Here is a 57,671-nt window from a genome sequence, read left to right on the forward strand (position 1 = left end):
GCGGGTATCCGCGTGACCGCCTCCTTTGGTATTGCCCAGTGGCCGGAGCATGGCAGGGAGGCGGAAACGCTGTTCTGTGTGGCAGATCGCTGTCTCTACAGCGGCAAGCGGGCAGGCCGGAACCGTGTGGCGCCCGCCGGTGCCGGACAGCCTCCGAAATCCGTCGGTTCGATGGCTGGAGGTCTCGGTTGATTCGGGTATCCTAGCGAATACACCCGGAAGCAAGGCCGAGGATACCGCCAACCATGTGTGAACTGCTGGCCATGAGCGCCAACACCCCGACCGATCTCTGTTTCAGCTTTACCGGTCTGACCCGTCGTGGCGGTGACACTGGCCCACACAAGGATGGCTGGGGCGTCGCTTTCTACGAAGGTAAAGGGGTACGCTGTTTTCACGATGCCGACGCCAGTGCCTCCTCGCGCATTGCCGAAGTGGTGCAAACCCACCCCATCAAGAGTGAAGTGGCCATCTGCCACATTCGTCAGGCCAATGTGGGTGATATCTGCCTGGCCAACACCCACCCGTTTATCCGCGAGCTCTGGGGCCGCTACTGGGTCTTCGCCCATAATGGTCAGCTTTCGGAGTTTTCCGCGGCGCCCGGCTTCTACGAGGCCGTTGGCAGCACCGACAGCGAAGCCCTGTTCTGCGATATCCTGAACCACCTGCGCAGTCATTGCGATCGAGACACTGCCACCGAGCAGGTGGTGGAACGGCTGGTTCAGCTGTCCCGGAACTACGCCCGCCAGGGGGTATTCAACCTGCTGCTAAGCAACGGCGACTGGCTGTTTACCTTTTGCACCACCAAGATGGCCAGTATTACCCGGCGGGCGCCGTTCGGCCCCGCCCGCCTCAAGGATGCCGACGTTACCGTGGATTTTGAATCGGAAACCACACCCAACGACATTGTCAGCGTCATCGTGACCGAACCCCTCACCAGCGACGAAACTTGGGATATTTACAAGCCGGGTGAATGGCGTTTGTGGCGACGGGGCGTTGTGGTGATGCAGGGCTCGGAATTGTGACCCAGTTCCGGTGGGGCGCCAGGCACTCAACCCTTTGACCGATGGCCGGCCGAGGCACGGCCTTTAGCATTTGTTCTGAACACAGGAAAGCGGTATCAGAACAACAAAGGGAATGACCCATGCCTGCCTCTCATCTGTCTGCGGCGGTGGCCCCGGCTGCCGATGACCGGAATATCAACTCGAGTGTGCCGGACCCCGGGCGTTGCCATGAACGCACCGCCGAGCACCTGATCCGTCTGCACGGGAGCCAGTCCAGCAGCTATTTTGCCTTGCAGCCGGATTGCCGGCACTTTCTCAGCCCCGGTCTCGGGCTGGTACCGTATGTTCCGGTAAAGGTGTTGGGGCAGCGGGTAAACGTGGTGCCCACAAGACCCCTGGCGGGAGCACAGAGTATGGGCCGGCTACTGCAGGCGTTCGAGCAGAGTGTGCCCGGCCCCTCACTGTATGTCGGCGTCGATCAGTCGCTCCTGGGGCCGTTGGGCGAGCTTGGTTACGATGCCACGGTGATGGGTACGGAGTTCTCGGTTGATCTGACGAGGTTCTCGCTTCGTGGCAAGGCGATGAAGCAGCTGCGCCATGCCCGCAATCTGGACAGGCGGTGTCGAATCGAGGTGCGGGAGCAATGTGGAGATGAGGTGAACTGGCACAAGGTGGCGGGTATCTCGGAGCGCTGGCGCCTGGGCAAGGCGGTCAAGGAACGGGAACTGGGTTTGCTCACGCGGCCACCGGTGTTTGCAGACGAATGGGGAGTGCGCAAGTTCTACGCCTATGTGGAGGGTGAGCTGGCCGGATACGTGTTCTTTGATCCTTGGTACCGTCACCATGAACTGGCGGGCTATTGCGCCAATATTCTGCGGGCGCCGCCGGAAATGAACCGGCTCGGCGTACTCGACCACATTATTCTGCAGGCGGCCAGTCAGTTTCGTGAGGAAGGCGTGCCGGAGCTGTCGCTGGGCATTGCGCCCCTGCACGGCGTCCGCCACTGCCCGGGTGACCGGCCGGGCCTGCGCCGCCTTCAGAATATCCTGTATCGCTATGGGAATCGCCTTTACGCCTTCCAACCTCTGGCGTACCACAAATCACGCTACCGTGGCCGGGAAACTCCCTGGTTTGTCTGTGCCCGGGAACTGGGCAGTACCCGACTGGTTGCCACGCTGATGAAGGGCACGGGTCTGCTCGCACTGCCATGACCCGGATTTCTGAACAGGCCTCCCAGTTTGGAGTGCCGGGGCTGGTTGATAACACCGGCACTGACTATGCTGAAGCTCATTTGCCAACGGTAGTGAGCTCCATGGTTGCCGAAACCAAATTAACCCGTCCCGGGCTGCCTTCAGGCTTGTTGCTTGAGCCCTCACGGTTGCAGGCCCTTGATTGTATTGAACAGGTGCCGTTTGTACTGGTGTCGGCACCGGCCGGTTTCGGCAAAACCACATTGGTCAGTCAGTGGCTGGAACAGGAAAAACCGGTGCATGCCTGGTTGACGCTGGACCATAGGGATAACGCGCCGGCCCTGTTCTGGAATGCCGTGGCCAGCGCCCTGGCGCGGGTGAACCCACGATTTGCCATTCGCGAGAGCACCTTGTTAGCCGCGCTGGAACCGGGTGCCGCTGTTGACCCGGTGACCATGCTGATCAACCGCCTGGCGGATTATTCCCGAACCTGGCAGGCACCCAGCCGCCTGGTTCTGGTGCTGGATGATTTTCACCTGCTTGACCAGCAAGTACTACTGGAGCAGATCCGGCGCTTTATCGACTTTGCTCCGGGTTTTTTGCGCATTGTCTGTATCTCGAGGCTGGATCCCCCTATTCGCACCGCGCAGTTACTGGCTCGGCAACAGATGGTTCGGCTGGGGCCGGAGGTGCTCCGTTTTGATCTGGCGTTGACGCGAAAATTCGTCCAGGCCCGCCGGGCTGATCTCTCCGAAGAACAGATGTTGCAGTTGCATCAGCGCACCGGCGGCTGGCCAGCGGCGTTGCAGCTCTCGGCGTTGTCGGAAAACCCGTTAAGCCATGTACCCGGGCCTGGTCAGAGAGCCCTGAGTGACTATCTGCTGGAGGAAGTGTTCGCTGGCCTGGAGCCCGGGCTACAGCAATTTCTCCAGGATATGAGCCTGCTCCCTCTTTTCTCACATGAGGTTGCTGATGAAGCCCGGAATGGTAGCGATGCAGCGGACTGGATCGCAGTCATGCGCGAACGCAATCTGCTGTTCCAGAGTTACGGAGAGGGTCACTACTGGTATCGCCTGCATGATCTGCTGATCGACTGGCTTCAGGCGCAGGATCGGGAGCCTGAAGGGGAAAGCTCCATACGAATCAGGGCGGCCGAGGCATTCCGCCAGCGGGGCCTGATTGTGGAGGCCCTTGAGCTTTTTCTGGCCGAAGGCTGCTATGACCAGGCGGAAGCCCTGGTACCGTTGCTGTTGCAGGCGGAGGACCTGAGCGGCTACCGGTCACTGCCTTCGCGCTTCCCGGACAGTGTTCGGATGTGTTCTCCCGCGCTGCTTCTGCTGCAGGCGCTGTTTGCCTTCATGGATGGTCAGTACGGAGCAGTGCTTGAGCATCTGGCCGCGGCCGACCGGCTTCTGCAGTCGACAGACCCGTCACCGGACACCGAGGCTCTGCAGTTTGTCTCCATGTTGTTGGGCTGGCCCTCGGCACGGTTTGCCGGCCACCGTGCAGAGGCCGAGCAGTCCCTGACTCAGATACAGGCCCGGTTGGCCAGCGCTCCAGTCGGCCTGCAACACTGGGGGCTGTATACCCTCGGTACTGAAGCCTTTATGGAGGCACGATTGGGGCCGGCGCGCACCTTGTTGACCGATGCGCTGGCAGGGGCCCTGAAGAGTGGCGATAACCCCTGTGCCCTGCGCTGTCTGGTCATGCTGGTTCCGGTTCTGGTGCAGGGCGGTCGCATTGGCGATGCCCGCCGCTGCTATGAACAGACCCGGTTGAAGCTTGTCAACGGGCCCGTGAGTAAGGAGCAGGTTTGCCTTCTGGCCTATCTGGAGGGCTTGTTGGCGCTGGAGCATCATGATCTTGCATACGCCGCAAAACGGCTGGGCGAGGCCGGTCTGATTGCCGACCAGCATCTGACGCCGCTGGATCAGCTTTACCTGGCGTTTGAGCGGTTTCGCCTGGGCATGGTTTTGCGAGACTCCGAACTCTGGCAGCAGGAACTCAGCCGGATTGAGCAGTTGCACCAGGTTATGGGCCAGTTGCGCTGGCACCATAACATTCCGCGCCCGGAGGTACTGGAGGCGTTGGCGCGATTGACGGAGGGTAACGCCTTCCCTTTGATTCTATGGGCCCAGAGCGATCCGGAACCGGTTGTAGGTAATCGCTTTTGTACCCTGAACGAAACCTTGTTGAAACTGATCGGTCAGTTGCTGGCGGCGTCGCCGGTGGCCCGGGAACTGGCAGCCCTGCGAACTGAGGCGGAAGAGGCGGGGTTGCTTCAGCTGGTGTGTCGTCTTGATCTGGTCAGTCTGATGGTTCAGGCCTTCGGGGATCAGGATCCTGAGGGAGCGGTGAAAAAGCTCGATGCACTGTTGGCGCTCTGGGTGCCCCGTGGTCTGGTGCGCCCCTTTGTGGATGCGGATCCCCGGCTGGATAGTCTGCTCGACGCCTGTATTACCCGCGGCTGGTCGGAAGTGGAAGCCAGCCGGATACTGGCTCTCCGGCAGGCCCGGATGGAGCCGGAAGCCGAAACCTGCGCCCGCACCCCGGAAGTCGCTGGTCCTGATGAACCGTTAAGTGATCGGGAACAGGGGGTGTTGGATCTGCTGGCAGAGGGACTCAGTAACAAGGCCATCAGCAAACAGCTCGGCATCTCAGTGGCGACGGTAAAGTCACATTTGAGCAATATCTACGGCAAGCTTCAGGCCGAGAACCGGATGCAAGCGGTTGCTCGCGCCCGGGAACTCGGCCTGATGTCATAGAGCGGGTGCACGATTACTGCAGCGTGCGCCGATTGCCGTTCTTGTACTGGGGCGCGATGTAGTCCTGGATCTGTTCCTTGAAACGACCGATCAGCTCACTGTTGTCCTTGTCCCAGGGATGGAAGCCGGGCTTGAAGTACTCCAGCCAGGTCGGGATCAGACTGGAGAAGGCGCCGTTTTTGCCCCACATGCGCCACATACCTTTGGCGGCGTCCTTAACGGAGAAATGGCTGCGGTCCTTCAGGGCCATGCGGCCGGTATACCAGGTGCCGACAATACCCAGGGCTACGGTACTGAAGACCTGGTAAAACGCCCGCTCGGTGTAGGTACCGCCAGCCTGGAGGAAAACGTCATAAGCAACGGCCTTATGCTCGGTTTCCTCAATGGCGTGCCACACCCACAGCGGGCGCATGGATTCGTGCATGTCTTCGCGTATATCGTCACGCTCCAGCAGCATGTCGGCCATCATGGCTGTGATGTGCTCCAGGGCGCAGGTAATGGCCAGCTGGCGGCGTTTGGGCAGCTTCCGTGCCACGTCCAGAATCACTTTCAGATCCCGCTCCATCTCTTCTACCGGCATGCCCTGGTCGCGGACATGCTGGTTCATGGCGATGTGCTCGAGCGAGTGCATGGCTTCCTGGCCGATGAAACCGCGCACGTCCTCTTTCAGCTTCTTGTCCTGGATCTGGTCTCGAAACGCCCGGACCGAGTCCACAAAAAACTGCTCACCCTCGGGAAACAAAACAGACAGGGCGTTCATGGTATGACTGATCAGATAGTTGTTATCCACCCAGTATCTGGGGACTTGTTCGCCAAACTCGAAACCCATGCGCTGGGGTTTGATGGAGACATTGTCCGGGGTATGGGAGGCCTTGCCCGGTTTGTTCGTTTGTGTGGTGGTCAGCATGGTTCTACTCCTTTGCGACGGAACGCTTTGGCTGATGTCATGAAGCCAGTGTGGCGGAGTCAATCCGGATACTGAATGCGCGAAGGGGACGGGCATCGTCCACAATGGGACAGGGGATTGGCCCGGGCGACAGCGGAGTCGGGGCAGCGGGCCCCACTGTGGCGGCAATCCGGTTCTGATAGAGTCAGAAACACGATAAATATCAATCAGGGACACACTATGGCAGGTACCGGTGCAGACAACGAGCGGCAAATGTTGGGGTTGTTCCTGGTGCCCGGGGTGTACCTGCGGGTACTGGCTGAAACCGTTCGTCAACTGGGTTACAACGACCGCCAGCTTTATCAGGGCCTGGATTTCACACATGAGGACCTGAAAGCCAACGACAGTCGGGTTTTCGTCACTGACGCCACTCTGATGGCGCAGCGCGCGCTCGAGGTGGCGGGCAAAGATGGCCTGAGCTTTATACTGGCGAGAGAGTTGCGGCTGACCATCCATGGCACCCTGGGCTTCGCCGCGCTCACCAGCCCGACCTTTGAGGGTGCGTTGGACTCTGTCCGTCGTTATCTTCAGCTGCGGGCGCCCTTTTTGAGCATGAAACAGTCCATAGCCGGTGACAAGGTGCTGGTTCAGCTGTGCGCGGAGTTTGCGTTGCCGCCTATCTCCGAGTTTCTGGCCGAGACGGTCAGCGCCACGTTGATTCTGCTCACTGAACAACTACTCGACCGGAGCGATGCCGAGGCCCGGGGTTTTGCCCTGGAAGAGGGTAAATTACCGGGCGTGTCGGTACACCTGCGGGGCCCTGAGCCTGCCTATTACCGGCGGTTTGCCGCCCAGTTGCCGGTCCGTTTCGAGTTTGGCCAGCCCGAGGAAATGCTGATTTTCCCCCGCAAGCTGCTGGACGTGCGCATGCGTCTGGCGGATGCTGAAGCCTCCCGGATGGCCCGGGACCAGTGTGAATTCGAGTTGCAGAAGGCGCTCAAGGAGCAGGGCGACATCGTGCTGGCGATTCGCAATATGCTGCGGATGACCCCAGGCCCCTTGCCCTCCCTGGAGGCCATGGCCGAGCGCTTCTGCGTGTCTTCCCGCACCCTGAAGCGGCGGTTGGCGGACCGGGACACCAGTTATCGGGAGATTGTCGAGGCCGTGCTGAAAGATCGGGCCATCCAGTTGCTGCGCTACACCAATCAGTCAGTCAGTGAGATTGCCTATGAACTGGGCTATGCCGATCTGTCCAATTTCAGCCGTGCGTTCCGCAAGTGGACGGGTAAATCCGCCAGTGAGTTTCGCGAGGACGGGCCGGACCCGGCACCGGATCTGGGGCCCTGAGTGCCGTTTGTGATTCCAGCGTTCGCCCCCATATTGATCTGATCAGGCGTCCGTTTTGCGTCTGTGGTGACACACCAAATCCAACTGTGAACAGGAAGAACGCCGCAATGATCGAAAGACCCGACACCCACAGCAAGCTGATCGGCTACCTGCTCTGGATATTCGGATTCCTGGGTTCGCACCGTTTCTATTACGGCAAGCCGGTGACCGGCACCATCTGGTTCTTTACTCTGGGGCTGCTGTTTATCGGCTGGATTATTGATTTGTTCCTGATTCCGGCTATGGACAAGGAAGCTGATTACCGGTTCCAGGATGGCCAGATCAGCTACAACATCGGCTGGATACTGCTGACCTTCCTGGGGGTTTTCGGGGTGCACCGGATGTACATGGGCAAATGGCTCACCGGCATCCTGTACCTGCTCACCGGCGGCCTGTTTTTCATCGGTGTGCTGTACGATTTCTGGACCCTGAACAGCCAGATTTCCGAGCGTAACCGGGCCGATCAGCTGGCCTGATTACAGACCGGCGTTGCGCTCCAGCTCTGCCAGACCCTGTTCCAGGTAGTCCAGCATCCGTTGCAGGCTGGGCAGGGTCCGGCGACAGCCAATCAGGCCGAACTCCACCTGGTCGTTATAGCTGGTCAGTGTCATGTTCAGGGCCAGCCTGTCCATATCGATAGACACCGGATACATGCCTTCCAGTTTCGCCCCGTTCCAGTACAGGGGCCTGGATGGCCCGGGGACATTGGAAATCACCACATTGAAGGTCTGCCACTTGGGCGCCAGCCCGGTCAGCAGGTGGAAGGCGGCCGGCGCCAGGGTCAGGGCCGTGTAGTTGACGATTTCCTCCGGGCTCATATGCCGGTAGCGCTGCTTGGCCTCTTCCATGCCGTGGTGAATTTTTAACAGTCGTTCGCCGGCGTCCTGCACATCGGTGTGAAGGCTCGCCAGGATGACGCCTACCTGGTTGCCGCCGGAGCTGTCGTCCCGGCGTAGCGACACCGGCACAAAGGCCACCAGTGGTTTCTCCGGCAAGGCATCCTGATTCATCAGATAGGTACGCAGAGCCGCTGCGCACATGGCAGTCACGACATCGTTGACCGTGGTGCCGTAGGCCTCGCATACGGCGCGAATCCGTTTCAGGCACCAGGACTGAGCGGCGAATCGACGGGAACCGGTGATTTTCTGGTTCAGCATGCAGCGCGGGGCATGGAAAATGGAGTCGTAGGCCGGATCCTTCCGGGCCTGATTGATGGTTTTCAGTAGCTCCTTTGCCACAGTGGGAATGGTGCCGAGCTGGCGGCCCGAAAGCCCCAGCAAATGGGTGACACTGCGCCAGAGGGAGTGTCCGTCCGACTCACCCCTATCCCGTGACAGGCAAGGCAGATCCCAGATTGGCGGCATGCCGTGTTCGTCCGGGTTTTCACTCAGCATCCGGGTGGCCATGCGCATGGCCGAGACACCGTCCACCAGGGAATGGTGAACCTTGGTGTAGAGCGCAAACTGCCGGTCTTTCAGGCCCTCGATCAGGTGCACCTCCCACATGGGGCGCTCCCGGTCCATCAGGTGCGAATGCTCCGCCGATACGAACGACAGCAGCTCCCGAATACGCCCGGGTGTGGGCAGCGCCTCGAAGCGGAAATGATGCTCAAGGTCCAGGTGCTCATCCTCCACCCATACCGGCTGGCCCAGGCGATAGCTCAGGCGCTGGTTAAAGGGGGCGGTCACCTCCGTCTTCTGCCGAAGCTGGTCTGCCAGCTGCGCGACATAGTCGTCCGGCGCGCCTTCGGGGAAGGAAAACAGCTGGAGGCCGCCCACATGCATGGGCTGCTGGCGTTTTTCCAGCCAGAGAAAGAGCTGGTCAGTGGGATTCAGGGGCGTCACGGGGCAATCCTTGTTCTTGGTTTATGCCCCGATACTACCCCACTCCGAGCGGGTAAAAATTGGCTTTGGTAACAGCACCACCAAAAAGCCCGGCGAAAAGGCTATTGCGCGTCTCCACGCAGCGCTTTGACCTTTTCTTCCAGACGCTCGGCACTGGCCTCGTGGGGCGAGACCGGGAGACCAGCCAGCAGGTGAATCCGGGACCAGAACCGCCGTGGCCAATGGCTGAAGGCCGGCCCGCCACAATGGCTGAAAAAGCTGCCCCAGAGGCCGCGCAGTGCCATTGGCACCACCGGTACCGGTCGCCGGGCCAGAATCATGTCGACACCGGGCTTGAAGGTATCGACTTCGCCGTCTTTGGTGAGTTTGCCTTCCGGGAAAATACACACCACATGGCCGGCTGCGAGTTCTTCATCAATGCGGTCGAAAGCGGCTTCGTAAATCTCCGGCACCTTCGATTTCGGACCAATGGGGATAGCCTTGGCCAGGCGGAAGAAACCGCCCATGACCGGTGTCGCGAAAATGTTGTGATCCATCACGAATCGGACGGGTCGCCGCACCGCGCCGGCGATCACCAGGGCATCCATGTAGGAGACGTGGTTGCACACCAGCAGCACGGGGCCCTGCTCGGGTATACGGTCCAGGTTGTGGTGCGTGACCCGATAAATCGTGTGGGACAGGACCCAGATGACAAAGCGCAGGGCAAAGTCCGGTACCTGCTGGTACACGTAGGCCGCCACCATCAGGTTCATGATCGACAGCACCAGGAAGAACTCGGGAATGGTGAGTCCGAACAGGCCGAGCATGAGCATGCCCAGCAGCGCGCTGACCACCATAAACAGGGCGTTGAAAATATTCAGGGCGGCGATCACGCGGGCCCGGATGGCCGGTGGTGTTTCCTGCTGGACATAAGCATACAGCGGCACGATAAACAGGCCGCCAAAGATACCAATGGCCAACAGGTCAATGGCCACCTGGCGATAATGGGGATCGGTTATGATCAGCCACCAGTCTGAGGGAATTGGCTGCTCCGGCATATTGAAGAACAGATCGATGCCGAAGAAACTCAGGCCAATGGAGCCGATGGGTACGATCCCCAGTTCAATCTTGTGGCCGGACAGCCGCTCGCAGGCAATGGAGCCGGCGGCGATGCCGATGGTGAAAATCGCCAGCAGTAAGGTGACGACCGTTTCGTCCCCCATCAGGTGAGTCTTGGCGAAGTTCGGAAACTGGGTCAGATAGGCGGCACCCAGAAACCAGAACCAGGATATCGCCATGATGCTCAGGAATACATTGTGATTGTCCCGGGCAATGGCCATCAGTTTCCAGGTTTCCTGCAGCGGCCGGAAACGAATACGCAGATCCGGCGCTGCTGCCTCGGCTCTGGGAATCCGCCAGGCGGCCACCAAGCCAATCACCGCCAGCACCGCAACGGCGATGGCAATCACGGGGCCGGGAGCCGCAGCTTTCATCATCACGCCGGCCATCAGGGTACCCACCAGGATGGCCACAAAGGTGCCCATCTCTACCAGCGCGTTACCACCCACCAGCTCGGATTCTTTCAGGGCCTGGGGCAGGATCGCGTACTTCACCGGCCCGAAAAACGCGGATTGCACGCCGGTGAGAAACAGCAGAAGGAACAACACCTCGTGCCAGCCAAACCAGAGCCCGACCGCGGCAATGCCCATGATCACCACCTCGGCGAATTTGATCCAGCGGATAACCGTGGATTTCTCGTACCGGTCCGCCACCTGGCCGGCAATGGCGGAGAACAGGAAAAACGGCAGGATAAACAGCATCGCGGCCAGATTGACCACCACATCCGACGACAGGCCAAACAGGCCCCCGGCGCTATAGGTCACCAGCAGCAACAAGGCATTCTTGAACAGGTTGTCGTTGAAGGCACCGGCAAACTGGGTGACAAAGAATGGCAGGAACCGTCGCTCGGATAGTAGGCGAAACTGACTGTGATCTTCCATAACCTGAGGCTCTCCCTATGGGGTTCGCCGCAGACTATACGGCGCCCGGGAGGTGGTCAAGCGCGGCTGTTGTGCGCATACTGGATGCAGGATTGTGTTCCCAACCCAATGTTCTGGATGATGTGGAGTCTTGCCTATGGATGTTCAGCAGGCTGTTGTGTCACGCTGCTCGGTGCGGGACTTTCTGGATACCCCGGTGCCTGAAGCCACGCTTCGAACGGTAATCGAAACGGCGACCCGGTCGCCATCCGGAGGCAACCTGCAACCCTGGCATCTGCACGTCGTCACCGGCGATGCTCTGGCCCGACTCAAAGCCTTGATGCAGGAGAGGGTCAGCAAAGGTTTCAACGAAGTGCCGGAATACGAAATCTACCCACCAAAACTGCAATCGCCCTACCGCGACCGCCGGTTCGAAATCGGCGAACTCATGTACTGCCGGCTCGACATCCCTAGGGAAGACAAAGCCGCCCGCTTCGAATGGTTCAAACGCAACTTCGAATTCTTCGGCGCTCCGGTCGGCCTGTTCTGCACCGTCGACGACAACATGGGCCCGCCCCAGTGGTCCGATCTGGGCATGATCCTGCAAACCATCATGCTGTTGCTACGCGCCGAAGGCCTCGACAGCTGCGCCCAGGAATCCTGGTCGGTGTACCCGAAAACCATCAGCGAATTCCTGGACTTGCCTGAACACCGCAAAGTCTTCGCCGGCATGGCCATCGGCTACGCCAACCCCGACAGCCCGGTGAACCAGCTCACCAGCCCAAGGGCACCGCTGTCGGAGAACGTCGAGTTTATCAGCTGACAGGCGAACCTCAGGCGGCAACCGATGCCGCCTGAGCCACCGGCACTTCCAGCCGGATCCGGTTGCCGTCCAGCAACACCGGATAGACCTTCACCTGCGCGCTCTCGTCTTCCAGACATTGCCCGCTGCGCAGGCTGAAATGCTGCTTGTACAACGGTGACGCCACCACCGGCTCACCGTTGATATCCCCGGTAATGCCTCGGGCCAACACGTTCGCGCCACTGAACGGATCGGTATGGCTGATGGCAAACAATGCCGGCAGGCGGTGTGGCAGATAAAACACCGCCACCGGCCCGTCGTCGGTCCAAACCGCAATACCGGAATCAGCTACCAGATCGTCCACGGTGCACACTGCTTCCCAACAAGTCCGAGCTTTCATAGCAAAGTCTCCAAATTCCAAGGTCGTTAAGTTTCCTATCCCACAGATGTTTGTGAGCGTGGGAGCCGGATTCATTTTCTGGCAGGAAAAAAGATGTCTGAGCAAAGCGAGTTATTTTTTCCAGAAGAAAATTACCCCGGCCCCCGTGCTCCGCCCCAAAACCAGAAGGCTACGAAGAAACCGCCTCCAGTTCCGGCCTACGCTGCCCCCGCTCCGAAGTCCAACGCTGCACCGGATCCTTCTGTTCCGGCGCATTCACAAACTCCCGGAACCGCTTACGCTTCTCCGGATCCTCCACGGCGGTCCTCCACTCGCACTGATAGGTATCCACCAGATCCGCCATATGCTGCTCCAGCTCCTCGCCAATGCCGAGGCTGTCCTCCAGCACCACCTGCTTCAGATACTCCAGGCCACCTTCCAGATTCTCCATCCAGACCGACGTCCGCTGCAGCCGGTCCGCCGTGCGCACATAGAACATCACCACCCGGTCGATGGTGCGGATCAGCTCCTCATCCGACAGATCGGTGGCAAACAGATCCGCATGCCGCGGCCGCATCCCGCCATTGCCACACACATACAGGTTCCAGCCCTTCTCCGTGGCAATTACCCCGAAATCCTTGCTCTGGGCCTCCGCGCATTCACGGGTGCAGCCGGACACCGCCATCTTCACCTTGTGCGGCGCTCGCAGGCCCTTGTAGCGGTTCTCCAGGGTAATCGCCATGCCCACGCTGTCCTGCACGCCGTAGCGGCACCAGGTGCTGCCCACGCAGGACTTCACCGTGCGCAGGGACTTGCCGTAGGCGTGGCCGGTCTCAAAACCGGCGGCGATCAGCTTCTCCCAGATCTCCGGCAGCTCGCTCAGGGTGGCGCCGAACAGATCCACACGCTGGCCGCCGGTGATCTTGGTGTACAGGTTGTACTCCCTGGCCACCTCGCCCAGCACAATCAGCTTGTCCGGAGTAATTTCACCGCCGGGAATGCGCGGCACAATCGAGTAAGTGCCGTTCTTTTGCATGTTGGCCATGAAGGTGTCGTTGGTGTCCTGCAGGGGTACGTGGTCGGTGGCCAGAATGTGCTCGTTCCAGCAAGTGGCCAGAATGGAGCCCACCGTTGGTTTGCAGATGTCACAGCCCTGGCCCTTGCCGTATTGTTTGAGCAGGCCCCGGAAGGTGCGGATACCGTTCACCTTCACCAGATGAAACAGTTCCTGTCGGGTGTAGGGGAAATGTTCGCAAAGGTCGGTACACACCTCCACGCCGCGCTTTTCCAGCTCGCTGTCCACCACCTTCTTCAGTAAAGCCGCACAGCCACCGCAGCCGGTACTGGCCCTTGTTTCAGTCTTGACGCCGCCCAGGTCGGAGCAACCGGCGTCAATGGCACCGCAGATATCGCCCTTGGTGACGTTGTGGCAGGAACAGATGGAGGCTGTGTCCGGCAGGGCGTCGGCCCCCAGGGCAGGCGCGCCACCTTCGCTTTCCGGCAGAATCAGCGCCTCCGGGTTGGCTGGCAGCTCAATGCCATTGAGGGCGTACTGCAGCAGGGTATCGTAAGGGCCGTTGTCGCCTACCAGAATGGCGCCCAGCAGAGTCTTACCGTCCTGGCTCACCACCATGCGCCGGTAGTGGCCGGCCTGCTCATCGTGAAAACGGATATTGCGTGCACCCGGGGTCTGGCCGTGGGCATCGCCGATGGAGCCCACATCCACCCCCAGCAGCTTGAGCTTGGTGCTCATATCGGCACCGGTAAAGGCCGCACCGGTGTCTTTGTTCAAAGCGGCCGACAGGGTGCGCGCCATGGTGTAACCCGGAGCCACCAGTCCGAAGATGCGATTGTTCCAGAGTGCGCATTCACCGATAGCGTGAATGTTCGGGTCTGAGGTGGTGCATTGATTGTTGACCACAATCCCGCCGCGTTCGCCCACATCCAGGCCGCAGGCCCGGGCCAGGGTATCCTGGGGACGGATGCCGGCGGAAAACACAATCAGATCGGTTTCCAGATGGCTGTCGTCGGCGAAGTTCATCCTCAGCCGCGCGTCGCTGCCCGGAACAATGGCCGTGGTGGCCTTCTCGGTGTGCACCTGCACGCCCAGATCCTCGATCTTCTGGCGCAAAAGGGCGCCACCCTGATCGTCCAGCTGCACAGGCATCAGGCGCGGGGCAAATTCCACCACATGGGCCTGCAGCCCCAGGCTTTTCAGGGCGTTTGCCGCTTCCAGCCCCAGCAGACCGCCGCCCACCACGACACCGGTTTTCGCTGACTGGGCGCTGGCCTGAATGGCATCCAGATCGTCCAGGGTTCGGTACACAAAGCAGCCATCCTGATCGTTGCCCTTAATGGGCGGTACGAACGGGTAGGAGCCGGTGGCCAGCACCAGTTGATCGTAGGTGTACTCGCCTTTCGGTGTCGTCAGCACGCGGGTGTTCCGGTCGATGGCGGTGACCGGCTCATTCAGGCGAAGATCGATGCCCTGTTCCGCGTACCAGTCTGCTGTGCCCATGGCGAGGTCAGCGTGAGTGGATCCGGTGAAGTATTCCGACAGATGCACCCGGTCGTAGGCCAGCTGCTTCTCTTCACCGAACACGATCACCCGGTAGGTCTCGGCCGCCGGGGACTGGCTGAACTGTTCCAGGAAGTGATGGCCAACCATACCGTTGCCGATCACGATCAGGGTCTGTTTACTCATCTTGCTGTCCTCTCTCTTGGCAGCCTATCAGGCTGCTGCGTCGCAATAGGTTTTGCCGAAAGCGATGGTGTCCCGGTAGCGGGAGACATCGGCGCCGGAGCGAATCAGTTCGCTGTACCAGGGGCCGTTGGCGGTATCGCCCAGCAGGATGGCGCCGGCCAGCCGGTTGCTATCCAGCAGCAGTTGGCCGTAGACCGCGTGGGTTCGGTCCTGCCATTCAACAATTTCGGTATGCTCGCCGGGGACTACCCGGCCACAGGAAAAAATGGGCAGATCGCTGATTTTCAGTCGGGTGGCGACTTCTCCGGGCTCAAATGTTCTGGCTCCCGGCACCTGGCAAAGAAGCTGTGCCAGGATCCGGGCCTGCTCGTAACCGGGTTCGACCAGACCAAAGGTGTGTTCCTGAAACTGACAGCACTCACCCAGTGCGTAGATATGCCGGTTGGACGTCATCAGGTTCGGAGTGACTCGAATACCCCGGTCACAGTTGAGGCCGGCGTCAGCTGCCAATCCCTTGTTGGGTTCAATACCGGTAGCAATAACCACCAGGTCCGTGGCCAGTACCGTGCCGTCACTCAGTTCCACGGCGCGGACCTGATTCCGACCGAGCAGGGAGACCGGCGAGGTGCCGGTTCGGATACTCAGCCCCCGCTGCTGTAACTTCTGCTTCAGGATATCGCCGGCGATCGGGTTCAGCTGTCGGTTGAGCAGATGACCGCTGCGGTGCAGCACCGTAACGTCCATGCCCCGGGTCCTGAGCCCTTCGGCCGCCTCAAGACCGAGAAAGCCTCCGCCGATGACCACGGCGCGACGGTGTGACTTTGCCTGCCGGATCAGCGTGCGAGTGTCGGCCAGATTCCGGAAGTTCATCACGCCGTCAAGGTCTTCACCGGGGAGGCCAAGGCGGGAGGGCTGTGCTCCGGTGGCCAGCACCAGCGTGTGATAGGACTGGGTGCGACCACAGGCGGTTGTTACCTGGCGCTGGCCCGGACTGATATGGGTGACAGGCTCATGCTGGTGTACCTCTATTCGGTGCTTGTGGAACCACTGCCAGGGTTTCAGTTCCAGATCGGTTTCCTGAATCTGATCGGCCAGCAATGACGACAACTGGATCCGGTTGTAGGCAGCGAAGGGCTCACCGTTAAACACCACAATGCGACTGAACGGATGCCCCTGGGCTACCAGTTGCTCCAGCAGCCGCTGCGCGACCATGCCATGGCCGCAGATCACCAGTGGGTTATCCTGTGTGTGTTCCATGGAACTGAGTGCCTCCAGCAACGAAAAAAGCCGGAGCATCATGCTCTCCGAAGAGAACAGATGGTCCGGCACCAATGCCAACAACAATGATCTGATGGTCCGGCCTGATTCCATGGCCGGGACAGTCGTCCTTGTCTAAGTGTTAGCGATCTCCGTGCCAACTTTTTCAGGCTTTATTATTCAATGGCTTAGGTGAGTCCGCTGAAGGAGTCCGGCTCGTGGGCATCAAAAGGGTGCCCCGGGATGGGGCGAAACGCACGATGATTGGGCCGGAATGACTGGCCTGTAAATTGCTGCAGTCCGGGTAGAAAGGAACCAACTGTGTACCGACACCAGGAGCTGCACCATGAACACCAAACGCCATCCCCGTATGACCGCGACAGCGACTGCTGCGGAATTTCTGATGGCCTCCCGCCAGTGTGAGATCCGTAATCTGGAGTACTTTCTGCAGATGGGGCGGTTGGTGCAGAGCGTGGGCAATCTGGTCCATGGCCTGCAACGGGAGCGAGGCGCCACCAATCTTTATCTGGGGTCCGGTTGCCAACGCTTTGCCCGGGAACGTACCGCCATGGTCAAGGAAAACGACCAGTTGGCCGCTACCTTCCGGCAGGCATTGGCAGACATTCAGGAGGACCTCACCACCCATCCGGTCAGCAGCCCACTGCTCGGGCACATCGCCAGCGCCCTGCACAGCCTCGACCAACTGCCCGGGTTGCGGCAGCGGGTGAATGACCAGGAGGCCAGTGTTTCGGAGGCCACGGAGTGGTTCTGCGACAGTATTCATCAACTGATTACGGTTGTTTTCGAAGCGGCAGAAACCGTGGCAGAGCCTTCGATTGCGGGACTGCTTGTGGCCATGGTGCATGTCATGAACGGAAAGGAATATTGTGGTCAGGAGCGGGCCGCAGGTTCCGCGGGGTTCTCCAGCGGACACTTCGATAACGCACTGTCACGGCGCATGATGCACCTGGTTGAAGCGCAGGAGCGGTGTTTTGAGGTCTTTGTCGGCTTCGCCAGTGAGGAGAGCCTGTCGCTCTGGCAAGCCCTGCGCGCTCACCCGCGGGAACTGGAAATTGAGCGGATGCGACAGATGGCCGTTTCGGTCGGGCCCTATAAGTCTCTGGATAAAGACATGGCCGACCGCTGGTTCAATCTGATGACAGAGCGCATGGACGATCTGAAGAAGATTGAGGATTCGGTTGAGAGCGCTTTCCACCATCGCTGTGTGGAGCGCTATACCGAAGCGCGTCACTCCCTGGCTCATCAGGAAACCCTGCTGGCCTCGCTGGAACAACGCCATGCCTCCACAACGCCCGTGCTGGTGGTTTGCGATAACGGTGTAGAGGCCGGAGCTGCCGATGCGTGGGCCGGGGAAGGTGTCGGGCAGCAATCAGGCCGATCCATCTTTGACCTGGTCCAGGAACAGACCCGCCGCCTGCGCCAGATGTCTGAAGAATTGCAGAGTGCCAAAGAAGCTCTGGAAGATCGTCGTACCCAGGAAAAGGCCGTCCTGCTGTTGATGGAACACCGCAACATCAGCAATGACGAAGCCCACCGCCTGCTGCGAAAACTGGCCATGGACCAGGGCAAGCGACTGCCCGAAGTCGCCCGGGCACTGGTATCCATGGCAGGGGTCTTAAGCTGATACTTGAACCAGGCCGGGACGGGGCGCCCCGCCCCGGCATAAAGTCAGGCCGAAGCTGAATGCCTGGCTGCCGGCGCCTCGGGTTTTGCACTGCTGCCGCGGCGACTGTTCAGTGACTCCAGCTTGCGCTGTTTCTCGTACAGGAACGACAACACCTCCTGCCGGTAATGCACATATTTGGCATCATCCGCCAGGGCCACACGATTGCGAGGCCTTGGCAGATCAATGTGCAGATCTTCCCCCACCGTGGCGGCAGGGCCGTTGGTCATCATGATAATGCGGTCGGACAACAGCACCGCCTCGTCCACATCGTGGGTAATCATGATCACGGTATTGTTCAGCTCCTGCTGAATTTCCATCAGCGAATCCTGCAAATGGGCCCGTGTCAGGGCATCCAGCGCCCCGAACGGCTCATCCATCAGCAACACACTGGGTTTCATGGCCAATGCCCGGGCGATGCCCACCCGTTGCGCCATCCCCCCGGAAATCTCGCCCGGCCGCTTGTTGGCGGCGTGGGCCATATTCACCAGTTCCAGGTTATGGGTAATCCAGTCCTTGCGCTCCTGCCGGGTCATCGACTTGCGAAACACCTGCCGGACTGCCAGTTCCACGTTTTCATACACCGTTAACCAAGGCATCAGGGCATGATTCTGAAACACCACCGCCCGCTCGGGACCGGGCGAATTTACCTCATGCCCATCCAGCACACAGCCACCCCTGGAGGCCTGCAGTAACCCGGCAACAATGTTCAGCACCGTCGATTTTCCGCAGCCGGAATGGCCGATCAGTGAAACAAACTCCCCTTTCTGGATCTTCAGGTTCACATTGTCCAGGGCAATGAACGGTCCTTTCGGCGTATCAAACGCCATTTCAACACCGGTTAGTTCAAGATGTGATTTAGCCATAGCAGGATCCCCTAAACAGGTCAGACGAGCGCCGGGTGGGTAGTGCCTCCCGGGACCCTCAAAAACATGGATGTTTTTGCGGAGCTTACAGGGACGTATTCACCGCGTGTCCCGGGAGGCACTACCCACCCGGTGCGGCATGCTCCGCCGTCAGAGATTTCAGGGTTAAGTGAGGCCACAGGTAAAAGTCGGTCACTCATTCCAGGCCACCTTCCGCTGAATCAACAGCATGACCCGATCCAGCAAAAACCCGATAAACCCGATGGCCAGCACCGCCACCATAATCCGACTCAAAGACTGGCTACTGCCATTCTGGAACTCATCCCAGACAAACTTGCCCAGCCCCGGACTCTGCGCCAGCATCTCGGCGGCAATCAGCACCATCCAGGCAATGCCCAGCGACACCCGCAAGCCGGTAAAGATCATCGGCACCGACGAAGGCAACACCACCTTGCGAACGTGGGTCCAGAACGACAGCCGAAGTACCCGGGAGACGTTCAGCAGGTCGGGGTTTACCGCTGCCACTCCAACGCTGGTGTTGATCAGTGTTGGCCAGAGACTGCACAGAGTGACCGTAATCATCGAGGTCAGGAACGACTTCTCGAACATTGGATCGTCACTGACATAGGTGGCCGATACCACCATGGTCACCAGCGGCAGCCAGGCCAGCGGAGAGACCGGTTTGAAGATCTGTATCAATGGGTTCACCGCCGCCTGGAAATACCGGTTGAGGCCAAACACAATGCCCAGAGGTACGGCAATCAGCGACGCCAGGGCGAAACCGGCCAGCACCGTCAGCAGGCTGGTGACCACCTGGTCGAGAAAGGTGGGTGCGCCGGGGTAAGCCCGAATACGGACGTCTGCCTCCGGGTTGTCGGCCAGAATGCGGGCATTACGCTCCTCCTGCATGGCGATGAACTTATCGGCCCGCTCCCGCTGGCCGATATGCTCCTGCCACAGTTGTCCGGACTGTTCCCACACCTGCACCGGGCCGGGAAAGGCCCCCAGGGAGGTTTCCACCTGTGGCGCGGCCAGATGCCAAAAGCCCAGGAAGACCAGAATACCAACCAGTGGTAACAGCAGCTGCTTGCCCTGGCTGAGCCATTCGCCCGGTTGCAGACCGGAAAGTAGCTGGCGGCTGCCACTGGCCATGGACTGACCGATTCTTGCACTGAACGTTGTCATGTCAGGCCCTCCCTTACGGTGTCTCCGACCCTTTCAGGCCGATACTGAAACGGTTGATGTAGGCATTGGGTTCGCGCGGAGTGAAAGGGACGCCGTCAATCAGCTCACCCTGCATGGGGCGTTCAAAATTCTCCTGGGCAAAGTCCGGGAAATCACTGGCGGTCATCAGGCCGTCCTCGATCAGTGACTGGGCCGCTTCGGCGTAAAGATCGCCCCGATACACCCGGGCTGCGGTCTTCATATACCAGTCGTCGGATTTTGCTTCGGGAATCTGGCCCCAGCGCCGCATCTGACTCAGGTACCAGATCGCATCAGACGGATACGGATAGGTAGCGTGGTAGCGGAAAAAGACGTTGAAATCCGGTACTTCCCGGACATCGCCCTTTTCATACTCGAAGGTACCGGTCATGGAGTTGGCAATGACTTCCCTGTCGGCCCCCACGTAGCTGGGGCGGGCAAGGATGTCCACGGCGGCCTCCCGGTTAGCATTCTGGTTTTCGTCCAGCCAGTAAGCTGCGCGGATCAGAGCCCGCAGTAACCGAAGGTGGGTATTGGGGTTCTGCTCGGCCCAGGCTTCGGTGACCCCGAACACCTTTTCCGGGTTGTTGGGCCAGATTTCATAATCGGTAATCACCGGTACACCGATGCCCTTGAAAACCGCCTGCTGATTCCAGGGCTCGCCCACGCAGTAGCCCTGTATGGTGCCTGCTTCCATGGTGGCGGGCATCTGGGGCGGCGGTGTCACGGAGAGGTGCACATCGGCCTGGAGGGTGCCGCTGGTATCGCCGCGCTGGGGCGCGTAGAAGCCGGGATTCAGGCCACCGGCGGCCAGCCAGTAACGCAGTTCGTAATTGTGGGTGGACACCGGAAACACCATGCCCATGCGGAAGCGCTCGCCGTTGGCGCGGGTCTGCTCAACCACCGGCTTCAGTGCGCTGGCTGAAATCGGGTGTTCTGGATGATCACCTTCCATTTCCAGGTTTGGTTTCATCGCTTCCCAGACGTCGTTGGACACGGTAATACCGTTGCCGTTGAGGTCCATACTGAAGGCGGTGATGATATCGGCCTGGGTGCCATAGCCTATGGATGCGCCCAGGGGTTGGCCGGCCAGCATGTGGGCACCATCCAGTTCACCGGTGATGACCCGGTCCAGCAGCACCTTCCAGTTCGCCTGGGCTTCGAGTTCTACGAATAACCCTTCGTCCATGAAGTAGCCCTGTTCCCAGGCAACCGCCAGGGGCGCCATATCCGTGAGTTTGATAAAGCCAAGCTTGAGATCGGGTTTCTCCGCCGGGCCAATATCGGCCTGGGCCAGGGAACTCAGGCCGATCAGGGTGGCGGTCAGTAAAGGTCGAACATAATGGTTCACTGTCTTCATCGTGATGCCTCTCGGTTCTCTCATTTCAGACGCGCAAAAAAAAGCGCCTGCCTCCGTTGCCGGAGAGCAGGCGCCGATGCCTGTAAATGAGAGCTGTGATGTCGTGATGGTTCACTAATCACTCAGCACAAGCCGTGCCATCCAGGACTATTCATGTATTTCAGTAAGTTGCGGGAGCCCTGGTCGTTCCAGCAGGGGAAGCCCGTGCTTTGCCGGGGTGGTTTTGGTGCAGAAAATCGCCCTTTGCACCAAGGTGAACGCCCATCGATAGGCTTTTCAAGGAAGCTATTTAGCGGTGCAACTGGCTTCGACAGGCGCACCAGGCGTCATTCAAGGCCCTTGGAGACATCAAATCGTGCGCTGGCCCCCTAATTGCTTTCTTTTATGGCAGACAACACAGGCAACGAAGCCCGCCCCCCGGCTCTGGAAACGGAAACCGGGTGGTGGGCTTTTTTGGTTCAAGAGCGAGGAACAGCATGAAACACCACGACACGCCAGCGGACTCTATTGCCACCACCTGCCCTTACTGTGGTGTTGGCTGCGGTGTTCTGGCCGCCCCTGGCCATGTCGAAGGCGATCATCAGCACCCAGCCAATGGCGGGCGGCTTTGCGTCAAAGGTTCTGCCTTGCACGAGACGCTGGAGGATGCCAGCCGGTTGCTGGTGCCAAAGGTTGCAGGCTATGAGGTGACATGGGAGGAAGCCATTGACCGGGTCGCCGGAGCCATTTCCGACTCGGTGCGGGAGCATGGCGCGGAATCCGTGGCCTTCTATCTTTCCGGGCAGTTACTCACGGAGGATTATTACATTGCCAACAAGCTGGCAAAGGGGTTCATCGGCACACCGCATGTGGATACCAATTCCAGACTGTGCATGTCCTCGGCCGTTGCGGCACATAAGCGTGCTTTTGGCGAGGACTGTGTTCCCGGTTGCTACGAGGATCTTGAGCTGGCGGACCTGCTGGTGCTCGCGGGCAGCAACGCCGCCTGGGCCCACCCGGTACTGTACCAGCGAATGAGTGCCGCGCGCCGTCAGGGACGGAGAGTGGTGGTCATCGATCCCAGAAAGACAGCGACAGCGGACCTCGCTGATCTGCACCTTCAGCTTCGCCCCGGAACCGACACCCTGTTATTCAATGGCCTGCTGGTCTGGCTGCACGATCACGGGGCCCTGGCGGAGGACTACCTTGCAGAGCATTGTAACGGCTTCGAGGAAACCCTGGCGATCGCCCGATCCTGTGCGCCTTCCGTGCAAGCGGTAGCCAGGGGCTGCGATCTGGCAGTAGAAGAGGTGGAGTGTTTCTATCGATGGTTTGCAGACACCGGACGGACAGTGACCGCGTTTTCCCAAGGCATTAATCAGTCGGTTGCTGGTACGGATAAGGCCAACGCCATCATTAACTGCCATCTGGCTACTGGCCGGGTGGGCCGACCGGGAGCGAGCCCGTTTTCGCTGACGGGACAACCCAATGCCATGGGTGGCCGTGAAGTTGGCGGGCTGGCCAATACTCTGGCAGCCCATATGGATTATGACACCCCGGGCGCTTTGCTCAGGGTTTCGGATTTCTGGCACAGCGAGCAGATGGCCGGTGGTCCCGGCCATAAAGCGGTGGACCTGTTCGAGGCAGTCCATCGGGGAGAGATCCGGGTACTCTGGGTGATGGGCACCAACCCCGCAGTCAGCCTGCCGGGCAGTGAACGTATTCACCAGGCATTGTCCCGTTGCCAGACTCTGATTGTCTCGGATTGTGTGGCCCAGACCGATACCACGCAGTTTGCCGATATTCTCTTGCCGGCTGCCGGTTGGGGCGAGAAAGATGGAACGGTGACCAATTCCGAACGGCGCATTTCACGCCAACGCCGGTTTCTGCCCCTGCCAGAGCAGGTCCGGCCGGACTGGCAGATTATTCGGGACGTTGCCTGTTCGCTGGGCCATGCTCATGCTTTCGATTACACATGCCCTGCCGATATCTTTCGCGAACATGCGGTGTTGTCCGGTTATGGTAACGGAGGCGAGCGTGTGTTCAATATCTCCGCCTTGTCTCAACTCAGCAATCAGGAGTACGACGAGCTGGCGCCGGTGCAGTGGCCGGTCACGGATGGTAACCCCGGGGCCTGGTTGCAAACCCGTCGGCTATTTGGGAACGGGCAATTTCCCACGCCGGATGGCCGGGCACGATTGGTGCCCGTGTCCAGTTTGCCGCCCGGGCAGCTGCCTGGACACCGGTACCCGCTGGTGGTGAATACCGGCCGAATCCGTGACCAATGGCATACCATGACCCGAACGGCCCTGGCACCCAGGCTGTTTGCCCATCGCAGCGAGCCGTTCATAGAGTTGCACCCGGCGGACATTGCCGGCTTTGGTTTGATTGAAGGTGCCCTGGCAGTGCTGCGTGGGCCGGGTAATGCAGGCTACGTTGGCCGGGTCCGGGGCAGCACCGGCCAGCGCACAGGTGAAGTGTTTGTGCCCATCCACTGGAATGGCCGGTTTGCCTCCTCTGCTTTGGCGTCCAGCCTGATCCGTCCGGTTGTGGACCCCATTTCCGGTCAGCCAGAAGGCAAGCATGGTGTGGCGACCATCCGGCCTCTGGTGACCCGCTGGCAGGCGAGGCTATTGCTGCGTGATCCCCGCCTTGCCTCGTTGGACCACACCGCTCTTGCCTACTGGAGCTGCCAGCGCCTGCCGCACAGTCACGGCTGGTGGTTCGCCGGTGGCCACGAGATGAACTGGCGGGACTGGGGGCACCGGTGTTTTTCGCGGGAACCGGAACTGGTTATGGAAGACCGAGCGAGACAGCGCTACCGGGCCGCCTGGCTTAGTGGCGATCGACTGGACGCCGTGTTGCTGGTTGAGCCCTGTGTCCAGACCATGCCGGATCTGGACTGGCTGGACAGTTGTTTTGGCAAAGGTGAGCTGGCGCCGGAACAACGCCGCTCGTTACTGGCGGCAGGCACAGTGGAAGGGGAAGCGTCAGGGCCGATTATCTGCAGTTGTTTTGGCGTGGGTGAGCACCAGATTGCCCAGGCCATTGAACAGGGCATGGCCAGCCCCGAAGCACTGGGTGAGCAGCTGAAGTGTGGCACCAACTGTGGCTCCTGTTTGCCGGAGATCCGGGGCCTGCTGGCGCGCACCGGGGCTCGGGAACCTGCCTGAATCAGGCCGCGGCCGCCCGCCTAAGCAGCGACAATGGTACCCGATAGCGAAGGATCCGGGCATGCTGGCTGACAGTCACCGTGCAGGTCTTGCGGTTAACGCGTACCACCTGGCCCCGCTTCTCGCGCCGGCCATCGCCGAACACCACCGAGTCCCCCACCTGCCAGCGCCGGTGCTCCGCAGCGGGACTCGGAAATTCAAAGGGTCTACTGGGTAGCGCTATCCCGCAGTCGCTGGCCAGCCCGGACAGGTAACGTCGGGTAGCGTCGGCTGCACCGCTATGATGCAGCTCGTCCAGGGCTTCATAGAAATGCCGGTTGTGAACGGAGCCGTAATGCCGTTGCCCGGCGCTGTGCTGCAGCAAATGGGCAAACTCATGGCAGCAGGTATGCGCCAACAGGTTCAGCACAGTTACCTCGCCCCCGAAATAACCCCGGCCACGGATCTCACGGGTTGATAGCCAGCCCTGGGCGGTGGCCGGTTGATGCTTGGCGGCGATCATCCGGGCTCCGTAGGTAATCAGGTGCTGTTTCTTTCGAGGATCAAAACGGTGGTAGGTGGCCTGGCCCGAGCCGACCCGCAATGCCAGCCCGGCGCCCGGATTTGCCTGCTGAACCCAGCCTTCAGCCGGCGTCCAGAGAATGTCCCGGGTGGTCTGGCACATGAGGGTGCCAATCTGCCTTGCTGTTTGCGATTGAGTGGGGGTCACAAAATGTACCGGTGGCGCTTGATCTCGAATGTCAGGCAGCTATTTTCCAGTAATTTGCTGGTGAAAACAAAAACGGCCGGCCCGAGGGCCAGCCGTTTTCCTGCGATCGAACCTGAGGGATCAGGCTTCGACCGGGGAACGCCAGTCGTCAGCACCGGAAGTGCCGGCAACAGCGTGTTCCCAGGTAACCTTACGGTAGGCCAGGGATACTTCTACCAGTTGGGTGAACTCGGCCTTGGCCGGATCCTGGCAGTGGGGCATGTTGCAATCGATGTTGATGATGGTGGCATCTTCCAGGATGGTGGAGAAGAAGTGCTCCTGTTTGCCTTCTACGGAAGTGCGGTACCACTTCAGCTCTACCTTCGGCAGCATTTCGCCGGAAGCCAGGGCGTTGTACATCAGCGGAGTGGCTTTGTTCAGGGCCGCAGTGAACTTGAACGGCTTGTGAACACGCTGACCGGAAGGCTGGCCGGACTGGGGATCCGTCGGAACGGTAACAACGTGGCTGAATTCCTGGACCAGCACTTCGTCTTCATGACCTTCAACGTAGATGTTGCCTACGGAATCGGAAGTGAACGCGCCAGCGGTGATGTTACCCTGGGTTTGGCCTTCGATGCTGATATAACAAGGAGTTGGCATAGTCTGCTCCATGACAATGTTGTGAATGAGTGTCCCAAGGATGTTCCCTGGACGGCATAATAGGTAACAATCGCCGTGCCAGTTGTTGAATGTAGCGATATAACAACTAGTTACGTGGAGTTCGGGCATTGTCTGAGTGTCTTCGGGCAAGGCGTTGCTTGGCGGGCGGGCGAGCTTTTGCTGGCCGGGCAATAAATGGCCCGGGGCTCAGTTCCAGGAGCCACCGGCCAGGGAGGTTAATAGCGCCAGCAGGAGCAGGGCCGAGACGCCTTGCCAGAAACGCACCGGATGCCGCTCCATGAGAGGTGGATGGTGTCGGGCACGCCAGTCCCGTCCGGGGTGTCGGAGTTCGTAGAGCAGTTCTGATAGCGCCGGGTAGCGGCGATGGGGCTCCGGATGGGTAGCCCGGGCCAGGGTGGCATCCAGCCACGGCGGCAGGTCTTCACGCCAGGCCCTGGCGGGCCGGTATGTCAGAGCCTGTAGTTGTTTGCGAGTGCGGATGCGGGGTACATCGGTATGGTAGGGCAGGCGCCCGGTTAATAGTTGATAGATAATCACGCCCAGGGCGTACTGGTCCGACTGCCAGCTGCCGGGTTCGCCGAGAAAGAGCTCCGGCGCCGAGTAGAGGGCGGCTCCAACCGGATAGCAAGCGGCAGGCTTGCCCGCTTCTTCCAGACCGGCGACCCGGGTGGCTCCGAAATCGACCAGCATGGCGCGGCCATCCGGTGAGATCAGGACATTTTCGGGTTTCAGATCCTGGTGCACCATTTCCAGCCGGTGGAAGGCCCTGAGCCCCCGGATAATCTGCTCGGCCAGTTGTCGCACGGTTTCCAGATCTGGCTGCGGGTGATCAAGCATCCATTGCCGCAAGGTACAACCTTCTACAAAGTCAGTAGCCAGATACAGGCAACTTTGCGGACGCTCCGGGGCAAAGATGGCAACCACATGGGGGCTCTGAACGCGCTGGGCAATCCAGCGTTCAGTGACGAATCGCTCCAGCTCATCCGGATATTGCCGCAACTCCATCGCCGGGAACTTAATTGCGACTTGCTTCCCGGACCTCTCATCCCTGGCCAGGTAAACGTGGCTTCGGCTGCTGATATGCAGGGCCCGGATGATTCGGTAGCCGTCCAGCACCTCACCGGGAGCGGGCTCGCGCGCGAATGGCAGTTCGCGATAGGCTTTCTGGGCGCTGGCGTCCTGTGTCCGAGAGGGTAACCGGGTTACCCGCAATACCTGGACCGTCAGGTTATCCTCACTTCCCCTTTCCAGGGCGAGTTGGGCCAGCGACCGGGCGGCGTGATCCAGATCGTCCCCGTTGTCGGCAAGGCAAAGGGTGATATCACCGGCCGAGAGCCGTTCGTAAACGCCATCGGTCATCATCAGAAACACGTCGTTCCGGTGCAGGGCGAGACTGCGATACTCGATATCCAGTTGCGGGCTCAGTCCAAGAGCCCGGTTCAGGCAGCTTTCCTCGGCCGAAAGCCAGACCCGGTGGTCGGTTGTGAGTTGTTCCAGAGTGTTGCCCTGAAGCCGGTAGATACGGGCGTCTCCCACATGAAACAGGTGCGCCGTTGCGGATTTCAGAACCAGGGCACTGAAGGTGCAGACGTAGCCCCGGTCCTGGTCATAGCGATATCGGCTTTGTCGGGTCTGGGCGTGCAGCCAGGCATTACTTGCCCTCAGCACCCGTTCGGCCGATTGTTTCACCGACCAGCTCTCGGGGGTTGAGTAGTAGTCGCTCAGGAAGCCGGCCACCGCCGCTTCACTGGCGATCTGGCTGACATTGCTGGAGCTGATGCCATCGGCAATCCCTGCCGCAATTCCCTTGCTGTGGCGCTGGTGATTGTCGGGTATCAGCAGGCCATGGAAATCCTGGTTGGCGGGTTTCCGGCCGGCGCTGCTGAATTGTCCGGCTTCTATCGTGAGCTGTTCGCAGTTGGACATGAAGATGAGCCACTGAAGCCTGCCGGTGTGTGCGGCACCGGCGGGGCCTTGGTGGTTATCAGGCGCTGCGGGCGCTGACGGGTTCGCGGTAGTCTGTTGCCAGAGTGCGCTTGGGTGCGGTACGAACGTGGGTGGCGTAAAGCGTCAGGCCAGTGAAGGACAGGCCGCCCACCAGGTTGCCCAGAACGGTGGGGATCTCGTTCCAGATGAAGTAGTCCATGATACCGAACTCGCCGCCCATCATCAGGGCAAACGGGAACAGGAACATGTTGACGATGGAATGCTCGAAGCCCATGTAAAAGAACAGCATGATCGGCATCCACATGGCCAGCACCTTGCCCTGGACCGTGGTGGAGATCATCGCGCCCACCACGCCCATGGACACCATCCAGTTACACAATACACCCCGCAGGAAGATAGTGAACCAGCCAGCCACACCATGTTCGGCATAACCCAGGGTACGGGCCTTACCGATAGAGGCAATCTTGTCGCCCACCACCCCGGCTTCAGTGTTGAAACCGTAAGTGAAGACAAAGGCCATGATGGTGGCAACCGTCAGGGCGCCGCCGAAGTTACCCAGGAACACCCAGCCCCAGTTTCGAAGGATGCCGCGGGTATCCACCCCGGGGCGTCGGTCGAGAAGGGCCAGCGGGGTCAGCATGAACACCCCGGTGAGCAGGTCGAACCCCATCAGATAAAGCATGCAGAACCCGACCGGAAACAGCAGTGCGCCGACCAGCGGGCTGCCGGTCTGTACGCCGACGGTAATGGCGAATACCGCCGCCAGTGCCAGGATCGCCCCGGCCATAAAGGCCCGGATGAGGACATCCCGGGTGGCCATGTATATTTTTGATTCACCGGCGTCCACCATCTTGGTGACGAACTCCGAAGGCATGATGTAAGACATAGTGTGTTCCCCTGATCGCTTTCTGGTTATCTGGAGCCAACAAAAAACGGCGCCCTCATTGCCTGCCCGGTAGGGGCAGGAATGAGTAGACGCCGTCGTCTGAACAGAATGTGCGCGGGCAGCCTGAATGAAGATGAACAGGCTATCTGCTGAGGATGTCTGAGCAGAGAGTGTGCCAGTGTTGAGAGCTTTCAGGGTTTGATTTAAGAATCAACAGGTTGAGTGAGGGTATCGGTTGCGGTCTCGTGCCTGCCGTGCTGGCCGGCGCACCGGCAGAGTGCGCCCTGCCTTTCCTTGGTGCCTGGCAGGGAATGAGTCAGCGCAGATTAAAGCGGACTGGCAGAGCGTAGGTGAAGGACTTGCCGCGCATGGAGTCCGGCACGGCTGGCAGAGGCGCAGCTTGCGCCAGCATGGCCAAAGCAGCATCGTCCAGCAATGAGTGCCCGGAACTGTCGCGCAGCGAGTGTTCCACCAGCGAGCCATCGCGCCGGAACTCGAAGACAATCACCGGTGTACCCTCCTGGCCTAGCCGGCGGGCACGGCGAGGATACTCGTAATAGCGCGCCAGATGCCGGCTGAGCTTGCTCAGGTAGCTGTCTACCTGTGACGACTGACCGGCATTCTGTAAAGGTACCGCGCTTTGGTTGGTGTTACTGTCCGCTTCTTCGCCCTGAGGTTGTTCTGGGCTTTCTGCCACGGCCTCGGTGGTGCTGGATTCTGGTTCCTGCGGTGTGGGGGCAGGTTCTGGTATTGGCTCAGGTTCTGGTTCTGGCACGGGTTCAGGTTTCGGTTCCGGCTTTGGCTCTGGTTTGGGCTCTGGTTTGGGTTCTGGCTTGGGCTGCGGTTCTGGCTCTGGAGCCGGTTCGGGTTCCGGCGCGACCTCCGGCTTTGGCTCTACCGATTTCCTGCCGGCGAGATTGATCTTGATTGCGGGGGCGGTGTTCACGGCACTGTCGCCCAGAACCGGCATCTCCAGGATTTCCTCGGGCGTGGCCAGGATTGCTGCAAGGGCGGTTGCGATCATGGCGATGATCAGGAACAGGGCCTTGGGTAGCCGACCTGCTGTTGTCATGTGGCAGGCTCCGTGAGCAGCAGAACTTCCGAATAACCGCCCTCTTCCAGAGTCCTGAGCAAGTCCTCCAGCTCGGTCATGGTCAGGCTTTGATCCGCCGCAATCTTCAAGGGTACGTTCTCATCCGGAGCCGGAAGCGCGGCAAGCAGACTCTCACGGGTCTGGTGCTTGCCTTCGACCTGCCATTGGCCATCGGCCTGAACCATCATGTCGGCCTCGGGTGCCTGCTGTTCCGGACTCTGCTCGGTACCAGGCAGTTCTGGCAGCGGTTCGTTGGTAAGTTGTCCCGCTACAATGAAAAACATCAGCAGCAGAAACACCAGATTGATCAAGGGCAGCAACGCATCTTCAACGCGTTCCAGAAGGCCCTTGCCGGAGGTTGATGGAGGTGGAACCAGGTCTGTCATGAGTCAGGCGTGTTTGTACGCTTCCAGTGAGGTTCAATGCCGGCGTTATCCAGCGCACTGAGGGTCCGGGTGAAATGGGCCAGGCTGGTATCGGGCGTAGTGGCGAGATTGGCTTCGCTTACCCCTTCAGCGTTCAGCGTCGACAGCAGCTGCGCCAGGTCGAAGTCTTTCTTCTTCCAGCGTACCGTGCCATTGGCATTGACCCTGAGCTCTGGCAGGGGGGCGCCTGTGGCACTGCTCTGCTGGCCGGTATTGTTCGCCAGTTCCAGATAATCTACCGGTAACAACCGGGTGGTAAGCATAAAGAACACCAACAGGATGAACACCACATCGATCAGCGGTGTTATCCGGATGGGGATCGGGCGGTTTGGCCGGGGGTCAACCAGCTGCATGTGCCAGCCGCTGATTATCGCCGACCGAATAACTCCGGTCCGCCTCTGCTGCCCTCTCAGGGCGGGGCTCGGCTGCCGGTGTGGCCACGTCTGCCGCTGTGGCCGTTTCGTCGCCAGGCAACACGTTGAAGACGCTGACAAGGGCACTGTTGATGGTCTTGTGAATCCGGCGCAGACGGAACTCAATCCAGGCCGCCAGCGCCGCAAAAGGAATGGCTACCACCAGGCCTGCGGCCGTCGTGGTCAACGCCTCATAGATACCACCGGACAGCTGGCTGGCGTTAGCGCGACCATCGGTCGCCGCCATCGCGCTGAATGCTTCCATCATGCCCATTACGGTACCCAGAAGGCCCAGCAAGGGGGCCAGGGCGGCAATCACTTCGATGATTTTTAACGGTGCCTCGAAAGGTTCCAGCGCCGCTTGCGCATCCCTTACGGCGGTTTCCCTTACAGCACTGATATTCGGATTGCACTTGCTGGCTGTCATGGTGTTGACCAGCAGATGCATCAGTGGATTGGTACGCCCGAGCAAGCCAGCGTCGGCTCTGGTCTTTTCCGGGGTAGTCTGGGCCGGGGATGCCTGCCATTGCTGAACCAGGTAGCGCAACTTCCGGGTAAATCGCGGGGCGTAGAAGGTTCCGAACAGCATCAGGTAGAAGAACGTGATCACGCCAATGGCAGCTATGGCGATCAGAACGATCATGACTGGACCGCCCATTTCGACCAGTTGGCCGAGTGGTCCGTGGTCGAACAGCGATGCGGAAGTGGCAGTAATGGAATCCATACAGATATTCCCGGCGAGACGAAATAGACCTAAATAATAACGATTATCAGTAGAATTTCAAGTCTCGATCTGACGTATCCGCCCGCCTTTGTTAGACTTTCGGTGACGTTTGCAACTATCTGGTGTTCGTGAGGGGCGCCCAGTGCCTGAGGACCTGAGCAGCGGGAGTGATTAATTTGGTCAGAAAATGGTTCGGCAGCCTGGTCAACCGAGCGGTCGCTTTGGTAGTGGTGTTTGTGGCGACATCCGCGGTTGTCATTGCGGCCATCGGGTGGCTGCTCAGTCGGGCCGAGCTGGAGGACATGGCGTATGGTCAAGTGGAAACCATTGCCGGAATGGTCGCCAGGGAACTGGATCTGAAGCTGTCGGAAAGACTGGATGTACTGACATTGGTGGCCGAAGGCTTCCCCTCTACCGAGATCGTGCTGGAAAACCGGGCCCGGGTCCTGCTGCGTAATCAGGATGCCCTGCTCCAGCTTTTCGATGCCACCTTTATTCTCGATGCCGATGGTCGGTTACTGGCAGCTTCCCCGGCGTCGTATTACGTACCCGGTTTCAATGCCTCGCAGCGCCCCTACTTCACCGATCTGGTCAGCCGGATGTCGCCCATTATCAGCACTCCCTACATTACCGTAATTGATGAGCAGCCCGGCGTTATGGTGGCCGCGCCCCTGTTTGATGCAAAACAGCGATTCATCGGCATGATTGGCGGGCTGATTCTGCTGCAGGGCGACAATTTCATGAGTGAATTTGCCAGTGTCCGGGTGGGCCAGACCGGCTATCTGCGCCTGATAACGCAAAACGGCATCGTGCTTGCTGATGGTCTGTCGGGAGAGGTGATGGTGCCCGTAAGCAAATCGTCCCCCTCTTTACTGCAGGCGATGTCCGGTTTCGAGGGCACATCCCACGATCATCCGGGCCGGAAAACCGGGACCATAACCGGCTATGCGCAAATGGCGCTGGTGCCATGGTTTGTGGCCGCTGTCTGGCCCGAGCGTGAGGCCTTTGCTCCGGCACTGAGGATGACCGGTGGCTTCAGCTGGGCGTTGCTGGCGGTAGTATCAATACTGGCGCCTCTGGCTTTCTGGATCTTCTACCGGTTGTTGGCGCCGTTGCGCAATCTCGGGGTCCAGATATATCAGCGGCACACTGGTGAGCGGGAGGAGCCTGTTTCCGAGGTGGGCGGGTCGGAGATCCGCAACGTTGCCAAAGTCTACAACCAGGTGCGGCAGGAACGGGATGAGATTTTCCGGTCACTGGCCGAACGCGAGGCCTTCTTCCGGTCCCTCACCAGCAATGCACCTATCGGCATCGTACACACTGATATCCTGGGCCGTATAGAGTTCGTGAACCCGGCGTTTCTGGATATTGTCGGTCGCCCCGAGGACTGGCTCCGCCATCGCTACCTGATTGAAACCGTCGCCAGCGAAGACCGGGACAAGGCCATGAAAGGGTGGCGCAATGTTCTGGTACGCCGCAGCTTTTTCAGGAGCCGGCTACGGTTGCTAACCCATCGTCTGCCCGGTTATGTCTGGGTGGATGTCATTACCTCGGTGATCGACCTGCCGGACCAGGCCATTGGTACCATTACTGCCGTCCGGGATGTGACTCAGGAAATGCGCTTTGAACGGGCCATTCGCGAGGAACAGCAGCGGGCGGATTCGATTCTCGATGTGCTTCAGGAAGGGGTGCTGATGGTTGATACCGAAGGCGCTATCCGCTACGCCAACGGCGCCGCCTGCGGTTTTCTGGCGCTGGATGATGACTGTGTGGGCCATAACTTTTTCGAATCCGTCACCATCCGCCACGATAATGAAGAACTGGTTTACGACACTTTTCTGTCCGGAGCGGAAATCGACAATCGCTACGTAACCCTCGAAAACCTGGCTGGACGGATCTACGACATCGATCTGACCATGCTGCATCTGCGACGGGGCGAGCGGCAGGAACGGCTGGTGTTTGTACTCAGGGACGACAGTGAACGCAGGCGGGAAGAAGAACGATTATCCTGGGAGGCCACCCACGATGCACTGACCCAGTTGCTGAATCGGCGGGCGTTCACCGCCTCATTGCTCAAGGCGCTGGCGGATGCGCCCGGGCAACCGGTGCCTGCGGTACTGATGATGATCGACCTGGACCACTTCAAGCCAGTCAACGATGAAGGTGGTCACCTGGTTGGCGATGATCTGCTGAAGCGGCTGGCGGAGGTGTTCAAACAGGCCGTGCGTCAGTCGGATACGGTAGCCCGACTTGGCGGTGATGAGTTTGCCATTCTGTTGCCAGCCTGTGGTATGGCGCGTGCCGAAACCCTGGCTGAAAGCATCCGGGCAAAGGTGCAGGCGTTGAAGATCGAACACGACGGTCGCCAGTTTGGCGTCACCGTCTGCATTGGCCTGACGCCGGTTTCAGCCCACGACAACGGCCCGAAAGAGGTGATGGCACGGGCTGATGAAGGCTGCTACATCGCCAAATCCCGGGGCCGGAACTGCGTAGTATCGATTGCACTGCCGGACGAAGGCGACCGGCCTTAGCCAAGCCAGCCGGCAGAGCGCGCTGCCTGCCAGAGCAAGCGGAACGCCAGCAGGGTAAGTACCAGGTTGAAGGCGGTGTGGAACCACCGGTTATTGATGGATTTAAGCAGGTGTAATCCAAGCCAGGTGCCGGCAAAGCCGCAGGCGATCATGGCCAGAATAAAGAGCAGCCACTCCGAAAACACAAAACCGGCCACGCCGAATACCAGGGCCTTGGGGGCGTGCTGCAGGGTCATGGCGGTGCCAAAGGTGGCGACGGTGCGGAAGCGGTCGGTGTGAATCTGCTTGATAAACGCCGCCACCAGGGGGCCGGTAGCGCCCACGAACAGACTCACGAAACTGGTAATGGCAGAAGCGATAAACACGCCGAACGGGCCAAAAGAGGCCTTGGGCAACCCGGGGCCCCAGCACAGGTAAAGCACGAACAGGGCAATGCTCAGTTGCCACAGATGAGCCGGCAGATCGACCAGCAACCAGGCACCCAGTCCGGCCCCTGCCAGCACGCCTGGGGCGAAGGCGGCGATCACCTTCCAGTCGATATGATGCCGGGTCAGTATGGCCCGGCCACTGTTGGAACCGAGCTGGATCATGCCGTGCACCGGAATGATCGCCGCCGGTGGCAGCCAGGATGCCATCAGTACCAGCAGCAGGACACCGCCGCCGGCGCCCAGGGTGGCGGTGATCATGGAGGTAACCGCTGAAGCCATCAGCAGGAACACCATCACGCTTGTGCTCAGGGCTTCCGGAAACACGATCAGGCTCATGGAACTCACTCTGGTATTGGCGTAAGCTCCTGAGTTTCCGGTTTATAACGGGAATGTCCAGGGGACTTTCGCCGAAGAACAACAAGCAGGGTTGCCAATGAAACCGTCCGAATATCTTCGTTACGATGCCACGGCCCTGGCCGATCTGATTCGCCGGGGTGAAGTCACCTCCCGGGAAGTGACCGAGGCCGCTATCGACCGTGCCAGCGCCGTGAACCCGCGCCTGAATGCCATCTGCCACCCGCAGTTTGCGGAGGCCATGGATCAGGATTTTCCTGCACAGGGTCCCTTCGCCGGGGTGCCCTTGTTGCTCAAGGATCTGGCGCAGGAGCAGGCCGGGCATCCCTGTACCTGCGGCAGCCGGGCTCTGCTGAAGAACGTGGCCACGCGGGATTCCCAGTTTGTGCGCCGTGCCCGGGAGGCCGGGCTGGTTTTTCTTGGCCGCACGGCAACCCCGGAATTCGGCCTCAAGGCCGTGACCGAATCGGCGTTGTGGGGCCCCAGCCGTAACCCCTGGGATACCGAGCGCACGCCGGGTGGTTCCAGCGGCGGTTCTGGTGCTGCGGTCGCGGCTGGCATTGTGCCCATGGCGGGTGCCAACGATGGCGGCGGCTCCATTCGTATTCCGGCCGCCTACAATGGCTTGTTCGGGCTGAAACCGTCTCGGGGCCGGATTTCGGTTGGCCCATACGCTGGCGAGGCCTGGACCGGAGCTTCTACCGATCATGTGGTTTCCCGGACGGTCCGGGACAGCGCCGCGATGCTGGATGTGCTGTCCGGTCCGGCCAGTGGCGATCCGTTTACCATTCCACAGCCATCGGCCCCCTGGGCGGACCTGATGCAGCAGTCACCGGGCCGCCTCAAAATCGGCGCATTTACCTCGTCACCCTATGACACCGAGGTGGCGCCGGAATGCGTCGCCGCAGTTGAAGAAACGGCACGCACGCTGGAATCCCTGGGCCACGATGTAGAGTATGCCCGCCCGGAGTTTGATGGGCTCGCCCTGGCCCGCTGCTACCTGGCGTTGTACTTCGGTGAGGTATCCGCGCTTGTGGAACGCGCGAAAACCGAATTCGGCGCCACCGATCGGGATTTTGAGCTGGAAACCCGGCTGCTGGGTATGCTCGGGCGCACCATGCCGCTGCCAGACTATATTCGCCTGCGCCAGCAGTGGAACGATTTCGCCCGGGCCCTCGGGGCCTATTTCGATCGTTTTGATCTTTATCTGTGTCCCACCACTGGCCAGTTACCGGCCCGGATCGGACAAATGGATACACCTGCTCACCTGAAGCTGGTGGCGCGGCTGATGCTGGGCCTGAAAGCCGGAAAGTTGGTGCACAGAAGTGGACAGGTAGACCAGATGGCCCTGGAAAGCCTGGCCAGGACACCGTTCACCCAACTGGCCAACCTGACGGGAACGCCGGCGATGTCGGTACCCCTTTACTGGACCCGTGACGGACTGCCGGTGGGGGTGCAGTTCGGAGCGGCCCACGGTGGTGAAGACCGCCTGCTGCAGGTTGCTGCTCAACTGGAAGAGGCCAATCCGTGGTTCAGCAACTACGAGCGACTTGAGGATGCTTTCTGAGGTCGAAGAAAAAACCTTCTCCGGGGGTTGTGATCCGCGGTGACCAACTCCACGTTTATCTTTCCATGTGGAACAGGCTATGCTGTTAGTCAGGGACACCGGTTCCTGACCACCCTGATGGCATCGAGGAGGCGAGCATCTTATGAACCAATCGATGGCAATCGACGATCTGGTATCCGTAGCGCAGGCTGAAGCCATGGGGGAACTGGACGCCCCCATGATGGCGATCGTCCTGTCCAGTGATCAGAGCTACGACCTTCCCATCAACTCACTGGAGACTGATGCCGACAAGGCTCGCTGGGGGCTTATTCTGAGAGCGGCCAGGGAACATGTGGAGGCCGACGCGGTCGCGGTGCTCTATCCGGCCTGGACCACCATCCGCCGCAAACCGGCCGAAGGCCAGCCCGAGCCTGAGCAGGCGGCGACTGATGACGACGCCCGGGATGACGATAATGGCCCCATCGATACCCTGTTCGTCCAACTTCACACCCGTGATCGCATCTACTGGCGGGGTTTCGAGCAGATCCGCGACCCGCGCCACCAACGCATTATCGGCTTCCGCCGGATCAAGGCGCTGTCTACCGACTACGATCGAGACAACGCGCCGTCCGTGGCTTCCTGGCTGAGCACTCTGTTCGAGCCGCTGCCGGATGAGGGCGAGGAAACCGACGTGGATCGGGAACTGGCAGATCTGCTGGAAGAGCCGGAAGTCAGTGCGGCCCTCTATCCGAGGCAGATGCGCTCGCTTCATTAACCACCAGCTTTGAGTTCCGGCCCTGCTAACGCCGGCAGCGCAGGAACTCGAGGCACTCTTCCGACGGCAGGGGTTTGCAGAAATAGTAACCCTGTACCTCGTCGCATCCGTTCATCCTCAGAAATTCCAGTTGCGCCTCTGTTTCCACACCTTCCGCCACCACGGTCATGTTGAGGTTGTGGGCCAGGTTGATGATGGTTTTGACGATGGCCCCGCTTTCCTCGTCTTCGGCGATGTCGGAGACGAAACTCCGGTCAATTTTCAGGATATCGATCGGAAAACGTTTCAGGTAAGTCAGGCTTGAGTAGCCGGTGCCGAAATCATCGAGAGCGACGCGAATGCCCATTTCCCTGAGTGACTGAAGCTCGCAAACGGCCTTGTCCATCTGGGTCATGATGGCGGTTTCGGTCACCTCAATGGTCAGTGACTGCGGATCCAGTCCCAGGCTGTCCAGGGCCTGGATAACCTGATCCGTGAGTTTGCCATGACTGAGTTGATAGGCCGAGATGTTGATTGCAACCCGAATGTCCTGGTTCTCCTGATCACGCCATTCGGCGAGCTGGCGAGAGGCTTCTTCAATCACCCAGGCGCCGATGGGCAGTATTAAACCGGTTTCTTCGGCAATGGGAATAAAGTCCCCGGGAGAAATCATGCCCAATTGGGGGTGGCGCCATCGAATCAGGGCTTCTGCGCTTTTGACCGAGCCACTGGCAAGATCCAGTTTCGGCTGATACCAGAGTGACAGTTGATGCAGGCCAATGGCATTGCGGAGCGACTGTTCCAGATAGAGCCGCTCCCGCATGCGGTTATTCATCTCCGCAGAATAGAACTGAAAGCCATTTCTGCCGACGTCCTTCGCCCGGTACATGGCGGTATCGGCATTCCGGAATAATTCATCGCCGTTATCGCCATCCTTCGGAAACATGGCGATGCCGATGCTGGCGGAGGCGATGATTTCATGGCCGTTAATGGCTACCTTCTGTCGGAACTGCCGAAGCAGCTTCTGCGCAAGGGTGGCCGCCGCCCGCTCATCGCGGATATCGGTACTGAGAATCATGAATTCATCGCCCCCGAGGCGGGCCACCGTGTCGCTGTCACGAACACACTGACTCATTCGGGAGGCAACCCGTTGAATCAGGGTATCGCCGATTTTGTGGCCCAGACCGTCATTCACGCGTTTGAACTGGTCCAGATCCAGCAGCAGCACCGCGAGCTTGGTGCGCTCGCGTGTCGCCTTGGCAATGGCATGTTCCAGCCGGTCCCGAAGCAGGTTACGGTTTGGCAGCCCGGTCAGGTCATCGTGATTGGCCTGATACTCCAGCGCCGCCTCATACCGTTTCCGATCTGTCACATCATTGAAAACGCTGATGAAATGCGCAATCTCGCCGTGTTCGTTATGGACTGCGGCAAGCGCTACTTCATTCCAGAACAGACTGCCGTCTTTTCGGTAGTTTCTGAGGATGGCTCGGGCAGAGCCGCCATGGCGCATGCAGTTGCGCAGCCTTTCCAGTCCCGGCTGGGCCAGATCGTTGGCCAGCAGGAAGCGGGGGCTCAGGCCGATGATCTCGTCGTGGCTGTAACCGGTCATGATGCTGAAGGCGCGGTTGGCGTAGATGACCGGGTTATCCCGTGTTTTATCGGCCAGACAGATCACAATGCCGTTGCTGCTTTCTTCGATTGCCCGGTCATACAGTTGCAGCTTGCGGGCCCGGCTCTCCAGTTGCAGATACAGGCTGCGGTTCTCATAGACCCGGCCAGCCATGGCTGCGTGAGAGCTGCAGAGCCATTCGTCTTCCTCACTGAATGGCTCGTCGTCCAGGCGATTGATCAGGCAGACCCAGCCGTAAACCTCCGTCGCCGACATGATTGGCGAAACCACGCAGGATTGAACGGGTGGATAGCCTTCTGGCAGACCGATTTTCAGCGCCTGATGGCCCCCGGCATGGAGTCTTTTCGAGAGTCTGTCCCGCAACACGGCACCGGGAACCCCGTCATTGATTCCCGGGCAGGCGAGTTGTTGTTTCAGTTCGGGACTGAAGCCACTGAGGAAAAGCCGAATCTGCTGGTCGCCGTTGTGGCTCTCGTTGACACACAGAATGCCATAGCTGGCGCCTACCAGGGCGCGGGCATCGCGACAGATCGTCTCCAGCATACGACCGGCATCGCGCATTCCCGAAAGCTGAAGATTGATTTCGGTGAGGGCGGCGAGCCGTCGATTCGCCTTTTCCAGTTCATCGCTTTTGCGGGACAGGGTGTCGGTCAGGACTCGGGTATGCTCGGCGTCGAAGCGGTTTTCATCCACCGCCTGAGTGGGCTCTGGCGGAGAATCTGTCGGGCGAAGTGCGCTTTCTATGGCTTCGAGCACGTCCTCGGGCACACAGGGTTTGAAGATGATTCGGTGAACTCCCAACTGGCTGGCCAGTGTGCGTGCCTCATCTTCACGATAGTTGGCGGTGTAGAACATGATTTCGGTGTCGGCAATGCGCGGATCCTGTCGCACCTGACGCACAAATTCATAGCCATCCATCACTGGCATCAACAGATCGCAGATCACCAGGTCCGGGCGGTGTCGCCGGACGACGGCCAGGGCTTTTTCGCCGTCCGGTGCTTCCAGAATCTCGTGGCCCAGATAGCCCGCCAGGGAAGCAACCAGCTCCCGGTTGGGTTCATGATCATCAACAATAAGTATCCTTGCCATGTTACCGCTCTCCTTACGCTGGCAAGTTAAGACCGTGGTTCAGCCGATAACCACTGGCCTACCTGAGTGGCAAAACGTTCTGGATCAATAGGTTTTGAAATATAGCCGTCAAATCCCGCATTCAGGATGGCCTGCTCGTCTCCGCGCATGGAAAACGCTGTAATGGCAACGACTGGAATGCCCGCCATAGCCGGGTTCCCGCGCAGTTCCCGGAGCAGTTCATAGCCATCCATGTTGGGCATCTGAATATCGCTCAGAATCAGATCCAGCTGATCGGCCAGGCGTCGCGCAATGTCCAGGCCCCGACGACCATCCTCGGCCCGATGTATCCGATAGCCCTGATGCTCCAGCAGGTAAGCGGCCAGTTCCAGGCTGGCCATATCATCCTCCACGAGCAGCACGGTGGCTTTCATGGTCATCCACCCGGCAGGCTCAGAAGGAATTCCGAACCGCTGGCATCGGAGCGTTGAAGCTGGATGTTGCCGCCCAACTGGTTGGCCAGCTTCTGACTCAGGTACAGGCCCAGGCCAGTGCCTTCCGTGCGCCTTGATGACAGCACCCCGCGTGAAAAGGGCTGAAACAGGTTTTCCTGAGCCGAGGTATCAATACCCGGGCCGGTATCCCGGACGCAAACATGCACCGATTGGGGATTCGGGCGCATCAGGGTGAGGTAGACGCCGCCCTGGTGGGTAAACTTCAGGCCGTTACTGATCAGGTTCATGACGATCTGGCTCAGAGCGCGTCGGTCGGTTTCCAGGTTGACGGGCTGATCGGGCAGTTGCAGACCAAGCTCGAGTGCCTTTTCCCGAGCCTGCAGGCTGAAGGTACCGTGTATTTCTTCGAGCAACTGGTTCAGATTGATGTTCTCTGGCTTCAGTTCGAGTTTGCCCGCGTCGATTTTCGCAACGTCCAGCAAGTCGTTAATAAGGGATAACAAGTGTTGTGCACTGGAGCGCACGGTGCCGAGTTGCTTTTTCTGGTCGTCGTTCAGTGGCCCGGGGAGGCCCATCAGCAAGGTGCCGGTAAAGCCGATAATGGCATTGAGCGGGGTTCGTAGTTCGTGGCTCATGCTGGCCAGGAATTGGTCCTTGGCTTTGTTGGCGGTGGCGAGTTCCTGGTTTTTATCCTGGAGGGCGCGCTCGAAGCGCTTACGCTCGGTAATGTCCCGAATCGCACTGGACACCAGTATGCCCTCTTCGGTTTCCAGCGGACTGAGACTGATTTCAATGGGGAATTCGATGCCACCCTTTCTGAGACCAAACAGCTCAAGGCCCATGCCCATAGGTCGAACGCGGGGATCTTTGAAAAAGCCATCCCGATGACCAATATGCTGGCCCCGGTAACGTTCGGGCATAAGAATTTCGACGTTCTGGCCGATCATCTCGTCCCGGTGGTAGCCAAACAGGGATTCCGCCTGCGAGTTCACCAGCACAATGCGGCCGCCCTGTTTGACAATGACGATGGCATCCGGCGCCGATTCCAGTAAGCCCCGGAATTTCTGCTCGGCCCGCTTGAGTTCTGAAACATCCCGGATCAGGGTAACCACCAGGCTGTCGCCCTGAACATCGACCGGGCTGCAAACGACCTCGACGGGAAAGGACTGGCCTTTTTTAGACCGGCACAGGCCCTGCGTGGACAGGCTGCGTCCACAGTCACCAAAATCCAGGGTAAGCGCACGGTGTTCTGAATCCGTAAGCTCGATAAGATCGGCAAGCGGCTGCTGCACCGCTTCTTCCCGCGTGAACCCCAGCAGGATCTCCGCAGCAGAGTTCCAGTCTTCCACGACCCCGTCTGGTCGCAGCAACACCACGGCATCGGCCGGGGAGGGGCGCATTGTGGCGGTTTCCATTTCCACAGTCTGATGCTCCATGCCTAGAACGGATTTGGTGAGCTCCCTGTGAAAAAGAAGTATGGTCGATGCTTTGTATTTTTCCAGTAACCCCCGTAATCAGCCTCGTGCTGACATCAGGGTCAGGCACAACTGGGCGTTCTGGATGAAGTGGCCAAACGCCGCCAATTGCTGTTCCGATGGCACATAGCCTGCGGCCGCATTATCAGCGTAGAACAAGCCTACCAATCGGCCCTTGGCTTTCAGCGAGCCTGCCAGCGCCGGAACTTTCCCCAGCCAGCGGTCGTAGGGTACGCCCTCGGTCTGCTTTCGAGGCTCATAGACGGCGCAGGTGCCATGAGGCAACAGCGGCCCAAGGGGCCCGGTGCCGTCTTTCTTTATGACAAAGTGCTCGCGCCACTCTTCGGTGCCGCGGCCACCTACCTTGCGCGGTACCAGTAATTCGCCGGAGCGGTCGGTCATCAACAGGGCTACGCGCTGCATGCCGATGGCCCGGTGAATCCCCTCAATCACCAACTGGCAGACCTCATTGATGTCCGGTTTTTCCGCCAGGGTCTGGGTTAGCTCCCGCAGAATCTGCAGTTGCAGATCGGAGTCCATGGCCGGGGCATCGGGGGCTGACTCCTGGTTGCCCGGCAGCAGAGCGGTCACTTGCGGGATGCCCAGAGAAACCGCCACTTTGCTGGCTTCCTGGGCGTTTACCTTGAGTTGATCACGGATGGCGGCGGGGGTTTCACCGATGTCGTCAGAGAGCTTCTCGAGCACCTTGTCCATCTCGGCCCCGCTCCAGCCGCTCTCGGACACCCGGGCCATTTCGACGCTGTTGCGGACCAGGCTGCTGGCCATGGAGTTGGCTTTTCCCGGCGCTACCACTTCCTTGATGAACGGTCCCAGCGACCAGGCATCCACCAGCCCGCGGGTTATTTCGGTAAAGGTGGTATGCAGCACCGCTTTCTGGGCTTCGACCGGGGGCTCTTCCAGCCGCAGGCGCTCTTCAAGTTCGCTGGCCTGCTCGGTTTCGCAGGACCAGAAAGCCAGTTCCCCAATGTTCATCAGCAAAGCGCCGATAAAGACTTCTTCCAGGGCGTGCTCGGTGCGTTTGGGCATCAGACAGCGGGCCTGTACCGCGGCGTGAATCGCCCTGGCCAGGCATCGCAGCAGGTGGGGGCGATCATTGCGTTTAAGCAGGGAATCGACAATCAGAGACGAAATCGCCATGGACTTCACGGCATCAAAGCCGATCAGCGTGATGGCCCGGCTGACCGTGCTGACCTGGGTGCGGGTCTGGTTGTAAAACACCGTGTTGGATAACCGGAGCACCTGGGAGGTGAGCTGGGCATCATTGAGAATCACGTTTGCCAACTCATTGACGGTACTGTTGCGGCTGTCTGTCAGTTCGTTGATCTGCCGGAGGGTGTTGGCCAAAACCGGCAACTCTACCTTGCTCAGGTAGGAAACCCATGCCTGGGTTGAGTTCATCCTTGAGGGCGAAGTTTCGGACGGAGTAGTCACGGAAGGGGCGCGCCTCGGAATGGTGGACAGTTGTTAATGTTCTTTGTGGATACGAGTTTAGCTGAGCCGGGACGGGTCTGTCAGGTACCTTTTGGTGTAAGGGCAAGTACCCACCTGCGGGCCACCGGGCGGGATTCGGGTTTGCCCCCTGAATAGGCTATAATCGCCTGTTTTAACGACGCATCTGCAAGGCACTGATCGTGATTGTATTTGACCAGGTAGAAAAGTCGTACCAGGTGGCTGGCCGGGCGATCCCCGCGCTGCATCCCACCAGTATGACCATCGAGACCGGTGAGGTGTTCGGCATCGTCGGCCACTCCGGCGCGGGCAAATCGACCCTTGTCCGACTGATCAACAAACTGGAACCCTCCACCGGCGGTCGCATCCTGATCGACGACGAGGACATCACCCGCTACAGCGCCGCAGAGTTGCGGGCCTTCCGACGCAAAGTGGGCATGATTTTCCAGCATTTCAATCTGCTGTCGTCCAAGACGGTGGCTGACAATATTGCCTTCCCGATGAAGCTGGCGGGCATTTATTCCAAGGCTGAAATTCGCAGTCGGGTGGATGAGCTGCTGGCACGGGTGAGCCTGAGCGATCATGCCAACAAATATCCGTCCCAGTTGTCTGGCGGGCAGAAACAGCGGGTAGGCATTGCCCGCGCTCTGGCCTGCCGACCGACTATTTTGCTGTGCGATGAAGCCACCAGCGCCCTGGACCCACAAACCACCCAGTCGGTACTAAAGCTGCTGGCGGACATCAACAAGGAACTGGGCCTGACTATTGTGCTGATTACCCACGAGATGGATGTGGTGCGCCGTGTCTGTGACCGGGTGGCGGTGATGGATGCCGGCCGTGTGGTGGAAATGGGGCCGGTCAGTGAAGTCTTTCTGCACCCCCAGCACCCGACCACCCGGGATTTTGTGTTCGAAAGCGAAAACGTCGATCGCGATGAGTTGCAGGAAGATCTGCAGAAAGCCGAGGGTCGTATTCTGCGACTGACGTTCAAGGGGGAATCCACGTACAAACCGTTGCTTGGCAGTGTTGCCCGGGAATCCGGTGTGGATTTCAGTATTCTCTCGGGCAGGATTGATCACATCAAGGACACGCCCTACGGCCAGTTGACCCTGTCGTTGGTGGGCGGCGATCTGGAGGTCGCCATGAAAGCGCTGGAAGCCGCTGAAGTTCATGTGGAGGTGGTGCGCTGATGGAAGCCTTGATGGAAAGCCTTATGGGGAACGTGGACTGGGCCGAAATTGGCTGGGCCAGTTGGGATACCCTGGTGATGGTGGGCATGTCGCTGTTGTTCAGCGTATTGATTGGCTTGCCCATAGGTGTGCTGTTGTTCCTGACCGGCAAGCGTCAGTTGCTGGAACAGCCGGTGGCCTACGCCATCCTGTCGTTTATTGTGAACGTGCTGCGCTCTGTGCCCTTCATCATCCTGCTGATTGTGATGATCCCGTTCACGGTAATGCTGATCGGCACCTCCCTGGGTGTGGCCGGCGCGATTCCCCCGTTGGTGGCCGGTGGTGCTCCGTTCTTTGCCCGCCTGGTGGAAACCTCCTTGCGGGAGGTGGACCGGGGCATTATTGAAGCAACCCAAGCCATGGGTGCGAATGTTCGGCAAATCATCTTTGGCGCCTTGCTGCCGGAGGCACTTCCCGGCATTATCGCGGGCATTACGGTAACGGCCATTACTCTGGTGTCTTACGCAGCCATGTCTGGCGTTATTGGTGGCGGCGGCCTTGGTGACCTGGCAATCCGGTTCGGTTACCAGCGGTTCCAGACCGACGTCATGGTGATTACTGTGGCCCTGCTGGTGATCTTTGTGCAGGTGTTGCAGATGGCGGGCGATCGCCTGGTTCTGTATTTCAGCCGTAAATAATTAACGCAGGAGATTTGTTATGAACCTGAAGAAAACTCTGGTGGCTCTGGCCGCTGTTGCAACCTTCTCGACCGCTGCTTCGGCAGAACAACTGTCCGTGGCCGCGACTCCGGTACCCCACGCCGAGCTGCTGGAATTCGTGAAGCCGGCCCTGGCGGAACAGGGTGTGGAGCTGGATGTGAAGGTGTTCACCGACTACGTGCAACCCAACATCCAGGTTGATCAGAAGCGTATGGATGCCAACTTCTTCCAGCACCAGCCGTACCTGGATGAGTTCAACGACGGCCGTGGCACCAATCTGGTGACTGTGACCGGCGTTCACGTGGAGCCGTTCGGCGCCTACTCCAGCAAGATCGAGTCTCTGGACGAGCTGAAAGAAGGTGCGGTTGTGGCCATCCCCAACGACCCCACCAATGGTGGCCGTGCTCTGCTGTTGCTGCAGAAAGCGGGCTTGATTACCCTTAAGGACGAAAGCAAGATCACTGCGACCCCGCGTGATATTGCCGACAACCCCAAAGACCTGGACTTCAAGGAACTGGAAGCGGCGACCCTGCCGCGTATCCTGAACCAGGTGGACCTGGCGCTGATCAACACCAACTACGCGCTGGAAGCGGGCCTGAACCCGTCTGAAGATGCTCTGGTGATTGAAGGCTCCGAATCTCCTTACGTGAACATTCTGGTCGCCCGTCCGGACAACAAGGACAGCGAAGCCATGCAGAAGCTGGCCAATGCCTTGAAATCCGATGCGGTGAAAGACTTTATCAAGGAGAAGTATGAGGGTGCGGTTGTTCCGGCGTTCTGATCGGAACGGAGTGCCTTCAGGTGCTCTCAAGCATAAAAAAGGGCAGCCATTTGGCTGCCCTTTTTGTTTGTGGCGGTGGATCAGTCACCACTCCAGTTAGCACGTGGGTCTGGTGTCATCCGCAGGTAGGACTTCACGGCTTTGTAGCCTTTCGGGAAGCGCTTTTTGATCTCATCTTCATCCTGCAGTGACGGCACAATCACCACATCACTGCCACTCTCCCAGTTGCCGGGTGTGGCCACGCGGTGTTCGTCGGTCAGTTGCAGGGAATCGATTACCCGCAGCACTTCATTGAAGTTACGACCGGTGGATGCCGGATAGGTGATGATCAGTCGAACCTTCTTGTTCGGGTCGATGATAAACAGCGAACGCACGGTCAGGCTGTCGTTGGCGTTCGGGTGGATCATGTCGTACTTCTCGGACACCTGGCGGTCGTGGTCCGCAATGATCGGGAAGTTGACCGTGCAGCCCTGAGTCTCGTTGATGTCCTTGATCCAGTCGTGGTGAGAATCGACCGGGTCGACACTCAGGGCAATGGCCTTGACGTTACGTTTGGCAAATTCGTCTTTGAGCTTGGCAGTCAGGCCCAGCTCGGTGGTGCACACCGGGGTGAAGTCGGCCGGGTGGGAAAACAGCACGCCCCAGCCATTGCCCAGCCACTCGTGAAAGCGAATGCGGCCCTCGGTGGAATCCTGTTCAAAATCGGGTGCAGTATCTCCAAGACGCAGACTCATACTTACTCTCCTTCGACACGGTTGTTGGCAAATTCGTGTATTGCGCCGGCGTTGCCCGCCGTTGTTGTCTGATCAGTGTATACGAGTAACTGTGGTGATGGATGCGCCAGTTACAAGGGGGACTTGATCTGGCGCATCCAACGGTTCGCTCACATCCTTGTGAGCGTCTTGCATAGACAGGGTATTACTCCACGCCCAGAGCCTTCTGCTTGTCGAAGTGCTCCCGGGTCAGTTTGAACACTACCGGGCTCAACAGCAGCAGGGCGATCAGGTTGGGCAGTGCCATCATGGCGTTCAGGGTATCGGCCACCAGCCAGATAAAGCCCAGGTTGATGGTGGCGCCCACCGGAATGGCCACAATCCACAGTACCCGGTAAGGCAGAATGGCCTTCACACCGAACAGGAATTCAATACAGCGCTCGCCGTAGAAAGACCAGCCAATGATGGTGGTGAACGCGAAGATCGCCAGGGCAATCGCCACCACGTAGTTACCAAAGCCCGGCAGGCCGGTTTCAAAGGCCAGGGAAGTCAGTGCCGCCCCGGTTTCGCCGGACGTCCAGGCACCGGAGGTGATGATGACCAGGCCGGTGATGGAACAGACAATGATGGTGTCGATGAAGGTGCCCAGCATGGCCACCATGCCCTGCTTGACCGGGTTCTTGGTTTGCGCTGCCGCGTGGGCGATGGGGGCAGAGCCGAGACCTGCTTCGTTAGAGAAGATGCCCCGGGCCACACCAAAGCGGATGGCTGCCCAGACCGCAGCACCGGCAAACCCGCCCTCGGCTGCAGCCGGGCTGAAGGCATAGCTGAATACCATGCTGATGGCTTCCGGAATCTGGTTGGCGTTAATGGCCAGTACGATCAGGCCAATCAGCACATAGGACACAGCCATAAACGGCACCAGCGCACTGGCTACCTGGCCGATACGCTTGATACCGCCAATCAGTACCATGCCCACCAGTACCATCAGGATCACACCGGTTACCCAGTGGGGCAGGCCAAAATTGGTTTCCAGCACATCGGCGACGGAGTTGGCCTGAACCGTGTTACCGATGCCAAAGGCGGCCACAGAGGCAAACACCGCAAACAGGATGCCTAGCCAGGCCCACTTGCTGCCGAGGCCGTTACGGATGTAATACATGGGGCCGCCCACGTGGTTGCCGCGCTCGTCCACTTCCCGGAAGCGAACCGCCAGAACGGCTTCTGAATATTTGGTGGCCATGCCCACCAGGGCTGTGAGCCACATCCAGAACAGCGCACCGGGGCCGCCGAGGAAGACTGCGGTGGCAACACCGGCAATGTTACCGGTACCCACGGTGGCAGACAGTGCGGTCATCAGGGCCTGGAACGGGGGAATATCGCCGTCATCCTCGTCACCGCGGGCCCGGCCGCTCCACATCAGGCGGAAACCGGCCCCCAGTTTCATGATCGGCATCAATTTCAGGCCAATACTCAGAAACAGGCCGACGCCCAGAATCATCACCAGCATGGGAGGGCCCCATACCAGTCCGTTGATTTCACTTACAAAATTGGAAATGGCTTCCATGGGTTCTCCCACTGTTTACCACGGATGAATCAGGATTATTGAGCCCTGAAAGGGCATAACCCATTGAGTTTAGTCGACAATTATCCGATGTAAACCGTTTTCATAACGCCGGTTTTTCATTTCTGTGTGCTTTGCCTATGTTTAGGGTATGGAAGTGCTCAATCGGGCACCGTTATTCTGTCTGAAAGGAAGTTGTCGATGCGCTCATTGAAAATATCTGAAGTGATGTGGAACCACATTGAACCGATACGCTGTGGTACGCCGGTCACCAGGGTGGTGAAAGCCCTGCTGGCCAATCATGTTACCGGTTTGCCGGTGGTGGATGATCATCGCCGTGTGCTGGGCTTTGTCTCGGAACAGGACTGTATACACTCGCTGCTGGTCAGCAACTACCACCACGAAGGTGATCCCATTGTGGATGACGTGATGTTCCGGCAGCCGATGACGGTATCGCCGGACATGTCGGTGGTGGATCTGGCCCAGAATCTGGGGGCCGGTAAGCCAAAAGTGTACCCGGTGGTTGATCATGGCAAACTGGTTGGTATCGTAACGCGTACTGCCATTCTTGCGGAATTTGCCAAGTCCGGTTTCAGTATCGACAAACCCAGCTATGCCGGGGCTGAAGACTAATCGCTAACCACATCTTTAACTCCGGGGGGATCTATGGACCTGTTATCCACCAACGTCTGTTTCGACGGAGAACACCGCCGCTATCGCCATACCTCCGCTACCCTGGAGTGCGACATGGAATTTGCGGTGTTTCTTCCTCCTGCGGCGCTGGGTGCTCAGGCTAAAGAGGTGCCGGTGCTGTACTGGTTGTCGGGCCTCACCTGCACCGATCAGAATTTCATGCAGAAAGCCGGCGCCCAGAAACTCGCTGCAAAGCTGGGCCTAGCCATTGTCTGCCCGGATACCAGCCCCCGAGGCGTGAATCTGCCCGGCGAGGATGACAGCTATGATTTTGGCTCCGGAGCCGGTTTCTATGTGAACGCGACCCAGCAGCCCTGGGCGCCGCATTACCGGATGTATGACTATGTGGTCAAGGAGCTGCCGCAGCTGGTGGAAAACGAGTTGCCGCTGAACGGCGAACGTTCGGTCAGTGGCCATTCGATGGGCGGGCACGGGGCTCTGATTGCGGCTTTGAAGAACCCGGGGTATTACAAGTCGGTATCGGCCTTTGCTCCAATTGCCAACCCCATGGCCTGCCCCTGGGGCCAGAAGGCGTTTAGCGGATACCTGGGTGACGATCAGTCGGCGTGGGAAGCCTGGGATGCCACTGTGTTGATTCCGACGGCAAAGGAACGGCTGCCGCTACTGGTCGACCAGGGTACGGCCGATGAGTTTCTGGACAGCCAGCTGAATCCGGATGCCCTGGCCGATGTGTGTGAGAAATTCCATCATCACCTGAATCTGCGTATGCATCGGGGCTATGACCACAGCTACTTCTTTATCGCCTCGTTCATTGACGATCACCTGAACCATCATGCCCGGGCACTTGGGCTGATCTGATTCAGGAGCGGAAGCCCCAGAGCATGCTGAAATCCATGGATGGCATGATCTCGGGCTCTTCCGGCGCTCGAATGTTGTATTCCAGCAGGCTTGTATCGCGCTCAAAGGTGCCACTGTAGCGGTTACCTCGGGGTCCGAATATCGCCTGTACAAAAGGACCGCGTGCCCGCACTGCCCGACGGGTAATAACGCCCACCTCGTTATTTACCAGCCGTACCAGCATGCCTGGAGGATGATCCCCCAATACCTGCAGTAATGAACGCGGAATCGCCGGCCGGAACTTGCCGTCCGCCAGGGTGGCGATGAGTTTGCGGGCCTCAGTGATATTCATCCGGTTACGGTAAGCGCGCTTGGTGATCATCGCCACATAGCGCTCGGCCAGGGCCAGGATTTCTGCTTCCGGAAGGATATCGCTACCGCTGAGCCCTTCAGGATACCCCGAGCCATCGGCCTGTTCGTGGTGTTGGGCAATGATACGCAGCAGCAGCTTGTTATTGATGCCGGCCGACGTCAGTGCCTGAATGCTTCGGGCTGGATGCTTGCGAATGACCGCCCGCTGATCATCGGTCAACACCGTATTGGAGGCGTTGAGTTGGTCTGCCACAGGCACCAGCGCGAGGTTGGCGGTCAGCGCGGCGGCGGTGAGCACGGTGGCCCGCTTTTCCTCCAGCCCGAACTGGCGTGCGATAAAATGGCACAGGATGCCGTAGAACAGGATCTGTTCATGGATGGTGGGGCTGATCGAATACAGGTGCACCAATGCCAGGCTGGCGTCGGGTGCCTCCTGGCAGGTTTTATCCAGCATTCGGCACAGACCCAGCAGGCGTTTCTGGGCGGTGGGATCTTCCGAGGTAATGGCGTTGAGTGTGACTTCCAGCGTGGTCAGCAAGTCTCCGTATTCTGCAAACGGATTCCGCTGGCGCAGGTCTTCAAAGGTTTCCTCTTTCGGTCGCTCGATCTTCCGGGGCTTGAAGCGCCCTCTTTCAAACAGCTGCTCGAGCTGGCTGTTGGTCTGAATCACATAGCCCTGACGCAGAAGAATATTGCCTTCTGAGTCGAAAACATCCCAGGGCAGTGGCTTGCCTAGGGTGAGTGCCCCGGGGGCTATTCTTATCAGTGAGTTAGACACAATGTTCCTGAATCTGCAGCCGGTGCGCGATAGTATGACTGGCCAATAGGTTTGAAGCTAATGATCGTTGCCTGGTCGATTATAAAGTGGATTACATTGGAATATTAGAGAAAAGCAAAGCGTGATGTGGGTCACATTGTGTCGCCTTTGGTGGTAGATTTGTTAAGAATCGTTGCCCTGGAACGACCGTTTGAAAAGCTTGGGCTATTCTAGAATCCTAAATCAGACTTTTGTCGGACTCTGAGCTGCATGTTTCACCGCCTGAAAAACGATTTTCGGTTATCCATCATTACCTTGCTGGGCATCAGCGGGCTGGTGGGCATTACGCCGTTTGCGGTGCTGCGGTTCATGCAGGGTAATCTGCTGGCTGGCGTGGTGGATAGTACGATCCTGGGCGGCATTGCGACGAGTATGGCTTATGCCTGGTTAACGGGAGATACCCGCAGGACGGGCCTGGTCATGGCAATTATTTCATCCTACGGTGCTGTGGTAGTGGGCAGCATCGTGGGTGATCCGGGGCTATTCTGGTTGTACCCCTGCCTGGTCACTTCTTTCTTCCTGGTTGGTCCGAGAATCGCCGTGGGTATCAACCTGTCCGCTATCCTGGCGATGATGGTGGTGGGGCTGGCATTCAGTAGCCAGGAGCAGATGTGGTCGTTTTCTTCGACCGCCGTTGTGGTCAGTGCCTGCGCCTATGTCTTTGCTCATCGCAACCACAGCCAGCGCCGGCGCCTGGAGCAACTGGCCACCATTGACCCGCTGACCGGCGTAAAGAACCGCCGTTCCATGGATGAAGAGCTGGATGTGGCCGCTGCCAATGCCGAGCGTTCCGGCTTGCCCTACGCTCTGGTGTTGCTGGACCTTGATCATTTCAAGAGGATCAACGACGAATATGGCCACGGCGTGGGCGACGAAGTGCTCACCGAGCTGGTGGCCTTGCTGGAGAGCAATACCCGCCGTTCCGATCAGCTGTTCCGATATGGCGGTGAGGAGTTTGTATTGCTGCTACCAGGCGTTGATGGCGTAAATCTGCGTGCGGTGATGAACAATCTTCAGCAGGTGCTCCGAAAATACATGAAACACCCCGGCGGGCCGGTAACCGCGTCATTCGGCGTAGCCCTGCTGGGCCATGGCGAAAGTGTGGAAAGCTGGCTGGCCCGGGCCGATAACGCGCTGTACACCGCCAAGGAAACCGGGCGTGACCGGATTGTTTATGCCGAGGATATTGGTCAGCCCATGCCAGAGCCGGTTCCCACGGTTGCAGGCTGAGTGTCTTCATCAACGGGCGTGGAAGGCTGGTAATGAAACAGGCGCCAGCCGAGTAACAGGCTGGCGGAGGTCAGCCCGGCCGTCAGTCCTACCCAGAAACCCGCAGCGCCCAGCGCCGGCCATACCCAGTCGGTAAATGTCAGCACATATCCCAGCGGCAGGCCCACTCCCCAGAATGAAAACAGCATGATGAACATGGGAATGCGCGTGTCCTTGTAGCCGCGCAGGGCGCTGATACAGGTTACCTGGATAACATCGGCAATCTGGAACATGGCGGCGAAGGTGAGCAGCCGAATGGTGACCGCCTGAACCTCGGCATCGCCCGAATACAGGCTGGCAATCGCGCCGGAGAACACGAACAGCAGGGTGGCAAACAGCAGGGCGATGGCCGAGGCCAGAATCAGCGAGCTGCGTGAAATCAGCCTTGCGGAGTCCCGGGCGTTGGCTCCTGTCAGAAAGCTTACCCTCAGAGTCAGTGCCATACCCAGGCTGAGAGGAAGCATGAACAGCAGCGAGGTTACGTTCAGGGCGATCTGATGGCCGGCTACCACCACTGGGCCAAGCGGTGCCAGGAACAAGGCGATCACGGCAAACATGCTTGCTTCGACGAAGATGGTGAAGCCGATGGGGACGCCAATGCGCAGGATGTACCGAATGCCAGCCCAGTCCGGTTTTACCCAATCGGCAACCAGATGGAACTGACGGAAGGTCTCGCTGCGGTTCAGATAGATCAGCATGGCGATGGCGGCGACACCGTTGGAGATGGATGTGGCCCAGCCACAGCCGACACCGCCCATGGCGGGCAGCCCGAGTTTGCCGTAAATGAAGATGTAGTTCAGGGGCAGGTTGATCAGCGTGCTAAGCACGGAAAATGCCATGATCACCCGGGTATGTCCCAGGCCGTCGGTCAGACCCCGAAGAGCGTTGATCAGCAGCAGCGCGGGAATGCCCCAGGCGAATGCGTCCAGATAACCCTGGGTGATGCCGGCGGTGTGCGGGTCGAGTCTCAGCAGGGCCAGGACGGGATGGACATTGGTCAGCAACAGCGCCATCACTACGGTGCCGCCCGCCGCAATGTAGATGCCCTGCCAGGTTGCGGGCATGATCTTATGGGTTGTCCGAGCGCCGTTGTAGCCGGAAATGATCGGTTGCAAGGCGCCGAGCATGCCCATGAAAAACAGGAAAAGCGGCATCCACAGGCTGCTGCCGATACCCACGGCCGCGAGGTCTTCGGCACTGGCGTGGCCAGCCATCACGGTATCGATCACACCATTGGCCATCTGTGCCACCTGGGCAATCAGAATCGGGCCGCCCAGAATGGCCAGTGTTTTCCATTCGGCGAGCGTGCGCTGAATCAGCGGCTGGCGGGCTTCGGGTAGTGGCTGATGGGTTTCGTCCATGGCGCTCTGGTCTTTCCGGAATTGTAGCGTGGCACTGGTACAGGACCGGCCATGGTACCTCAGCCTGCGGACTCGTGCTTATAGGGGTTTCCCCGTCTGCCGCCGCTGCAAAACCCACCGTAAAGCAGTAAAGTAGGCGCCCGGCATACAACAGGGGTGGTGCAATCGATGGTCTTACTGGTTCTGGTAACCGTACTCTGGGCCTTTTCGTTCAGTCTGATCGGCGAGTTCCTGGCTGGCCGTGTAGACAGCGACTTCGCGGTGTTGAGCCGGGTCTTGCTGGCAGCCCTGGTGTTCCTGCCGTTTACCCGCTGGCGGGGTGTTCCCTCCGGTATGAAGCTGGGCATCCTGGTGACTGGTATGCTGCAGTTCGGCATCACCTATCTGTGCCTGTATCGCTCGTTCAGTTACCTGACGGTACCGGAAGTTCTGCTGTTCACCATTTTTACGCCTCTGTACGTGACTCTGGTGGATGATGCCCTGGCCCGCCGGTTTTCACCGGTGGCGTTGCTGGCTGCGGCCATTGCCACACTCGGTGCCGGCATCATCCGGTACGATGGCCTCAGTGAGGATTTCATCACCGGGTTCCTGCTGCTGCAGGTGGCCAACTTTACCTTCGCTGCCGGCCAGGTTGGCTACAAGCACGTGATGCAACGTTACCCTCTGGCGCTGCCTGGGTATCGCACTTTCGGTTACTTCTTCATGGGCGCACTGGTTATCGCGCTACCCTCGTTCCTGATTTTTGGTAACCCGGACAAGTTGCCGTCAACACCGTTGCAGTGGGGCATTCTTGGCTGGCTGGGCCTGGCGGCGTCCGGTCTGGGGCTGTACCTGTGGAATCGCGGTGCCTGCAAGGTCGATGCAGGCACCCTGGCGGTGATGAACAATGCCCTGGTACCGGCTGGCTTGCTGGTCAATCTGCTGATCTGGAATCGTGATGCAGATCTGCTGCGCCTGGCCGTTGGTGGTGTGGTGATCGGATTCTCTCTGTGGGTGAATGCTCGCTATCATCCCAGGGCAAAGCTGGTTGCATCCTCCTGAGTTCCCTGAATTTTTTCTAAAGCGCCGTGGCCTGTTGTCGTTACACGAATAGGACACGGCGTAACCCATTCGCTATTTCATTGATATATATCTATAACTAAGCTGTCGCCGTTAAATTTTATCGGGCCAACGGACGAACAGTTCCCCATGCGCAAGAACCTGCCTGTCACTCAGCGCGAGATCCACATCCCTGAAGGAATGCGGTTGATCAGTACGACCACTCTCAAGGGGGTGATTACTTACTGTGATGATGACTTCGTCACCATCAGCGGTTACAGCCGGGACGAACTGATCGGTCAGGCCCATAACCTTATCCGGCACCCGGATATGCCCCCGGCGGTTTTTGCTGACATGTGGGAATACCTGAAAGCCGGCAAGGCCTGGATGGGGGTTGTGAAGAACCGGGCCAAGTCTGGTGACCATTACTGGGTGAGCGCTTACGCCACGCCAATCTGGGAGAATGGCCAGATGGTGGGCTATGAATCCGTGCGGGTCGCCGCTACCCGGGAGCAGATTGCCCGTGCTGAACGGCTGTATAAGGAGATCTCCGAGGGTGGGTTGAGTTCCGGTTGGCGCAACCGGATTCTGACCATGGTCCGTTCAGGCTGGCCCTTTATGGTGTCCCTGGGCTTGAGTCTGGGCGCCCTCGCGTTCGAGTCTCCGGCTTTGGCCGTGCTTCTGGTAGTGGTTGGTCACGTTCTGGGTTTTGGTCTGGTGTTTACCTCGCTTTCCAACCGGCTCAAGAGCTTGCTGGAACTGCGTCCGGATGCCTTCCAGGACCCTATCGTTGCCCGAACCTACAGCGATGAGCGCGGACTGATGTCCCGGCTGGCACTGATGCTGGTGAGTGAGGAGGCGAGAATCCGAACCGCATTGGCCCGCATAGATGATCAGGCCGAACAATTGCTTGAGCAGGTTCACGCTTCCCATGGTTACATTACCGAGGGCGCAGCAGCCATTGCGCGGCAGCGCGCTGAAACGGACCAGACCGCTTCGGCCATCAACCAAATGACCGTCTCCATCCAGGAGGTGGTCGAATCTGTTAATCACAATGCCCGGGAAGCGGAACAGGCCAATCGCCAGGCCCATGAGGGTAGCGAGCGCAGTGGTGAGGCATTGGGCGCCATCCAGCAACTGGTGAATCAGGTTCAGGGCATTGGCGACTCGGTGGGCCGGCTGGGCGAATCCACCCGTAGCATTGGCGAGGCGGCAGATCTGATCAGTGAAATCGCTGATCAGACGAATCTTCTGGCCCTCAACGCCGCCATTGAGGCAGCTCGGGCTGGAGAGCAGGGCCGGGGCTTTGCGGTGGTCGCTGATGAAGTTCGCTCACTGGCGCAGCGGACCCGGCAGTCGACGGTACGCATCCACGAGGTGGTTGAAGATTTCCGTGCCCAGGTGGATCAAACTGTAAACGCGGTGCGCGCAGGGGAACAGATTGCCGGTGATGGCCTCAACCGGGTGCAGGGCGCTGCCGATGCACTTAATGCCATCGTCAGTTCCGTGGATCGCATTTCCGAAAGTTTTATCACCATGTCGGCGGCGTTCGAAGAGCAGAGTCAGGTCTCTGATGAGATCAATCGCCAGGTGGTGAATATTGCCAGCCTGGCTGACCAGAGCGATGAACAGGCGGATGCGGCAAAACAGAGCAGCGATACTTTGAGCCAGATGGCCGGTGGTCTGAAAGACCTGATTGCCCGATTTGTCAGTAAAACCCGATGATTAGCATTCCCGGGCGGCGTCGGGGACGATGAATTGTCCCGGCGCTCGCCCCTCGGCACTGGCATCATGCCGCCAGTGCTGGCAGAATCCCGCCCCAATAGCCCGCACGCCGTGTGCCGGGCGATCTGACAATTCGTATTTTCCTCAGCCAAAAGCACAGGAAGCAAACACATGACTCAGTCCAACTCCGCAGCAGACAGCGGGAACGGGGCTCGCGGACTCTGGTCTTCCAAGTTCGCGTTTATTCTGGCAGCCACCGGTTCCGCGGTTGGTCTCGGTAATATCTGGAAGTTCCCCTATGTCACCGGCGAGAACGGCGGTGGTGCCTTCGTTCTGGTGTACCTGCTCTGTATTGCCATCATCGGTATTCCCATCATGATGGCGGAAGTGTTTATCGGCCGGAATGGTCGTCATAACCCCATTACCAGTTTTCGGCTGGTGGCGGAGCGCAACCTGGCGTCGCCGGCCTGGCGCGTCTCAGCCATTGTCGGCATGCTGGCTGCGTTTATCATTCTGTCCTTCTACTCGGTCATTGGTGGCTGGGCGGCCTCCTATATTGGCCACGCGGCTATGGGCGATTTCACTGGTGGTACTGCAGAATCTGTGGGCGAGCTGTTCGGGGGCCTGCTGGGCAGCCCGATTCAGCTGCTGGCCTGGCACACGGTGTTCATGGCGCTGGTGGTGCTGGTGGTTTCCCGGGGCTTGAAAGGCGGCCTGGAGCGCGCAGTCACCATCCTGATGCCGGCGCTGTTTCTGCTGCTGTTGCTGGTGGTTGGTTATGCGACGACGACCGGCCATTTCGGCGAGGCAGTCAGTTTCCTGTTCACCCCGAATTTTGAGGCACTGACGGTGAAAGGCGTACTGGTTGCCCTGGGGCACGCCTTCTTCACCCTGAGCCTGGGTATGGCCATCATGATGGCTTACGGTTCCTACCTGGGCCGTGATGTCTCCATCGGCCGCACCGCCGTCAGTGTGGCGATCATGGATACTGTGGTGGCACTGCTGGCGGGCCTGGCCATTTTCCCGGTGGTGTTTGCCAACGGCCTGGAAGCCGGTGCCGGCCCCGGTCTGATCTTCCAGACCCTGCCGCTGGCGTTCGGTAACATGCCCATGGGCAGCCTGTTCGGCACCCTGTTCTTCGTTCTGTTGCTGTTTGCTGCCTGGACCTCTGGCATTTCCCTGCTGGAGCCGGTGGTTGAGTGGGTTGAAGAGAAAACCAGCCTGGCCCGCACCGGCAGCGCTATTCTGGTGGGCGTGCTGTGCTGGGCGCTGGGCATTGTTTCCATTCTGTCCCTGAACGTCTGGTCTGATGTGACGCCGCTGGGCATGTTTGCCGCCTTTGAAGGCAAGACGGTGTTCGACCTGCTGGACTACTTCACCGCCAACATCATGCTGCCACTGTCTGGCCTGCTGACCGCCATTTTTGTGGGCTGGTTTGTGGCCAAGGAATCGCTGAAGAGCGACCTGGCCCTGCAGGGTGGCGCGTTCAGCCTGTGGTACAACCTGATCCGGTTTGTGACGCCGATTGCCGTGGCGATCGTGTTTGTTTACAACCTGACGGCCTGATCGCTCGCTGCTCAGGCAGCAAAAAGAAACCCCGGTGCTGGCGACAGTACCGGGGTTTTGTTTTTGGGGAGCGTGTTATTC

48 protein-coding genes (2 of these 48 running past the window's edge) are annotated in these 57,671 nt (G+C 59.3%); 21 read left to right on the forward strand and 27 right to left on the reverse strand.

The window, feature by feature from the left end; translation table 11 throughout:
• From MARHY_RS00760 to MARHY_RS00775, 4 genes are all read left to right on the forward strand, one after another.
• Positions 1 to 192, forward strand: the 3' portion of a protein-coding gene (locus tag MARHY_RS00760; protein ID WP_023011989.1) for a GGDEF domain-containing protein. It extends 915 nt beyond the left edge of the window; the window shows 192 of its 1,107 coding nt (coding positions 916–1,107); its start codon lies beyond the left edge, outside the window; its stop codon occupies positions 190 to 192.
• Between the two features lie 53 nt (positions 193 to 245).
• A complete protein-coding gene (locus MARHY_RS00765) occupies positions 246 to 1,022 on the forward strand; it encodes a class II glutamine amidotransferase (RefSeq protein ID WP_011783740.1) in 777 nt (258 codons plus the stop codon).
• Positions 1,023 to 1,141: 119 nt separating this feature from the next.
• The gene (locus tag MARHY_RS00770; protein ID WP_014420139.1) at positions 1,142 to 2,212 is read left to right on the forward strand and encodes a DUF2156 domain-containing protein; all 1,071 of its coding nucleotides are present in this window, start codon (positions 1,142 to 1,144) and stop codon (positions 2,210 to 2,212) included.
• Complete coding sequence (locus MARHY_RS00775; RefSeq protein WP_014420140.1) at positions 2,209 to 4,956, forward strand: LuxR C-terminal-related transcriptional regulator; 2,748 nt, start codon at positions 2,209 to 2,211, stop codon at positions 4,954 to 4,956. Before MARHY_RS00770 ends, MARHY_RS00775 begins: the two co-directional genes overlap by 4 nt.
• Before the next feature lie 13 nt (positions 4,957 to 4,969).
• Here the strand turns inward: MARHY_RS00775 and MARHY_RS00780 are convergent, their stop codons facing one another.
• Complete coding sequence (locus MARHY_RS00780; protein ID WP_014420141.1) at positions 4,970 to 5,863, reverse strand: metal-dependent hydrolase; 894 nt, start codon at positions 5,861 to 5,863, stop codon at positions 4,970 to 4,972.
• Positions 5,864 to 6,082: 219 nt separating this feature from the next.
• Here MARHY_RS00780 and MARHY_RS00785 point away from each other — a divergent pair, with 219 nt between their 5' ends.
• Together MARHY_RS00785 and MARHY_RS00790 are read left to right on the forward strand one after the other, a co-directional pair.
• A complete protein-coding gene (locus MARHY_RS00785) occupies positions 6,083 to 7,189 on the forward strand; it encodes a helix-turn-helix transcriptional regulator (RefSeq protein WP_011783745.1) in 1,107 nt (368 codons plus the stop codon).
• Between the two features lie 107 nt (positions 7,190 to 7,296).
• A complete protein-coding gene (locus MARHY_RS00790; RefSeq protein ID WP_022993443.1) occupies positions 7,297 to 7,704 on the forward strand; it encodes an NINE protein in 408 nt (135 codons plus the stop codon).
• Here the strand turns inward: MARHY_RS00790 and MARHY_RS00795 are convergent, their stop codons facing one another.
• The gene (locus MARHY_RS00795; protein WP_014420143.1) at positions 7,705 to 9,072 is read right to left on the reverse strand and encodes a WS/DGAT/MGAT family O-acyltransferase; all 1,368 of its coding nucleotides are present in this window, start codon (positions 9,070 to 9,072) and stop codon (positions 7,705 to 7,707) included. It lies immediately after the preceding gene.
• Between the two features lie 101 nt (positions 9,073 to 9,173).
• The gene (locus MARHY_RS00800; RefSeq protein WP_014420144.1) at positions 9,174 to 11,051 is read right to left on the reverse strand and encodes an MFS transporter; all 1,878 of its coding nucleotides are present in this window, start codon (positions 11,049 to 11,051) and stop codon (positions 9,174 to 9,176) included.
• A gap of 136 nt (positions 11,052 to 11,187) precedes the next feature.
• Here MARHY_RS00800 and MARHY_RS00805 point away from each other — a divergent pair, with 136 nt between their 5' ends.
• A complete protein-coding gene (locus MARHY_RS00805; RefSeq protein ID WP_041654443.1) occupies positions 11,188 to 11,853 on the forward strand; it encodes a nitroreductase in 666 nt (221 codons plus the stop codon).
• A gap of 10 nt (positions 11,854 to 11,863) precedes the next feature.
• Here MARHY_RS00805 and nirD read toward each other — a convergent pair whose 3' ends face one another.
• The 3 genes from nirD to MARHY_RS00820 form a co-directional block, all read right to left on the reverse strand.
• Positions 11,864 to 12,232: a nitrite reductase small subunit NirD gene (gene nirD / locus MARHY_RS00810; protein WP_041654446.1), complete on the reverse strand. Its 369-nt coding sequence runs from the start codon at positions 12,230 to 12,232 to the stop codon at positions 11,864 to 11,866.
• Positions 12,233 to 12,401: 169 nt separating this feature from the next.
• The gene (nirB, locus tag MARHY_RS00815; protein WP_014420147.1) at positions 12,402 to 14,915 is read right to left on the reverse strand and encodes a nitrite reductase large subunit NirB; all 2,514 of its coding nucleotides are present in this window, start codon (positions 14,913 to 14,915) and stop codon (positions 12,402 to 12,404) included.
• 27 nt (positions 14,916 to 14,942) lie between these two features.
• Complete coding sequence (locus MARHY_RS00820; RefSeq protein WP_226374370.1) at positions 14,943 to 16,286, reverse strand: NAD(P)/FAD-dependent oxidoreductase; 1,344 nt, start codon at positions 16,284 to 16,286, stop codon at positions 14,943 to 14,945.
• 232 nt (positions 16,287 to 16,518) lie between these two features.
• Between MARHY_RS00820 and MARHY_RS00825 the strand changes: the two genes are divergently transcribed.
• Positions 16,519 to 17,817 carry a nitrate regulatory protein gene (locus tag MARHY_RS00825; protein ID WP_014420149.1) on the forward strand — a complete coding sequence of 433 codons (1,299 nt, stop codon included), beginning with the start codon at positions 16,519 to 16,521 and terminating at the stop codon, positions 17,815 to 17,817.
• Between the two features lie 44 nt (positions 17,818 to 17,861).
• Here MARHY_RS00825 and MARHY_RS00830 read toward each other — a convergent pair whose 3' ends face one another.
• The 3 genes from MARHY_RS00830 to MARHY_RS00840 all read right to left on the reverse strand — a co-directional run bounded on the left by MARHY_RS00830 (position 17,862) and on the right by MARHY_RS00840 (position 21,285).
• Complete coding sequence (locus tag MARHY_RS00830; RefSeq protein WP_014420150.1) at positions 17,862 to 18,722, reverse strand: ABC transporter ATP-binding protein; 861 nt, start codon at positions 18,720 to 18,722, stop codon at positions 17,862 to 17,864.
• 192 nt (positions 18,723 to 18,914) lie between these two features.
• A complete protein-coding gene (locus MARHY_RS00835) occupies positions 18,915 to 19,907 on the reverse strand; it encodes an ABC transporter permease (RefSeq protein ID WP_014420151.1) in 993 nt (330 codons plus the stop codon).
• A gap of 13 nt (positions 19,908 to 19,920) precedes the next feature.
• Positions 19,921 to 21,285 (reverse strand): CmpA/NrtA family ABC transporter substrate-binding protein, encoded by a 1,365-nt coding sequence (locus tag MARHY_RS00840; RefSeq protein ID WP_022993434.1) that lies wholly within the window; start codon positions 21,283 to 21,285, stop codon positions 19,921 to 19,923.
• Positions 21,286 to 21,761: 476 nt separating this feature from the next.
• Between MARHY_RS00840 and MARHY_RS00845 the strand changes: the two genes are divergently transcribed.
• Positions 21,762 to 24,437: a nitrate reductase gene (locus tag MARHY_RS00845; RefSeq protein WP_050998993.1), complete on the forward strand. Its 2,676-nt coding sequence runs from the start codon at positions 21,762 to 21,764 to the stop codon at positions 24,435 to 24,437.
• A gap of 1 nt (position 24,438) precedes the next feature.
• Here the strand turns inward: MARHY_RS00845 and MARHY_RS00850 are convergent, their stop codons facing one another.
• The 8 genes from MARHY_RS00850 to MARHY_RS00885 form a co-directional block, all read right to left on the reverse strand.
• Positions 24,439 to 25,101: a hypothetical protein gene (locus MARHY_RS00850; protein ID WP_023007823.1), complete on the reverse strand. Its 663-nt coding sequence runs from the start codon at positions 25,099 to 25,101 to the stop codon at positions 24,439 to 24,441.
• 165 nt (positions 25,102 to 25,266) lie between these two features.
• The gene (locus tag MARHY_RS00855; protein WP_011783759.1) at positions 25,267 to 25,785 is read right to left on the reverse strand and encodes an Hcp family type VI secretion system effector; all 519 of its coding nucleotides are present in this window, start codon (positions 25,783 to 25,785) and stop codon (positions 25,267 to 25,269) included.
• 207 nt (positions 25,786 to 25,992) lie between these two features.
• Positions 25,993 to 27,732 carry a bifunctional protein-serine/threonine kinase/phosphatase gene (locus MARHY_RS00860; protein ID WP_014420156.1) on the reverse strand — a complete coding sequence of 580 codons (1,740 nt, stop codon included), beginning with the start codon at positions 27,730 to 27,732 and terminating at the stop codon, positions 25,993 to 25,995.
• A 58-nt stretch (positions 27,733 to 27,790) separates the two neighbouring features.
• A complete protein-coding gene (locus tag MARHY_RS00865) occupies positions 27,791 to 28,639 on the reverse strand; it encodes a formate/nitrite transporter family protein (RefSeq protein ID WP_014420158.1) in 849 nt (282 codons plus the stop codon).
• 316 nt (positions 28,640 to 28,955) lie between these two features.
• Positions 28,956 to 29,711 (reverse strand): TonB family protein, encoded by a 756-nt coding sequence (locus MARHY_RS00870; RefSeq protein WP_014420159.1) that lies wholly within the window; start codon positions 29,709 to 29,711, stop codon positions 28,956 to 28,958.
• The gene (locus tag MARHY_RS00875) at positions 29,708 to 30,118 is read right to left on the reverse strand and encodes an ExbD/TolR family protein (protein ID WP_014420160.1); all 411 of its coding nucleotides are present in this window, start codon (positions 30,116 to 30,118) and stop codon (positions 29,708 to 29,710) included. The genes MARHY_RS00870 and MARHY_RS00875 overlap by 4 nt, the downstream gene beginning before the upstream one ends.
• Positions 30,115 to 30,510 (reverse strand): ExbD/TolR family protein, encoded by a 396-nt coding sequence (locus tag MARHY_RS00880; protein ID WP_014420161.1) that lies wholly within the window; start codon positions 30,508 to 30,510, stop codon positions 30,115 to 30,117. The genes MARHY_RS00875 and MARHY_RS00880 overlap by 4 nt, the downstream gene beginning before the upstream one ends.
• Positions 30,497 to 31,294 carry a MotA/TolQ/ExbB proton channel family protein gene (locus tag MARHY_RS00885; protein ID WP_041654448.1) on the reverse strand — a complete coding sequence of 266 codons (798 nt, stop codon included), beginning with the start codon at positions 31,292 to 31,294 and terminating at the stop codon, positions 30,497 to 30,499. Before MARHY_RS00885 ends, MARHY_RS00880 begins: the two co-directional genes overlap by 14 nt.
• A gap of 176 nt (positions 31,295 to 31,470) precedes the next feature.
• Here MARHY_RS00885 and MARHY_RS00890 point away from each other — a divergent pair, with 176 nt between their 5' ends.
• On the forward strand, positions 31,471 to 33,825 hold the full coding sequence (locus MARHY_RS00890; RefSeq protein ID WP_041655317.1) for a sensor domain-containing diguanylate cyclase: 2,355 nt from the start codon (positions 31,471 to 31,473) through the stop codon (positions 33,823 to 33,825).
• Here MARHY_RS00890 and MARHY_RS00895 read toward each other — a convergent pair.
• Positions 33,822 to 34,589, reverse strand: coding sequence for a sulfite exporter TauE/SafE family protein (locus MARHY_RS00895; RefSeq protein WP_023007819.1), 768 nt, complete (start codon positions 34,587 to 34,589; stop codon positions 33,822 to 33,824). The two genes, MARHY_RS00890 and MARHY_RS00895, sit on opposite strands and share 4 nt — an antisense overlap.
• A 97-nt stretch (positions 34,590 to 34,686) precedes the next feature.
• Between MARHY_RS00895 and MARHY_RS00900 the strand changes: the two genes are divergently transcribed.
• Positions 34,687 to 36,174, forward strand: a complete 1,488-nt coding sequence (locus MARHY_RS00900) for an amidase (protein WP_041654449.1) — start codon at positions 34,687 to 34,689, stop codon at positions 36,172 to 36,174.
• A 142-nt stretch (positions 36,175 to 36,316) separates the two neighbouring features.
• A complete protein-coding gene (locus MARHY_RS00905; RefSeq protein ID WP_011783800.1) occupies positions 36,317 to 36,928 on the forward strand; it encodes a hypothetical protein in 612 nt (203 codons plus the stop codon).
• Between the two features lie 25 nt (positions 36,929 to 36,953).
• On the opposite strand, the gene MARHY_RS00910 is transcribed toward MARHY_RS00905, so the two are convergent.
• From MARHY_RS00910 to MARHY_RS00925, 4 genes are all read right to left on the reverse strand, one after another.
• Positions 36,954 to 39,626, reverse strand: coding sequence for an EAL domain-containing protein (locus tag MARHY_RS00910; RefSeq protein ID WP_014420166.1), 2,673 nt, complete (start codon positions 39,624 to 39,626; stop codon positions 36,954 to 36,956).
• 26 nt (positions 39,627 to 39,652) lie between these two features.
• On the reverse strand, positions 39,653 to 40,039 hold the full coding sequence (locus MARHY_RS00915; protein ID WP_041654450.1) for a response regulator: 387 nt from the start codon (positions 40,037 to 40,039) through the stop codon (positions 39,653 to 39,655).
• Between the two features lie 2 nt (positions 40,040 to 40,041).
• Complete coding sequence (locus MARHY_RS00920) at positions 40,042 to 41,475, reverse strand: PAS domain-containing sensor histidine kinase (protein ID WP_226374372.1); 1,434 nt, start codon at positions 41,473 to 41,475, stop codon at positions 40,042 to 40,044.
• A gap of 99 nt (positions 41,476 to 41,574) precedes the next feature.
• A complete protein-coding gene (locus MARHY_RS00925; protein WP_014420169.1) occupies positions 41,575 to 42,987 on the reverse strand; it encodes an HDOD domain-containing protein in 1,413 nt (470 codons plus the stop codon).
• 200 nt (positions 42,988 to 43,187) lie between these two features.
• Between MARHY_RS00925 and MARHY_RS00930 the strand changes: the two genes are divergently transcribed.
• The 3 genes from MARHY_RS00930 to MARHY_RS00940 are packed head-to-tail and all read left to right on the forward strand — an operon-like array spanning position 43,188 to position 45,674.
• Positions 43,188 to 44,195 carry a methionine ABC transporter ATP-binding protein gene (locus MARHY_RS00930; RefSeq protein WP_014420170.1) on the forward strand — a complete coding sequence of 336 codons (1,008 nt, stop codon included), beginning with the start codon at positions 43,188 to 43,190 and terminating at the stop codon, positions 44,193 to 44,195.
• Positions 44,195 to 44,872, forward strand: a complete 678-nt coding sequence (locus tag MARHY_RS00935; RefSeq protein WP_014420171.1) for a methionine ABC transporter permease — start codon at positions 44,195 to 44,197, stop codon at positions 44,870 to 44,872. Before MARHY_RS00930 ends, MARHY_RS00935 begins: the two co-directional genes overlap by 1 nt.
• 19 nt (positions 44,873 to 44,891) lie before the next feature.
• On the forward strand, positions 44,892 to 45,674 hold the full coding sequence (locus MARHY_RS00940; protein WP_011783807.1) for a MetQ/NlpA family ABC transporter substrate-binding protein: 783 nt from the start codon (positions 44,892 to 44,894) through the stop codon (positions 45,672 to 45,674).
• Between the two features lie 80 nt (positions 45,675 to 45,754).
• Here the strand turns inward: MARHY_RS00940 and MARHY_RS00945 are convergent, their stop codons facing one another.
• The gene (locus MARHY_RS00945; protein ID WP_011783808.1) at positions 45,755 to 46,408 is read right to left on the reverse strand and encodes a peroxiredoxin; all 654 of its coding nucleotides are present in this window, start codon (positions 46,406 to 46,408) and stop codon (positions 45,755 to 45,757) included.
• A 184-nt stretch (positions 46,409 to 46,592) separates the two neighbouring features.
• Complete coding sequence (locus MARHY_RS00950; RefSeq protein ID WP_023007812.1) at positions 46,593 to 47,954, reverse strand: alanine/glycine:cation symporter family protein; 1,362 nt, start codon at positions 47,952 to 47,954, stop codon at positions 46,593 to 46,595.
• A gap of 198 nt (positions 47,955 to 48,152) precedes the next feature.
• Here MARHY_RS00950 and MARHY_RS00955 point away from each other — a divergent pair, with 198 nt between their 5' ends.
• Both MARHY_RS00955 and fghA read left to right on the forward strand, forming a co-directional pair.
• On the forward strand, positions 48,153 to 48,584 hold the full coding sequence (locus tag MARHY_RS00955; protein WP_022993417.1) for a CBS domain-containing protein: 432 nt from the start codon (positions 48,153 to 48,155) through the stop codon (positions 48,582 to 48,584).
• Between the two features lie 33 nt (positions 48,585 to 48,617).
• The gene (gene fghA / locus MARHY_RS00960) at positions 48,618 to 49,463 is read left to right on the forward strand and encodes an S-formylglutathione hydrolase (protein ID WP_014420174.1); all 846 of its coding nucleotides are present in this window, start codon (positions 48,618 to 48,620) and stop codon (positions 49,461 to 49,463) included.
• Between the two features lies 1 nt (position 49,464).
• On the opposite strand, the gene MARHY_RS00965 is transcribed toward fghA, so the two are convergent.
• Positions 49,465 to 50,592, reverse strand: coding sequence for an HD-GYP domain-containing protein (locus MARHY_RS00965; RefSeq protein WP_014420175.1), 1,128 nt, complete (start codon positions 50,590 to 50,592; stop codon positions 49,465 to 49,467).
• Between the two features lie 249 nt (positions 50,593 to 50,841).
• Between MARHY_RS00965 and MARHY_RS00970 the strand changes: the two genes are divergently transcribed.
• A complete protein-coding gene (locus MARHY_RS00970) occupies positions 50,842 to 51,861 on the forward strand; it encodes a GGDEF domain-containing protein (protein ID WP_014420176.1) in 1,020 nt (339 codons plus the stop codon).
• Here the strand turns inward: MARHY_RS00970 and MARHY_RS00975 are convergent.
• A complete protein-coding gene (locus tag MARHY_RS00975) occupies positions 51,822 to 53,261 on the reverse strand; it encodes an MATE family efflux transporter (RefSeq protein ID WP_014420177.1) in 1,440 nt (479 codons plus the stop codon). The genes MARHY_RS00970 and MARHY_RS00975 overlap by 40 nt on opposite strands.
• A 168-nt stretch (positions 53,262 to 53,429) precedes the next feature.
• Between MARHY_RS00975 and MARHY_RS00980 the strand changes: the two genes are divergently transcribed.
• The 3 genes from MARHY_RS00980 (at position 53,430) to MARHY_RS00990 (ending at position 57,590) form a co-directional block, all read left to right on the forward strand.
• Complete coding sequence (locus tag MARHY_RS00980; RefSeq protein WP_041654451.1) at positions 53,430 to 54,302, forward strand: carboxylate/amino acid/amine transporter; 873 nt, start codon at positions 53,430 to 53,432, stop codon at positions 54,300 to 54,302.
• 147 nt (positions 54,303 to 54,449) lie between these two features.
• On the forward strand, positions 54,450 to 56,024 hold the full coding sequence (locus tag MARHY_RS00985) for a methyl-accepting chemotaxis protein (RefSeq protein WP_014420179.1): 1,575 nt from the start codon (positions 54,450 to 54,452) through the stop codon (positions 56,022 to 56,024).
• Positions 56,025 to 56,195: 171 nt separating this feature from the next.
• Positions 56,196 to 57,590 carry a sodium-dependent transporter gene (locus MARHY_RS00990; protein ID WP_011783817.1) on the forward strand — a complete coding sequence of 465 codons (1,395 nt, stop codon included), beginning with the start codon at positions 56,196 to 56,198 and terminating at the stop codon, positions 57,588 to 57,590.
• Between the two features lie 75 nt (positions 57,591 to 57,665).
• Here the strand turns inward: MARHY_RS00990 and MARHY_RS00995 are convergent, their stop codons facing one another.
• Positions 57,666 to 57,671, reverse strand: the 3' end of a protein-coding gene (locus MARHY_RS00995; RefSeq protein WP_014420180.1) for a hypothetical protein. Its footprint extends 618 nt past the window's final position; only the last 6 of its 624 coding nucleotides appear in the window; the start codon falls outside the window, past its right edge; it ends in the stop codon at positions 57,666 to 57,668.

This window comes from Marinobacter nauticus ATCC 49840, assembly GCF_000284615.1.
Classification (GTDB): domain Bacteria; phylum Pseudomonadota; class Gammaproteobacteria; order Pseudomonadales; family Oleiphilaceae; genus Marinobacter; species Marinobacter nauticus.

Excerpts from the sequence above, each read along its gene's own strand:
- MARHY_RS00850 (WP_023007823.1), bottom strand. The coding sequence starts at position 25,101 with ATGTGCCAGACCACCCGGGACATTCTCTGGACGCCGGCTGAAGGCTGG.
- MARHY_RS00970 (WP_014420176.1), top strand. The coding sequence starts at position 50,842 with ATGTTTCACCGCCTGAAAAACGATTTTCGGTTATCCATCATTACCTTG.
- nirD (WP_041654446.1), bottom strand. The coding sequence starts at position 12,232 with ATGAAAGCTCGGACTTGTTGGGAAGCAGTGTGCACCGTGGACGATCTG.
- MARHY_RS00845 (WP_050998993.1), top strand. The coding sequence starts at position 21,762 with ATGAAACACCACGACACGCCAGCGGACTCTATTGCCACCACCTGCCCT.
- MARHY_RS00800 (WP_014420144.1), bottom strand. The coding sequence starts at position 11,051 with ATGGAAGATCACAGTCAGTTTCGCCTACTATCCGAGCGACGGTTCCTG.
- MARHY_RS00935 (WP_014420171.1), top strand. The coding sequence starts at position 44,195 with ATGGAAGCCTTGATGGAAAGCCTTATGGGGAACGTGGACTGGGCCGAA.
- MARHY_RS00870 (WP_014420159.1), bottom strand. The coding sequence starts at position 29,711 with ATGACAACAGCAGGTCGGCTACCCAAGGCCCTGTTCCTGATCATCGCC.
- fghA (WP_014420174.1), top strand. The coding sequence starts at position 48,618 with ATGGACCTGTTATCCACCAACGTCTGTTTCGACGGAGAACACCGCCGC.
- MARHY_RS00790 (WP_022993443.1), top strand. The coding sequence starts at position 7,297 with ATGATCGAAAGACCCGACACCCACAGCAAGCTGATCGGCTACCTGCTC.
- MARHY_RS00885 (WP_041654448.1), bottom strand. The coding sequence starts at position 31,294 with ATGGATTCCATTACTGCCACTTCCGCATCGCTGTTCGACCACGGACCA.
- MARHY_RS00820 (WP_226374370.1), bottom strand. The coding sequence starts at position 16,286 with ATGGAATCAGGCCGGACCATCAGATCATTGTTGTTGGCATTGGTGCCG.
- MARHY_RS00985 (WP_014420179.1), top strand. The coding sequence starts at position 54,450 with ATGCGCAAGAACCTGCCTGTCACTCAGCGCGAGATCCACATCCCTGAA.
- nirB (WP_014420147.1), bottom strand. The coding sequence starts at position 14,915 with ATGAGTAAACAGACCCTGATCGTGATCGGCAACGGTATGGTTGGCCAT.
- MARHY_RS00830 (WP_014420150.1), bottom strand. The coding sequence starts at position 18,722 with ATGGCTAAATCACATCTTGAACTAACCGGTGTTGAAATGGCGTTTGAT.
- MARHY_RS00825 (WP_014420149.1), top strand. The coding sequence starts at position 16,519 with ATGAACACCAAACGCCATCCCCGTATGACCGCGACAGCGACTGCTGCG.
- MARHY_RS00880 (WP_014420161.1), bottom strand. The coding sequence starts at position 30,510 with ATGCAGCTGGTTGACCCCCGGCCAAACCGCCCGATCCCCATCCGGATA.
- MARHY_RS00990 (WP_011783817.1), top strand. The coding sequence starts at position 56,196 with ATGACTCAGTCCAACTCCGCAGCAGACAGCGGGAACGGGGCTCGCGGA.
- MARHY_RS00860 (WP_014420156.1), bottom strand. The coding sequence starts at position 27,732 with ATGTCCAACTGCGAACAGCTCACGATAGAAGCCGGACAATTCAGCAGC.
- MARHY_RS00780 (WP_014420141.1), bottom strand. The coding sequence starts at position 5,863 with ATGCTGACCACCACACAAACGAACAAACCGGGCAAGGCCTCCCATACC.
- MARHY_RS00785 (WP_011783745.1), top strand. The coding sequence starts at position 6,083 with ATGGCAGGTACCGGTGCAGACAACGAGCGGCAAATGTTGGGGTTGTTC.
- MARHY_RS00840 (WP_022993434.1), bottom strand. The coding sequence starts at position 21,285 with ATGAAGACAGTGAACCATTATGTTCGACCTTTACTGACCGCCACCCTG.
- MARHY_RS00900 (WP_041654449.1), top strand. The coding sequence starts at position 34,687 with ATGAAACCGTCCGAATATCTTCGTTACGATGCCACGGCCCTGGCCGAT.
- MARHY_RS00875 (WP_014420160.1), bottom strand. The coding sequence starts at position 30,118 with ATGACAGACCTGGTTCCACCTCCATCAACCTCCGGCAAGGGCCTTCTG.
- MARHY_RS00950 (WP_023007812.1), bottom strand. The coding sequence starts at position 47,954 with ATGGAAGCCATTTCCAATTTTGTAAGTGAAATCAACGGACTGGTATGG.
- MARHY_RS00765 (WP_011783740.1), top strand. The coding sequence starts at position 246 with ATGTGTGAACTGCTGGCCATGAGCGCCAACACCCCGACCGATCTCTGT.
- MARHY_RS00920 (WP_226374372.1), bottom strand. The coding sequence starts at position 41,475 with ATGGAAACCGCCACAATGCGCCCCTCCCCGGCCGATGCCGTGGTGTTG.
- MARHY_RS00975 (WP_014420177.1), bottom strand. The coding sequence starts at position 53,261 with ATGGACGAAACCCATCAGCCACTACCCGAAGCCCGCCAGCCGCTGATT.
- MARHY_RS00910 (WP_014420166.1), bottom strand. The coding sequence starts at position 39,626 with ATGGCAAGGATACTTATTGTTGATGATCATGAACCCAACCGGGAGCTG.
- MARHY_RS00915 (WP_041654450.1), bottom strand. The coding sequence starts at position 40,039 with ATGAAAGCCACCGTGCTGCTCGTGGAGGATGATATGGCCAGCCTGGAA.
- MARHY_RS00770 (WP_014420139.1), top strand. The coding sequence starts at position 1,142 with ATGCCTGCCTCTCATCTGTCTGCGGCGGTGGCCCCGGCTGCCGATGAC.
- MARHY_RS00805 (WP_041654443.1), top strand. The coding sequence starts at position 11,188 with ATGGATGTTCAGCAGGCTGTTGTGTCACGCTGCTCGGTGCGGGACTTT.
- MARHY_RS00980 (WP_041654451.1), top strand. The coding sequence starts at position 53,430 with ATGGTCTTACTGGTTCTGGTAACCGTACTCTGGGCCTTTTCGTTCAGT.
- MARHY_RS00940 (WP_011783807.1), top strand. The coding sequence starts at position 44,892 with ATGAACCTGAAGAAAACTCTGGTGGCTCTGGCCGCTGTTGCAACCTTC.
- MARHY_RS00865 (WP_014420158.1), bottom strand. The coding sequence starts at position 28,639 with ATGTCTTACATCATGCCTTCGGAGTTCGTCACCAAGATGGTGGACGCC.
- MARHY_RS00955 (WP_022993417.1), top strand. The coding sequence starts at position 48,153 with ATGCGCTCATTGAAAATATCTGAAGTGATGTGGAACCACATTGAACCG.
- MARHY_RS00905 (WP_011783800.1), top strand. The coding sequence starts at position 36,317 with ATGAACCAATCGATGGCAATCGACGATCTGGTATCCGTAGCGCAGGCT.
- MARHY_RS00855 (WP_011783759.1), bottom strand. The coding sequence starts at position 25,785 with ATGCCAACTCCTTGTTATATCAGCATCGAAGGCCAAACCCAGGGTAAC.
- MARHY_RS00835 (WP_014420151.1), bottom strand. The coding sequence starts at position 19,907 with ATGACAACGTTCAGTGCAAGAATCGGTCAGTCCATGGCCAGTGGCAGC.
- MARHY_RS00945 (WP_011783808.1), bottom strand. The coding sequence starts at position 46,408 with ATGAGTCTGCGTCTTGGAGATACTGCACCCGATTTTGAACAGGATTCC.
- MARHY_RS00775 (WP_014420140.1), top strand. The coding sequence starts at position 2,209 with ATGACCCGGATTTCTGAACAGGCCTCCCAGTTTGGAGTGCCGGGGCTG.
- MARHY_RS00895 (WP_023007819.1), bottom strand. The coding sequence starts at position 34,589 with ATGAGCCTGATCGTGTTTCCGGAAGCCCTGAGCACAAGCGTGATGGTG.